Annotated in this window: 55 protein-coding genes, 1 tRNA gene and 1 riboswitch (2 of these 57 cut by a window edge); of the genes, 33 read left to right on the forward strand and 23 right to left on the reverse strand. The window is 61.7% G+C overall.

Annotated features, from left to right (window positions below; translation table 11 throughout):
- Positions 1–961, forward strand: the 3' portion of a protein-coding gene (locus I6E60_RS11005; RefSeq protein ID WP_197180339.1) for a UDP-N-acetylmuramoyl-L-alanyl-D-glutamate--2,6-diaminopimelate ligase. 557 nt of this gene lie to the left of the window's left edge; the window shows 961 of its 1,518 coding nt (coding positions 558–1,518); the start codon falls outside the window, past its left edge; the stop codon is at positions 959–961.
- A gap of 71 nt (positions 962–1,032) precedes the next feature.
- On the opposite strand, the gene acs is transcribed toward I6E60_RS11005, so the two are convergent.
- Positions 1,033–2,997 (reverse strand): acetate--CoA ligase, encoded by a 1,965-nt coding sequence (acs, locus tag I6E60_RS11010; RefSeq protein WP_197180341.1) that lies wholly within the window; start codon positions 2,995–2,997, stop codon positions 1,033–1,035.
- A gap of 415 nt (positions 2,998–3,412) precedes the next feature.
- On the opposite strand from acs, the gene I6E60_RS11015 reads away from it, so the two are divergent.
- Positions 3,413–3,904, forward strand: a complete 492-nt coding sequence (locus I6E60_RS11015; protein ID WP_197180343.1) for a MarR family winged helix-turn-helix transcriptional regulator — start codon at positions 3,413–3,415, stop codon at positions 3,902–3,904.
- Positions 3,904–4,326, forward strand: a complete 423-nt coding sequence (locus tag I6E60_RS11020; protein WP_197180345.1) for an Ohr family peroxiredoxin — start codon at positions 3,904–3,906, stop codon at positions 4,324–4,326. Before I6E60_RS11015 ends, I6E60_RS11020 begins: the two co-directional genes overlap by 1 nt.
- A 98-nt stretch (positions 4,327–4,424) precedes the next feature.
- On the opposite strand, the gene hxlA is transcribed toward I6E60_RS11020, so the two are convergent.
- Together hxlA and hxlB are read right to left on the reverse strand one after the other, a co-directional pair.
- Positions 4,425–5,048: a 3-hexulose-6-phosphate synthase gene (hxlA, locus tag I6E60_RS11025; protein ID WP_197180347.1), complete on the reverse strand. Its 624-nt coding sequence runs from the start codon at positions 5,046–5,048 to the stop codon at positions 4,425–4,427.
- A gap of 83 nt (positions 5,049–5,131) precedes the next feature.
- The gene (gene hxlB, locus I6E60_RS11030; protein WP_197180349.1) at positions 5,132–5,713 is read right to left on the reverse strand and encodes a 6-phospho-3-hexuloisomerase; all 582 of its coding nucleotides are present in this window, start codon (positions 5,711–5,713) and stop codon (positions 5,132–5,134) included.
- Between the two features lie 93 nt (positions 5,714–5,806).
- Between hxlB and I6E60_RS14665 the strand changes: the two genes are divergently transcribed.
- The 18 genes from I6E60_RS14665 (at position 5,807) to I6E60_RS11120 (ending at position 23,814) form a co-directional block, all read left to right on the forward strand.
- Positions 5,807–7,075 carry a response regulator transcription factor family protein gene (locus I6E60_RS14665; RefSeq protein ID WP_197180351.1) on the forward strand — a complete coding sequence of 423 codons (1,269 nt, stop codon included), beginning with the start codon at positions 5,807–5,809 and terminating at the stop codon, positions 7,073–7,075.
- A gap of 106 nt (positions 7,076–7,181) precedes the next feature.
- Positions 7,182–8,270: a TadA family conjugal transfer-associated ATPase gene (locus tag I6E60_RS11040; protein ID WP_197125968.1), complete on the forward strand. Its 1,089-nt coding sequence runs from the start codon at positions 7,182–7,184 to the stop codon at positions 8,268–8,270.
- Positions 8,267–9,184 (forward strand): type II secretion system F family protein, encoded by a 918-nt coding sequence (locus tag I6E60_RS11045; RefSeq protein ID WP_197180353.1) that lies wholly within the window; start codon positions 8,267–8,269, stop codon positions 9,182–9,184. Before I6E60_RS11040 ends, I6E60_RS11045 begins: the two co-directional genes overlap by 4 nt.
- 104 nt (positions 9,185–9,288) lie before the next feature.
- Positions 9,289–9,570, forward strand: coding sequence for a DUF4244 domain-containing protein (locus I6E60_RS11050; protein WP_197180355.1), 282 nt, complete (start codon positions 9,289–9,291; stop codon positions 9,568–9,570).
- Positions 9,548–9,922, forward strand: coding sequence for a TadE family type IV pilus minor pilin (locus I6E60_RS11055; RefSeq protein WP_307784467.1), 375 nt, complete (start codon positions 9,548–9,550; stop codon positions 9,920–9,922). The genes I6E60_RS11050 and I6E60_RS11055 overlap by 23 nt, the downstream gene beginning before the upstream one ends.
- Positions 9,922–10,320: an Rv3654c family TadE-like protein gene (locus I6E60_RS11060; protein WP_197180785.1), complete on the forward strand. Its 399-nt coding sequence runs from the start codon at positions 9,922–9,924 to the stop codon at positions 10,318–10,320. The genes I6E60_RS11055 and I6E60_RS11060 overlap by 1 nt, the downstream gene beginning before the upstream one ends.
- Positions 10,321–10,402: 82 nt before the next feature.
- Complete coding sequence (gene topA, locus I6E60_RS11065) at positions 10,403–13,285, forward strand: type I DNA topoisomerase (protein WP_197180357.1); 2,883 nt, start codon at positions 10,403–10,405, stop codon at positions 13,283–13,285.
- A 1-nt stretch (position 13,286) separates the two neighbouring features.
- Positions 13,287–13,916: a dTMP kinase gene (gene tmk / locus I6E60_RS11070; RefSeq protein ID WP_197125953.1), complete on the forward strand. Its 630-nt coding sequence runs from the start codon at positions 13,287–13,289 to the stop codon at positions 13,914–13,916.
- Between the two features lie 9 nt (positions 13,917–13,925).
- The gene (locus I6E60_RS11075; RefSeq protein ID WP_197125951.1) at positions 13,926–15,092 is read left to right on the forward strand and encodes a DNA polymerase III subunit delta'; all 1,167 of its coding nucleotides are present in this window, start codon (positions 13,926–13,928) and stop codon (positions 15,090–15,092) included.
- On the forward strand, positions 15,089–16,630 hold the full coding sequence (locus I6E60_RS11080) for an alpha/beta hydrolase (protein WP_197125949.1): 1,542 nt from the start codon (positions 15,089–15,091) through the stop codon (positions 16,628–16,630). Before I6E60_RS11075 ends, I6E60_RS11080 begins: the two co-directional genes overlap by 4 nt.
- Before the next feature lie 16 nt (positions 16,631–16,646).
- Positions 16,647–18,215: an alpha/beta hydrolase gene (locus I6E60_RS11085; RefSeq protein WP_197180359.1), complete on the forward strand. Its 1,569-nt coding sequence runs from the start codon at positions 16,647–16,649 to the stop codon at positions 18,213–18,215.
- 79 nt (positions 18,216–18,294) lie between these two features.
- Positions 18,295–18,367, forward strand: a tRNA-Thr gene (locus tag I6E60_RS11090).
- A 161-nt stretch (positions 18,368–18,528) separates the two neighbouring features.
- A complete protein-coding gene (locus I6E60_RS11095) occupies positions 18,529–19,227 on the forward strand; it encodes a lysophospholipid acyltransferase family protein (protein ID WP_374189224.1) in 699 nt (232 codons plus the stop codon).
- Between the two features lie 216 nt (positions 19,228–19,443).
- Positions 19,444–20,304 carry a hypothetical protein gene (locus I6E60_RS11100; RefSeq protein WP_197180363.1) on the forward strand — a complete coding sequence of 287 codons (861 nt, stop codon included), beginning with the start codon at positions 19,444–19,446 and terminating at the stop codon, positions 20,302–20,304.
- Between the two features lie 45 nt (positions 20,305–20,349).
- Positions 20,350–21,774, forward strand: a complete 1,425-nt coding sequence (locus I6E60_RS11105) for a D-alanyl-D-alanine carboxypeptidase (RefSeq protein ID WP_197180365.1) — start codon at positions 20,350–20,352, stop codon at positions 21,772–21,774.
- Between the two features lie 81 nt (positions 21,775–21,855).
- Entirely contained in the window at positions 21,856–22,440 is a 585-nt protein-coding gene (locus I6E60_RS11110; RefSeq protein ID WP_197125937.1) for an isochorismatase family protein, read from the forward strand.
- A 17-nt stretch (positions 22,441–22,457) separates the two neighbouring features.
- Positions 22,458–23,012, forward strand: a complete 555-nt coding sequence (locus I6E60_RS11115; protein WP_231601514.1) for a hypothetical protein — start codon at positions 22,458–22,460, stop codon at positions 23,010–23,012.
- Position 23,013: 1 nt separating this feature from the next.
- Entirely contained in the window at positions 23,014–23,814 is an 801-nt protein-coding gene (locus I6E60_RS11120) for an RNA methyltransferase (RefSeq protein WP_197180367.1), read from the forward strand.
- A 101-nt stretch (positions 23,815–23,915) separates the two neighbouring features.
- Here I6E60_RS11120 and I6E60_RS11125 read toward each other — a convergent pair whose 3' ends face one another.
- From I6E60_RS11125 to I6E60_RS11140, 4 genes are all read right to left on the reverse strand, one after another.
- Entirely contained in the window at positions 23,916–25,787 is a 1,872-nt protein-coding gene (locus I6E60_RS11125) for an ABC transporter ATP-binding protein (protein ID WP_197180369.1), read from the reverse strand.
- 199 nt (positions 25,788–25,986) lie between these two features.
- Positions 25,987–26,355: a DUF202 domain-containing protein gene (locus I6E60_RS11130; protein ID WP_197180371.1), complete on the reverse strand. Its 369-nt coding sequence runs from the start codon at positions 26,353–26,355 to the stop codon at positions 25,987–25,989.
- Positions 26,352–26,732, reverse strand: a complete 381-nt coding sequence (locus tag I6E60_RS11135; protein WP_197107834.1) for a YidH family protein — start codon at positions 26,730–26,732, stop codon at positions 26,352–26,354. The genes I6E60_RS11130 and I6E60_RS11135 overlap by 4 nt, the downstream gene beginning before the upstream one ends.
- A 57-nt stretch (positions 26,733–26,789) precedes the next feature.
- Positions 26,790–27,281: a hypothetical protein gene (locus I6E60_RS11140; RefSeq protein WP_197180373.1), complete on the reverse strand. Its 492-nt coding sequence runs from the start codon at positions 27,279–27,281 to the stop codon at positions 26,790–26,792.
- A 240-nt stretch (positions 27,282–27,521) separates the two neighbouring features.
- On the opposite strand from I6E60_RS11140, the gene I6E60_RS11145 reads away from it, so the two are divergent.
- The gene (locus I6E60_RS11145) at positions 27,522–28,568 is read left to right on the forward strand and encodes an RHS repeat-associated core domain-containing protein (protein WP_197180375.1); all 1,047 of its coding nucleotides are present in this window, start codon (positions 27,522–27,524) and stop codon (positions 28,566–28,568) included.
- 437 nt (positions 28,569–29,005) lie between these two features.
- The gene (locus tag I6E60_RS11150) at positions 29,006–29,446 is read left to right on the forward strand and encodes a hypothetical protein (protein WP_197180377.1); all 441 of its coding nucleotides are present in this window, start codon (positions 29,006–29,008) and stop codon (positions 29,444–29,446) included.
- Between the two features lie 15 nt (positions 29,447–29,461).
- On the opposite strand, the gene ribH is transcribed toward I6E60_RS11150, so the two are convergent.
- From ribH to I6E60_RS11195, 9 genes are all read right to left on the reverse strand, one after another.
- Positions 29,462–29,935 (reverse strand): 6,7-dimethyl-8-ribityllumazine synthase, encoded by a 474-nt coding sequence (ribH, locus tag I6E60_RS11155; RefSeq protein WP_197180379.1) that lies wholly within the window; start codon positions 29,933–29,935, stop codon positions 29,462–29,464.
- Entirely contained in the window at positions 29,935–31,227 is a 1,293-nt protein-coding gene (gene ribB, locus I6E60_RS11160) for a 3,4-dihydroxy-2-butanone-4-phosphate synthase (protein ID WP_197180381.1), read from the reverse strand. The genes ribH and ribB overlap by 1 nt, the downstream gene beginning before the upstream one ends.
- Complete coding sequence (locus I6E60_RS11165; protein WP_197125925.1) at positions 31,224–31,847, reverse strand: riboflavin synthase; 624 nt, start codon at positions 31,845–31,847, stop codon at positions 31,224–31,226. The genes ribB and I6E60_RS11165 overlap by 4 nt, the downstream gene beginning before the upstream one ends.
- Positions 31,848–31,849: 2 nt before the next feature.
- A complete protein-coding gene (ribD, locus tag I6E60_RS11170; RefSeq protein WP_197125924.1) occupies positions 31,850–32,899 on the reverse strand; it encodes a bifunctional diaminohydroxyphosphoribosylaminopyrimidine deaminase/5-amino-6-(5-phosphoribosylamino)uracil reductase RibD in 1,050 nt (349 codons plus the stop codon).
- A 101-nt stretch (positions 32,900–33,000) separates the two neighbouring features.
- Positions 33,001–33,155: riboswitch (FMN riboswitch) on the reverse strand.
- A 145-nt stretch (positions 33,156–33,300) separates the two neighbouring features.
- Positions 33,301–34,056 carry an HAD family hydrolase gene (locus tag I6E60_RS11175; protein WP_197180383.1) on the reverse strand — a complete coding sequence of 252 codons (756 nt, stop codon included), beginning with the start codon at positions 34,054–34,056 and terminating at the stop codon, positions 33,301–33,303.
- A gap of 21 nt (positions 34,057–34,077) precedes the next feature.
- Positions 34,078–34,644, reverse strand: coding sequence for a GNAT family N-acetyltransferase (locus I6E60_RS11180; RefSeq protein ID WP_197180385.1), 567 nt, complete (start codon positions 34,642–34,644; stop codon positions 34,078–34,080).
- A complete protein-coding gene (gene trpS / locus I6E60_RS11185; RefSeq protein WP_197180387.1) occupies positions 34,644–35,654 on the reverse strand; it encodes a tryptophan--tRNA ligase in 1,011 nt (336 codons plus the stop codon). Before trpS ends, I6E60_RS11180 begins: the two co-directional genes overlap by 1 nt.
- A gap of 12 nt (positions 35,655–35,666) precedes the next feature.
- Positions 35,667–36,527: an exodeoxyribonuclease III gene (locus I6E60_RS11190; RefSeq protein ID WP_197180389.1), complete on the reverse strand. Its 861-nt coding sequence runs from the start codon at positions 36,525–36,527 to the stop codon at positions 35,667–35,669.
- A 44-nt stretch (positions 36,528–36,571) separates the two neighbouring features.
- A complete protein-coding gene (locus tag I6E60_RS11195) occupies positions 36,572–37,684 on the reverse strand; it encodes a YihY/virulence factor BrkB family protein (protein ID WP_197180391.1) in 1,113 nt (370 codons plus the stop codon).
- Positions 37,685–37,738: 54 nt separating this feature from the next.
- Between I6E60_RS11195 and ptsP the strand changes: the two genes are divergently transcribed.
- Positions 37,739–39,385: a phosphoenolpyruvate--protein phosphotransferase gene (ptsP, locus tag I6E60_RS11200; protein WP_197125914.1), complete on the forward strand. Its 1,647-nt coding sequence runs from the start codon at positions 37,739–37,741 to the stop codon at positions 39,383–39,385.
- 596 nt (positions 39,386–39,981) lie between these two features.
- Complete coding sequence (locus tag I6E60_RS11205) at positions 39,982–41,604, forward strand: sigma-70 family RNA polymerase sigma factor (RefSeq protein WP_197180393.1); 1,623 nt, start codon at positions 39,982–39,984, stop codon at positions 41,602–41,604.
- A gap of 184 nt (positions 41,605–41,788) precedes the next feature.
- Here the strand turns inward: I6E60_RS11205 and I6E60_RS11210 are convergent, their stop codons facing one another.
- The 6 genes from I6E60_RS11210 to I6E60_RS11235 all read right to left on the reverse strand — a co-directional run bounded on the left by I6E60_RS11210 (position 41,789) and on the right by I6E60_RS11235 (position 47,070).
- On the reverse strand, positions 41,789–42,547 hold the full coding sequence (locus I6E60_RS11210; RefSeq protein ID WP_197125912.1) for a succinate dehydrogenase iron-sulfur subunit: 759 nt from the start codon (positions 42,545–42,547) through the stop codon (positions 41,789–41,791).
- The gene (gene sdhA, locus I6E60_RS11215) at positions 42,547–44,361 is read right to left on the reverse strand and encodes a succinate dehydrogenase flavoprotein subunit (RefSeq protein ID WP_197125910.1); all 1,815 of its coding nucleotides are present in this window, start codon (positions 44,359–44,361) and stop codon (positions 42,547–42,549) included. Before sdhA ends, I6E60_RS11210 begins: the two co-directional genes overlap by 1 nt.
- The gene (locus I6E60_RS11220; protein ID WP_197107795.1) at positions 44,362–44,808 is read right to left on the reverse strand and encodes a succinate dehydrogenase hydrophobic membrane anchor subunit; all 447 of its coding nucleotides are present in this window, start codon (positions 44,806–44,808) and stop codon (positions 44,362–44,364) included.
- Positions 44,809–44,810: 2 nt separating this feature from the next.
- The gene (sdhC, locus tag I6E60_RS11225) at positions 44,811–45,221 is read right to left on the reverse strand and encodes a succinate dehydrogenase, cytochrome b556 subunit (protein ID WP_374189225.1); all 411 of its coding nucleotides are present in this window, start codon (positions 45,219–45,221) and stop codon (positions 44,811–44,813) included.
- A gap of 215 nt (positions 45,222–45,436) precedes the next feature.
- Positions 45,437–45,871 (reverse strand): MerR family transcriptional regulator, encoded by a 435-nt coding sequence (locus I6E60_RS11230; protein WP_197180397.1) that lies wholly within the window; start codon positions 45,869–45,871, stop codon positions 45,437–45,439.
- 68 nt (positions 45,872–45,939) lie between these two features.
- A complete protein-coding gene (locus tag I6E60_RS11235) occupies positions 45,940–47,070 on the reverse strand; it encodes a glycosyltransferase family 1 protein (protein ID WP_197180399.1) in 1,131 nt (376 codons plus the stop codon).
- 90 nt (positions 47,071–47,160) lie between these two features.
- On the opposite strand from I6E60_RS11235, the gene I6E60_RS11240 reads away from it, so the two are divergent.
- The 8 genes from I6E60_RS11240 to I6E60_RS11275 all read left to right on the forward strand — a co-directional run bounded on the left by I6E60_RS11240 (position 47,161) and on the right by I6E60_RS11275 (position 57,028).
- Entirely contained in the window at positions 47,161–48,282 is a 1,122-nt protein-coding gene (locus tag I6E60_RS11240; RefSeq protein ID WP_197125904.1) for a mannose-1-phosphate guanylyltransferase, read from the forward strand.
- Between the two features lie 88 nt (positions 48,283–48,370).
- Complete coding sequence (locus tag I6E60_RS11245) at positions 48,371–49,510, forward strand: BMP family protein (protein WP_197125903.1); 1,140 nt, start codon at positions 48,371–48,373, stop codon at positions 49,508–49,510.
- A gap of 123 nt (positions 49,511–49,633) precedes the next feature.
- Complete coding sequence (locus I6E60_RS11250) at positions 49,634–51,148, forward strand: ABC transporter ATP-binding protein (protein WP_197125902.1); 1,515 nt, start codon at positions 49,634–49,636, stop codon at positions 51,146–51,148.
- Entirely contained in the window at positions 51,145–52,431 is a 1,287-nt protein-coding gene (locus tag I6E60_RS11255; RefSeq protein WP_197125901.1) for an ABC transporter permease, read from the forward strand. Before I6E60_RS11250 ends, I6E60_RS11255 begins: the two co-directional genes overlap by 4 nt.
- Entirely contained in the window at positions 52,431–53,711 is a 1,281-nt protein-coding gene (locus I6E60_RS11260; RefSeq protein ID WP_197125900.1) for an ABC transporter permease, read from the forward strand. Before I6E60_RS11255 ends, I6E60_RS11260 begins: the two co-directional genes overlap by 1 nt.
- Before the next feature lie 4 nt (positions 53,712–53,715).
- Complete coding sequence (locus tag I6E60_RS11265; RefSeq protein WP_197125899.1) at positions 53,716–54,132, forward strand: cytidine deaminase; 417 nt, start codon at positions 53,716–53,718, stop codon at positions 54,130–54,132.
- Positions 54,125–55,441 carry a thymidine phosphorylase gene (locus tag I6E60_RS11270; RefSeq protein ID WP_197180401.1) on the forward strand — a complete coding sequence of 439 codons (1,317 nt, stop codon included), beginning with the start codon at positions 54,125–54,127 and terminating at the stop codon, positions 55,439–55,441. Before I6E60_RS11265 ends, I6E60_RS11270 begins: the two co-directional genes overlap by 8 nt.
- Before the next feature lie 69 nt (positions 55,442–55,510).
- On the forward strand, positions 55,511–57,028 hold the full coding sequence (locus I6E60_RS11275; RefSeq protein ID WP_197180403.1) for an MFS transporter: 1,518 nt from the start codon (positions 55,511–55,513) through the stop codon (positions 57,026–57,028).
- On the opposite strand, the gene I6E60_RS11280 is transcribed toward I6E60_RS11275, so the two are convergent.
- Positions 57,025–57,671, reverse strand: the 3' portion of a protein-coding gene (locus I6E60_RS11280; protein ID WP_197125895.1) for a nucleoside hydrolase. It continues 301 nt past the right edge of the window; only the last 647 of its 948 coding nucleotides appear in the window; its start codon lies off the right edge, out of view — the gene reads right to left on this strand; the stop codon is at positions 57,025–57,027. The genes I6E60_RS11275 and I6E60_RS11280 overlap by 4 nt on opposite strands.

The raw sequence follows: 57,671 nt of genomic DNA on the forward strand, positions 1-57,671 counted from the left end.
CACGAACGTGGCTATGGAGGTCAGCTCTCACGCGCTCGAGCAACGCCGAGTAGATGGCGTTGCGTTCGACATTGTGGCGTTCACGAACTTCACGCGCGATCACCTCGACTACCACGGGTCGATGGAGGAATATGCGGCGCAGAAGGCAAAGATCTTCACGCTACCGGGCATCCAGACGGCTCTGCTGAATCTTGATGATGCGGCTGCCGAGAATCACTTCCACCACACGATCCCTGCGGGCGTGCGCGCGATTGGCATGACCTCCCACGGCCATGCTGAAGCGAGTGTTCGTGCCGATAACGTGAAGCTCACCACCGAGGGTCTCGAGTTCGATCTCGTGATCGAGAGCGAAAGCCATCACGTCTCCAGCGGTCTCATCGGACGCTTTAACGTGGACAACTTGCTCGCGTGCGCCACTGTGCTGTGGGCCCAAGGTACCGAGCCACGTGCGATCGCTGAGGTATTGGCGCCGCTCGAGCCGGTGCTGGGGCGGATGACCCGCATCCGCGAAAACGACCAGCTGCCGTTGGTTGTAGTGGATGCCGGCCACACTCCCGATGCGGTGCGTCAGGCAGTCACGGCTCTGCGGGATTCGGGCCACACCCGTATCGTGACGGTCTTTGGTGCAACGGGCGACCGTGATCCGGGCAAGCGCCCGGTGATGGCTCGCATCGTTGAAGAAGCCTCTGACGTCATAGTGGTTACTGACGACGATGTGCACAACGAAGATGGCGACCAGATTGTGGACCACATTCGCGCCGGATTCGAACACCCGGAGCGGGTAGTGGAAATTCGCGACCGCACGACCGCCATCGCTTATGCGATTGATGCAGCGAATCCGGATGACGTGGTGCTCTTGCAGGGCAAGGGTCACGAACCGTACCAAATCGTGGGCAACGAGCGCGTACCGTTCAGCGACATCGACACCGCTATTCGCTTGCTCAAGGAGCGCGCGAAGTAGCGAGAACGCAGTTGTAACGTAACGAAGGCCGGGTCCCGTTGGGGGCCCGGCCTTCGTCGTTGCTCGGAGAGCTAGTTGAGCTTGTCGGAGATGATCTGCATCACGGTGGTGTCGGCGAGGGTGGTGGTGTCACCGATCTCGCGGCCCTCCGCGACATCCTGAAGCAGTCGTCGCATGATCTTGCCCGAGCGGGTCTTGGGTAGCTCCGCGACGATGAAGATTTCACGGGGGCGAGCGATCGCCCCGATCTCCTTCGCAACGTGCTGACGCAACAGGGCGCTCGCTTCGGCGGCAGTTTGAGCGTGCTCTTGGTTCGACTTGAGAATTACAAACGCGACTACGGCCTGACCGGTCGCTTCGTCAGCGGCTCCGACCACAGCGGCTTCCGCCACGATCGGGTTGGAGACGAGAGCGGACTCGATTTCGGTGGTCGAGAGGCGGTGGCCGGAGACGTTCATGACGTCATCCACGCGGCCGAGCAGCCAGATGTCGCCATCTTCGTCGACGTGGGCACCATCGCCAGCGAAGTACTGTTCGCCATCGAGCTGCGGGAACTTCGACCAGTAGGTTTCCTTGAAGCGCTCGGGGTCACCCCAGATGCCGCGCAACATGGCAGGCCACGGTTCGGAGACCACGAGCAGCCCACCGTTGGGTGGATCAACGCGCGTGCCATCTTCACCGAGGATGTCAATCTTGATGCCCGGAATCGGCACCTGTGCCGAGCCCGGCTTCAGCGTCGTGAGCCCCGGCAGGGCGGAGATCATGATGGCGCCGGTTTCGGTCTGCCACCACGTGTCAACAATGGGGGCGGTGCCCGCACCGATTACATCGCGGTACCAAATCCACGCTTCAGGGTTGATGGGCTCGCCCACCGAACCGAGCACGCGAATCGAGCTCAGGTCGAACTGCTCGGGGATTTGACGACCGGCCTTCATGAACGAACGGATGGCGGTGGGCGCCGTGTAGAAAATGCTCACCCCAAACTTCTGGATGATCTCCCACCAGCGGCCCGGGTTGGGGCTATCGGGTGTGCCCTCGTAGAGCACCTGCGTTGCACCGTTCGCAAGCGGACCATAGGTGACATACGTGTGGCCGGTGATCCACCCCACGTCGGCGGTGCACCAGTACACATCGGTCTCTGGCTTCAGATCGAACACGTTCTTGTGAGTGAATGCAGCCTGAGTCAGGTAGCCGCCGCTGGTGTGCAGGATGCCCTTGGGCTTGCCCGTTGTGCCCGAAGTGTAGAGCACAAAGAGAGGGTTCTCGGCAGGGAAGCCCTGCGCCTCGTGCTCAGGCTCCGCTGCCTCAATCTGTTCGTGCCACCACAGGTCGCGACCCTCGGTCCACTCGACATCGTTGTCGCCGCGCTTGACGACCAACACATTCGTGACGCTGGATTCGCCGTTGGCGAGGGCGGCATCCACTGCTGCTTTGAGGGGAAAGACTTTGCCCTTGCGCCAGCCACCATCGGCGGTGACGACAAGCTTCGCGCTCGCGTCGTCGATGCGACTGCGCAGGCTTTCGGCGCTGAAGCCGCCGAAGACAACGGAGTGAGCGGCGCCGAGGCGAACTGTGGCGAGCATCGCGATGACGGCCTCGGGAACGAGCGGCATGTAGATGGCGACAACGTCACCCTGGCCGACGCCGAGGGCAGCCATGGCGTTAGCGGCGCGCTTCACCTCTGCGGTTAGTTCGGCGTAGGTGATGCTGCGGCTGTCGCCGGGCTCGCCTTCCCAATGGATGGCGACGCGGTCACCGTTGCCCGCGAGCACGTGGCGGTCGAGGCAGTTGTACGCCACGTTGAGTTCTCCGTCGGCAAACCACTTCGCAAAGGGAGGGGTAGACCAATCGAGTGTTTCTGTGAACGGCTTGTGCCAGTGCACGTATTCACGGGCCTTGTCGGCCCAAAACTCAACGCGATCTTCTTTGGCTGAGGTATAGAGGTCGTCGCTTGCCTCGGAAGCCGCAGAAAAGGCCTCTGACGGGGCAAAACGGCGTGATTCGTGCAGAAGACTGTCAATGGAATTACTAGGCATTTGATCCTCTTCGATCGTGTGATTGCATTTCTTGACCACGTGCTTTCTGAAAGTATTCCACCGATTCTAGAACCTCCGTTGCACGCCCACACCGTTGCGTTACACTGAAAGTCGCTGGGCGCAAGTTCAGCAAGTGGCCAATACGATTCCCCCCAATCGTCGGCCGCTGTGGCGGCGCCCTTTCCCCCCACTGGGCGCCGCCCCTCTCTCTTTAAAAGACAGATGCGCAGGCATATTTCGGCGGCCACCTACAGACCCGTAGCTCGGCCAAGGCTGGTCTCTACGCAAGTGCGATAGAGACCTACTTCCTCAGCGATCGTGGCCCTCAGGCGGCTTGGCTGTCGCTGGCATCCGGCTTGCTGACAGTTCGCCATATTGCTTTGTGCACAATTTATTTGTGTGCAAAGCTTTTTGAATGGATGACGAACAGACTGAGACAGAAGTGGCTCCATCCGCCCTCGACACCATGTTGTGCTTCGGTCTTTATGCGGCCGCCCGGGCGACGAATCGTCGCTACACCGCGCTTTTGGCGCCGTGGGGGCTGACCTACCCGCAATATTTGGTTCTGATTCTCTTGTGGGAACGTCGGTCGTCGACAGTGAGTGGCCTCGCGGAAAGCCTCATGCTCGACCTCGGCACCACCTCGCCGCTGATTCGGCGGTTGGAAGACCGCGGATTTGTCATACGCTCACGATCGGCTTCTGACGAACGGCGCGTGATGGTGTCGCTCACTGCCGCCGGGCTCGAGCTCCGCGCGGAACTGACTCACATTCCCGGCTGCATCGCCGAGGCCACCGGCATTACTCTCCCCGAATTCACCTCGACGCTGACAACGCTTCATAACGTCACCACCAACCTCTCCACAGCGACCGCTGCTGGAGCTCATGTCATTGAAAGGCAGAACTAATGGAAGCTCTCTACACCGCACAGGCTCTCTCAACTGGCGCTGGCCGCAACGGCCACGTAGCTACGACATCCGGCTCCGTCGACCTCGACTTGGCTGTGCCGCAGTCGATGGGCGGCTCGGGCAACGGTGGCAACCCCGAAGAGCTCTTCGCGGCCGGTTATGCCGCGTGCTTCCACTCCGCGTTGCAGCTTGTTGCCCGAAATGAGAAAGTCGCCATCGAGCACTCCTCCGTCGGCAGTGCTGTGCACCTTCTGCCGATCGACGGCGGTGGATTCAAACTCGCTGTTGATCTCGAGGTCGTAATCCCTGACCTCGAGCACGACCAGGCTCAGGCACTGGCGGATGCCGCCCACCAGATCTGCCCCTACTCCAACGCCACTCGCGGCAACATCGACGTCACCATCACTGTCGCACAGGACTAGTCGTCAGTGGGTGCGTCGTGGCGCGCTCGTGTGCTTAAAAAACGAGGGGGTGCCGGTAGGCACCCCCTCGTTTTCGCTCGTCTAGGCAGCGCTGTTCACTAGACGATTGCCGCCTTCAGGGCGGCTGCTGCTGCCGCTGGGTCGGCTGCGCTATAAATCGAGCTCCCGGCAACGGCAACGGTTGCGCCGGCACGCTGCACTGCTGCGATTGTGGAAGCGTTGATGCCGCCAGCGACCGAGAACGGAACCCTCGCGGTCTTACCGTCATTGAGCAGAGTCTCGAAGGTGAATCCGGGCTCCGCCTGCTCATCGAGCCCTGCATGCATCTCGACGAAAACGGCACCAAGAGCGGTGACCTCCTTCGCGCGAGTGACCTTGTCAGCTACGCCGATGAGGTCAACGACGATGCCCTTCTTGTGGGCTTTCGCCGCCTTCACGGCGCCGATGATGGTGCTGTCTCCGGCGGTGCCCAGGACGGTGACGTAGTCGGCGCCCGCAGAGAATGCGATGTCGGCTTCGAGCTCTCCGGCATCCATCGTCTTCAGATCGGCGAAGACCATCTTGTCGGGGTGCGCGTCCTTGATGGCGCGCACGGCGCTGAGACCTTCGTGCTTAATGAGCGGTGTGCCCAATTCGATGATGTCGACATACTCAGCAACCTGGCCAGCCAGCGTGAGGGCGGCTTCTGTGGTGAGTACATCCATTGCTACTTGAAGCTTCATTGAGTTCTCTTTCTTTAGGGGGAGTTGGCCGAGGGGAATCGGCCGACGGGGGAGTCGGGGAGAAGGGGCAGAAGGGGGTGCTGCTACTCGAGGTTGGCGTGTCGCGGCCACAGCTCTTCGGCGGTCGCGCCGGACTCTTGCCAGAGGACGTGGAAGAGTGCGTCGCCAAGCAGCAGCAACGATTGCTCGAACAGTCCGCCGGAGTATTGAGCCGAGCGAGATTGTCCGTGGTCTTGTTTCTGTGCGGCGGGGATGATCACGACGACCTGTGCGAGCTGCGCCAGAGGCGAATCCGCTGCCGTGGTGACGGCGATGACCTGAGCACCAACCTCCTCCGCAGTCGTTGCTGAGCGGATGATGCCGGCGGTCGTTCCCGAGCCGCTTGCTGCGAGCAGAACATCTCCAGCAGCAATTGCGGGGGTGGTTACCTCGCCAACGACGTGCACGGTGAGGCCCGCGTGCATGAGGCGCATCGCGAGCATCCGCAGGGCTAGTCCGGAGCGGCCGGAGCCGACCACGAACACTCGGGATGCGGTGCTGAGCAGGTCGAGTGCTGATCGCACTGCCCTGGATTCGTCGCGAGCGATTGCGGTGCTGATGCGGGTATTTTCTGCGAGAACAAGCTCGATTGCGGAGGAAACCGTAGTGGTGTCGTTGCTGGCCATTACTTCACTGTGCCACCCGTTTGGGCAGCAGACCGCCCACCTTTTGGCCGGTTCTCCCTATCCGAAAGGGTAGGTCGCGCGTAAAATGGGGGAGTGACTGCTCTCAGTAACGCCAGTTCCCTTGACCTCCTCGATGCCGCCCATTCGGTGGTTTCACGTTCTCTACTTCAGATTGCGAGCGCCTTTTCTGCGGTGCTTGCGCCCATGGTGGCGCACAGCTCTCTATTGATATTCACGGAAGACTGCACCGGGCGCCCTCAGAAGAAAGCGGGGGATCCTTCGATCACCAATCACGTGAGCATCGCCGAACTCGACGCCGTGCGTGAGACAGTGTCGGGCATCGGGCATCCGGTGTGGGCAATCACGGCGGTAGTTGCCCGCCACGAGCGTCCCGCAGCGGTGTGGATTGCGCCGACCGGTTCGCTGCTCGTCCTCACCGATCCGGTGATCATGACTGGTGGGCAATCGCAGGACCAGGCGTTGGCGACGATCGCGTCACTGTGGCGATTGGTGGCGGTGAGCATCCAGCAGCAAGTTGCCGTTGCAAGCCCCGACTATCTTCGGGATTCGCGGATGGCGTCGCAGGACCGTGCCCAGGTCATTGCCGATCTCACCGATGCGCACTCCACGACTCTGGAACAAATTCTTGCGACGTTGCGCTCCCGTAGTGCGTCGGATGAGACTGCGCGCCAAGAAGCCACCGAGCTGGCCGCTACGGCTATGGTCAATCTGCGGGCAGTGTCTGATCGGGATCGCAGTTTGGCTGAGGAGCCGGTTGCGCGCGCTTTCGAACGCCTCAAAGCAGACCTGCGGCCCTTGGCCCGGTTTGGAGGCCTTGACGTGCAATTTGTGGAACCACCCGCTAACGGTCGCGCATTGCCGGGCGAAGTCGCCCACGCTGGCCGAGCGATCGTTCGGGGCGCTGTGCTTGCACTCGTTGACCAACCGGGAGTCGCTCGGTTGCGGGTGGAGTGGGATTGCGACGGTGAGAATCTACTGATCGGGATTCGCGATGACGGGCCTGGCGAGTTGGCGGTCGAAGACCCCGCGGTGCGGCAGCTTGTTGAAAGGGCGGCTGCTCTTCGTGGTCGGTTGAGCGTGAATGGCACTGCAGGATGGGGCTCCGAAATTTCGGTGGTCTTGCCCCTGAGTGCTGAAGGACTTGATCGCTCGCCCAGCGTGCAGTGGCAGATCACTCAACGGGAAGCCGAGGTCTTGGAACTGGTTGCCTCGGGTGCTCGCAATAAAGCCATCGCGCTCTCGCTGTCCATCAGCGAGAACACGGTGAAGTTTCATGTGGCGAACCTGCTGCGCAAGGCGGGGGTCTCGAACCGGGCTGAGCTCGTTTCGGCCTATCGCTGACTCGTTTTCCTGCGCACTTCTCCCCAACAAAGTCGGGGAGTCGCGGTTCAGCACGAGTGCGGTTGAGCCGCCGAAACTGCAGTCGGAGTCTCCTTAATGTTGCCCTGTGACTACGACTCCTTCGCACCCCGACATTGTTCCTTTCGTTGCTCGGCGACGGTTTACGGCTGAGGCCACCCCTACCGCCAGTGCACAGGCGCGGGGCGTTCCTGGAGTGGGTGGCGGCGCTGGCCGCGGCTCTGGGGTGGCCCCCGGGGATGCAATGACGCGGGCACTCCACGAGTTCGGCCCATTAGCCCCCTACGTTGGGCGTCCGAACACCACCGACGTGTTCGTCAACGGCGCCCAGAATGTCTGGATCGACCGCGGCGGAGGGCTTGAATTTGTTGGCGACGTAGGCATGACCGAAGCTGACCTGCGCGCGCTCGCCATTCGCCTCATCAACCTCGGCGGACGTCACGTCGACGAAGCGACACCCTGCGTGGATGTTCGGCTCGCCGGTGGGGTGCGCGTACACGCTGTTCTCCCTCCCATCTCCGCCACCGGCACGCTGCTCTCCATTCGCGTGCCGAGCCGAGAACCATTCGGGTTGGCAGAACTCGACTTCGCAGGATTCTTCAACGAGGTGCCGCTGCAACGAGTGAAAGCCCTCATCGACGGGCGGGAGAATGTGCTCATCTCGGGCGCATCAGGAGCCGGAAAAACCACGTTTCTTGGCGCACTGTTGGCGGCGGCATCCGACACCGAACGCATTGTCGCCATTGAGGATGTCGCGGAGCTGCGGGTCGAACACCCGCACTTTGTATCGCTCGAGGCACGGCAAGCGAACCTCGAAGGTGCCGGCGGCTACGGGCTGCCCGCGCTCGTGCGGGAAGCGTTGCGGATGCGGCCCGACCGGCTTGTCGTTGGTGAATGTCGCGGCGCTGAAATCCGCGAACTCCTGAGCGCGCTCAACACCGGCCACGACGGAGGCGCAGGAACCCTGCACGCTAACTCCCTGAAAGACGTACCAAGCAGGCTCGAAGCGTTAGGGGCGCTCGCCGGATTAGACGCGACCGCCATCGCACGCCAAGCCGTCAGCGCCATTGGTGCCGTGCTGCACGTGGATCGCGTCGACGGCCGTCGCCGCCTCACCCACCTCGGCCGGCTCGTGCTCGACGATAACGACCGCCTCGCGATCGCCGAAATCGCATGAAACGCCCGCCATCGCAACTGCCCGACGTCGCCAGTGTCACCCAACGGCTCGCCGTGCTGCTGCACGCCGGGCTGACTCCCACTTCGGCCTGGCAGCACGTGGCGCGCGGCCGAGCCGAGGGAAGCGTGGCGGCGGCGGTAGCGGTGGCAGGCGGCGATGCGGGAGGGGCCCCGGAACGCATTTCACGGGCATCCGCCGGTCTGCCAGCATTGGATCGGCAAGCATGGAACTCGCTTGCCGCCGCCTGGTTCGTTGCCGGTCAAGTGGGGGCACCGCTGGCCGCTGCGTTACGCACTCATGCGCGAGCGCTGCGGATGCTCGTGCACATCCAGCGCGAAGTGGCCACCGCCCTCGCTGCCCCCGTCGCCACAGCGCGCATGGTCTTGGCATTGCCCGCCGTCGGACTCATCTTTGGAGCGCTGCTGGGTTTTGACACCCTCGGGGTGCTCTTCACAACGCCGATCGGGTGGGGTTGTCTCGTGGTCGGCGGCGGGCTGATCGTGATTGCTGTGCGTTGGAACAACCGGCTTGTGCGGTCGGCGACGCCCACGCACGCAGCACCCGGTCTTGAGTGCGAGCTGATGGCCGTTGCGGTCTCAGGCGGTGGTTCACTCGTGCAGGCTCGGGCAGTCGTGACGCAGGCCCTTGAACGCTTCGGCCTGCCCGACGACGGCTCTCATCTTGACGAGGTGCTGCGGCTCTCGCAGGAGGCCGGGGTGCCCGCCGCCGAACTCTTGCGAGCCGAAGCTGACGAGGTGCGGCTGACGGCCGACGCGGATGCTCGTGCTGGTGCCGCAGCGCTCTCGGTGCGGCTCATGCTCCCGCTCGGGCTGTGCGTGCTCCCGGCCTTCATGGTGCTCGGAGTGCTGCCGCTCATGGTTGCGGTCATCTCATCCACCGTTGCCGGGTTCTAGTGATGTTCCACATATCGGACCGCGCTGGGTTGTATGACTCTCGCGCTCGGCAGGCTGGAGTCACTCGGCCGCAGACTGCGCAACAGCGCACCAAGGAGTACCTCATGAATGATTCACACCTTGTTCCCTTGCCCGCTCTCGAACCCGGGTGTTCCCGCCGGCACCGGTTCGGTGGCGACCTGGGGCTGTCGCTACGTGCACGCCGGGTGGGCTCGATTGTCCGCACCCGGCTCAAATCCGAGAGAGGCGCAGCAACCGCCGAGTACGCCATCACCACTCTCGCCGCAGTCGGTTTCGCCGGACTGCTCGTCGTGATTCTTCGTTCCGGAGAGGTGCGCGGCATGCTCACCGACCTTGTGCGCAGTGCGCTCTCGATCCCGGCGTAACCGAGCAGGAGCAGCGATCAACGAGCGTGGCAGCGTCACCGCAGAGTTTGCGTTGGCGTTGCCCGCCGTCGCTCTCGTTCTCGTGTGCTGCCTCAGCGGGGTGCAACTCGCCGGGCTGCAAATCCAGTTACAGGATGCGGCAGCCGCGTCAGCACGCAGCCTCGCCCGCGACGAAAGCTCCGGCACGGTCGCGGCCACCGCATCCGCTCTGGTCGCGTCAGCACGACTCAGTTCCCATCACCGCGACGACCTCGTGTGCGCCACCGTGAGCGCCCCCGCGCGCAACGCACTGCTTGGGCTGCTTCCGATCACGCTCAGTGCAACCAGCTGCGCTCTCGCGGGAGGCCAATGATGGCCAAGTTGCAGGCGGGAGCTGGGGTTACGGCGGGTGCTGCGCGTCGCCCGCTGAACGACGAACGAGGCTCGGGCACCATCCTGATGGTCGGCCTCATCGCGACAGTTCTCGCCGTCACTGCGCTCGTCATCCCTCTCTATTGGGCGCTCAGCGTGAGGCATGCGCTCGCCGGGGCAACGGACGCTGCCGCGCTCGCCGCAGCAGACACCGCGAGTGGACTTGTTGCTGGCTACCCGTGTGCCAACGCCGAGCGGCTCGCGAGTGCTAATAACTCCCTTATAGAGGACTGTGTGGTTGATGGGCGTATCGTGACAGTTACCGCTAGTCGCCGCATCCTCGGCATACTGGTCACAACGAGCGCTACAGCAGGCCCACCCCCAACCAGGGCGGATTAGGCAACTGAGCGGTCGGTGTGTGTATTGTGTCGCTGATAGTGGCGCTGCCACCGGTCAAGTGCGTCATCATCCAAGGAGTCCCGTGTCTGGCACCAAAAAACTTGTCATTGTCGAGTCGCCCACCAAGGCCAAGACGATAGCCAAGTACCTCGGTGACGACTACGACGTGCTCTCCTCCGTCGGTCACATTCGTGACCTCGTCGAGCCTCGCAACCTGCCGCCCGAGCTCAAAAAGGGTTCGCTCGGCAAGTTCTCTGTCGACGTCGATAACGGCTTCGAGCCCTACTACGTCGTCTCCGACGCCAAAAAGAAAACCGTCGCCGAACTGAAGAAAGCGCTCAGCGGCGCTAACGAACTCTTCCTCGCAACTGATGAGGACCGCGAAGGTGAGGCCATCGCGTGGCACCTCCTGCAGGTGTTGAAGCCCAAGGTTCCCGTGAAGCGCATGGTGTTCCACGAAATCACCGAAGACGCCATCGAAGCGGCTATCAACAACACCCGTGAGGTCGACACCGCGCTCGTTGACGCTCAGGAAACCCGCCGCATCCTCGACCGCCTCTACGGCTACGAAATCTCTCCCGTGCTCTGGCGCAAAGTCGGCCCCGGTCTTTCCGCTGGCCGCGTGCAGTCCGCCGCGACCCGCCTCGTTGTCGAGCGCGAGCGCGAACGGCTCGCCTTCATCACTGCCAACTACTGGGACCTCATCGCCCAGCTCTCGCCAGACAGCGAAACCAACGGTTTCGAATCCAAGCTCGTGCGCCTCGACGGCAAGCGTGTTGCCGCCGGCCGTGACTTCGATGACCGCGGAAACCTCAAGGGTGACGCCGTGGCCCTCGACGAAAAGGCCGCTCAAACGCTCGCAGATGCCCTGCGGATGCCGAGCACCACCATCACCGTAAAAACGGTCGAGACCAAGCCATACACGCGCCGCCCCGCAGCACCGTTCACCACCTCAACGCTGCAGCAGGAGGCCGGGCGCAAGCTGCGTTACTCCGCTCGCCAGACGATGAGCGTTGCGCAGTCGCTGTACGAAAACGGTTACATCACCTATATGCGAACCGATTCCTCGTCGCTCTCGCAGCAGGCCATCACCGCCGCTCGCACCCAAGCCGTTGCCCTCTACGGTGCAGACGCTGTGCCCGACAAGCCCCGCGTCTACGCCAGCAAGAGCAAGAACGCTCAAGAGGCCCACGAAGCTATTCGCCCCTCGGGAGATACCTTCCGCACGCCAAGCGAACTGCAGTCGACGCTGCGCGGCAACGACTTCAAGCTCTACGAACTGATCTGGAAGCGCACCGTCGCCTCGCAGATGGCTGACGCTAAGGGGTCAACGGCATCCATCACGATCGCTGCCGGTGAAGCTCCCGTTGCCGAATTCTCGGCCAGCGGAACCATCATCACCTTCCGCGGTTTCATGCAGGCCTACGAAGAAGGCCAAGACGAAGAGCGCAACGCCACCGCTGAGCCCAAAGAAGCGAAACTGCCTCCGCTCAAGGAAGGCCAGACGCTCACACTTCTCGACGTCGAAGCGAAGGGCCACGAGACCAGCCCGCCGCCGCGTTACACCGAAGCCAGCCTCGTCAAGAAGCTAGAAGAACTCGGCATCGGTCGCCCGTCGACGTACGCGTCGATCATCTCCACGATCATCGACCGCGGCTACATCACTCCTCGCGGCCAGGCCCTCGTGCCCAACTGGATTGCGTTCTCCGTGATCCGTTTGCTCGAAGAGTACTTCGGCGACCTCGTGCAGTATGACTTCACCGCAGGCATGGAAGACGACCTCGACCGCATCGCGGGCGGCACCCAGAACCGCGTGGAGTGGCTGCAGTCGTTCTACTTCGGTGACGACAAGTACCGGGGCCTTCGCACCGTCATCGACAACCTCGGCGAGATCGATGCCAAGGAAATCAATTCGATGAAGCTGTCGGATGACGTGACCCTGCGCATCGGCAAGTACGGTCCGTACCTCGAGACTCCCAGTGACGACCCGGAGAAGCCGCGCCGCGTCAACATTCCCGAAGCTCTTGCGCCCGACGAGCTCACCCTCGCCAAGGCGATCGAACTCATCGAAGCGCCCGTGATCGGCGACCGCGTCATCGGCGTGAACCCGGAGAACGGCAAAGAGATCGTCGCGAAGGATGGCCGCTTCGGCCCCTACGTGACCGAGCTCGAACCAGAACCCGAGCCCGTTCCGGAGCCCGTCGAAGAGATCGATCCTAAGACCGGCGAAGTGAAGAAGGCCAAGAAGCCTAAGAAGGCTGCCGTCGTGAAGCCGCGCACGGCATCCATTTTCAAGACGATGGAACTTGACGCGATCGACCTCGACACCGCGCTCAAGCTGCTCAGCCTGCCCCGCGTCGTTGGTCTCGACCCTGAAACGGGCGTCGAAATCACCGCGCAAAACGGACGCTACGGCCCCTATCTCAAGAAGGGTGTCGAAACTCGTTCGCTCACGAGCGAAGACCTCATTTTCGACATCGACGTCGCCGGTGCCGTAGAGCTCTACGCCCAGCCCAAGTACGGCAACCGCGCAGCATCCAGTGCTCTCAAAGAGTTCGATGCTGACCCCGTGAGTGAAAAGCCGATCAAGATCAAGGATGGCCGCTTCGGTGCGTACGTAACCGACGGCACCACTAACGCCACCATCCCGCGCGGCGAGACCGTCGAAGATGTCGACTTCGAGCGTGCCGTTCAGCTGTTGGCTGACAAGCGAGCCAAGGGACCGGTCAAGCGCAAGACGGCTGCGAAGAAGCCTGCCGCGAAGAAACCAGCCGCCAAGAAGCCTGCCGCCAAGAAGCCGGCTGCGAAGAAGCCTGCGGCGAAGAAGCCTGCGGCGAAGAAGCCTGCGGCGAAGACGACTGCCGCAAAGACCACAGCAGCTAAGACGACTGCGGCCAAGAAGCCGGCGGCGAAAAAGCCTGCTGCGCCCAAGGCCACCACCGCCGCCACTACTGAAGCAGAGTAGCGTGCCCGGACTGTTCATCACGCTCGAGGGCGGGGACGGCGTTGGTAAGACCACGCAGTCACAGCTTCTCGTGAAGTGGCTCGAAGAAGCCGGCCACACGGTTGTTGTAACTCGCGAACCCGGTGGCACTGATTTGGGCTTAGAGTTGCGCGAAATCGTATTGCACCGCCGGGGCGAGATGGACCCGCGTGCCGAAGCGCTCATCTACGCCGCCGACCGTGCCCACCACATCGCAACGCTGGTGCGTCCAGCCCTTGAGCGCGGTGAGATCGTTGTTCAGGATCGCTACATCGACTCTTCCGAGGCCTACCAGGGTGCCGGTCGAGTGCTCGGGTCCGACGAAGTGCGTGACCTCTCGCTGTGGGCGACGCAGAACTTGCTTCCCGACGTGACCGTGCTGCTCGATCTCGATCCTGCCGACAGTCGCAAGCGCCTCGACAACGCTCGCACTCGCTACGACAGGCTCGAAGCTGAGAAGCAAGAATTCCACACCCGCGTTCGCGACGCCTTCTTGGAACGCGCGGCGAAGGAGCCCGAGCGCATCCTTGTGGTGGATGCCGCCCGCGGCGTCGATGAGATCGCTGGCACGATCCGTGAGCGCATTCAGAACCACCTCCCGCAACCCGCCTAGACTGAGCGCATGTCGTTGTGGGAGGGCCTGACGGGCCAAGCTGAAGCGATCGCCGTTCTTGAGGCTGCGGCCTCGTCATCGGCGTTGGGCAGCTCAGAACAGTCGTCGATGACGCACTCGTGGTTGATCACGGGCCCGCCCGGATCTGGCCGCTCTAATATTGCCTACGCTTTCGCTGCCGCCCTGCTCGGCACGCGCGGCGACGAAACCGAAGAGTCGGTCTACAAACAGGTTGTTGCTCGCACCCATCCCGACCTTGGCGTGCTGAGCACCGAACGCGTCATCATCTCCATCGACGAGGTGCGCAAGCTGGTGGCCTCGTCGCAGTTCTCGCCGTCGGTCGGCCACTACCGGGTCATGATTATTGAGGATGCCGACCGCATGGTCGAGCGCACCTCCAACGTTCTGCTCAAAGCCCTAGAAGAGCCGCCGCCACGCACGGTCTGGATTCTGTGCGCGCCCAGCGAAGCCGACCTCATTCCCACCATCCGTTCCCGCGTGCGCAGCGTTCGTCTCCGCACGCCCGCGATCGAGGATGTTGCCCAACTGCTGCAAGATCGCGATGGCGTTGCACCCGACATCGCCTTGCGCGCGGCACGAGAAGCACAAAGCCACATCGGCATGGCACACCGTCTTGCGACCAATGCGGAGGCCCGCGAACGACGCGAACAGGCACTGACCACCGTGCTCAACATCCGCACGGTGTCGGACGCTGTGATCGCCGCCACTCTCTTGCTCGAGTTGTCGAAGGCGGATGCCACCGCCCTCACCGAGGAGAAGGACGCCCACGAACGCGAGTCCGCGCTTCGCTCGCTCGGTGTTGCTCCCGGCGGCACTATTCCGCCGGCGCTGCGGGTGCAGCTCAAGAATCTCGAAGAAGACCAGAAGCGTCGTGCGACTCGAAGTTTGCGCGACGGTATTGACCGCATCATGGTCGACTTACTGTCGCTCTACCGCGACATTTTGTTGACCCAAATTGGTGCCCCGGGAGAACTCATTAACCTCAGCATTGTCAATAACCTCACGGCGGTGGCGAACCGCACAACAGCGCCAGCGACGCTCGCCATCATGGACGGTATCGCTGAAGCGCGCCGTCGCATCGAAAGCAATGTTGCTCCGGCACTCGCCCTTGAGGCGATGCTCGTGAAGGTCGCTGTATCGGGACGCGGGGCATGAGGCACCGCTCTGCACGCCTCGTTGGCCTCACATCGGTCGCGCTGGCGGTCTCGCTGACACTGAGTGGCTGTGTTTCGTGGTTTGTGCCGTCGGAATCCAGCACAACATCGACGCCGACGGAAGAAGCCGTTGCGCCGAATCTGACAAAGTTTTATCAGCAGGTGCTGGAGTGGGCGAGCTGTGGAGACGATCTGCAGTGCGCTATGGCGATTGCGCCGGTGGATTGGGAGAATCCCGAGGGTGACACGATCGAGTTGGCCCTTGTGCGTCAAGTTGCTCAAGGCAATGACCGCATCGGTTCTTTGCTCGTCAACCCGGGTGGCCCTGGCGGTTCTGGTTTCGATTTCATCGCCGACAGTGTGGATTACGCCACCAGTGAGGCCCTCCAATCGCAGTTTGACGTTGTTGGTTTTGATCCTCGTGGGGTGAACCGTTCGACGGCGGTGTCGTGTTACTCCGACCCTGCCGAGCTTGATGACTATATTTACGGGATCACGCCGGGGGAGAAGGGCAGCGACGAATGGATTGCTGCCGCCACTGATGCCTCCGCCCAGTTTGCCCAGCGCTGTAGCGAGGAGACGGGCGAGCTATTGGGCTTCGTTGACACCCCGAGTGCTGCCCGCGATCTCGACATGCTGCGTGCCGCTCTCGGCGATGAGACGCTGAACTATTTGGGCTACTCCTACGGAACGTTGCTCGGCCAGGTCTATGCGGAGTTGTTCCCAGAAAAGACAGGGCGGCTCGTTCTCGACGGCGCGGTCGACCCCGCGGCATCCGAATTCGAAACTACCAAGGCTCAAGCAGAGGGTTTCGAGGGCGCGCTTGATGCGTTCTTGGCTGACTGTGCCGGCGCGAGCGATTGCCCGTTCACGGGATCTGTCGAGCAGTCGCGCACGACCATCCGCACGTTGCTCGACCGCCTCGATAAGAGCCCGCTCACGAACGCTGACGGGCGCAAATTGGGCAGTGCAACCATGTTCACAGCCATCATCCTGCCGCTCTACAGCCAAGACAACTGGGCCTACCTGCGCCAGCTTTTCGACTCGGTAATGAGGGGCGACGCCACCATCGCTTTCGATTTGGCCGACAACTACAACGGCCGCAGCGCTGACGGCACCTACGCCGAAAACCAGACAGAAGCTTTCATCGCGATCAATTGCTTGGATGCCCGCGAGCCAGCCGATAACGAGAGCATGCGTGCGCAGGCTGCCGAGCTTGCCGCCGCGGCTCCGGTGTTTGGCCCGCAGATGTCGTATGGCGACCCCGGTTGCGCTAACTGGCCGGTGGAAGCGAAGCGAGAGCGCGTGGCGATCGCTGCTCCCGGTGCGGCCGACATGCTGGTGATTGGCACGACGAATGACCCGGCGACGCCGTACATGTGGGCACAAACCGTTGCTGAAAACCTCGACTCGGGTCACCTGATTACTTACAACGGTGAAGGTCACACGGCGTATAACAAGTCGAATGAGTGCGTCAATACAGCGGTAGAAGACTTTCTCCTCAGGGGCGAAGTTCCCAGCGCCGATCCGAACTGCTAACCGCTAGGCTCATGCGGTGAACTTTATCGCCGCCGCCCCCGCCTCTCGCACTCGCAGGTTTGCCCTCGTGGTGCCCGCTCTCGTTCTCACCCTCGTGCTGAGCGGCTGTGCGAACCTCTTTTCGGGACTTTTCGGGGAGACTTCGCAGCCGACCGGTGAGACGGTGGCGGCAGAACTCGCTCCCTATTACGAGCAAATTCTCACGTGGGTGGATTGCGATAACGGCGCTCAGTGCGCGACGGCGATCGCTCCGATGGATTGGGCAAACCCATCTTCGGAAACTGATATTGAAATCGCGATGGCTCGCCGGGAGGCAACAGGGGAGAGCCTGGGGTCGCTGTTTGTGAACCCGGGTGGGCCAGGCGCCTCAGGTTTTGATCTCATCCACGATGACGTGGACTTTGCGGTGAGTGCGAACCTGCGCGAGAACTACGACGTGATCGGCTGGGACCCTCGCGGAGTTGGCCGTTCGACTCCCGTGACGTGCCTCGATGACGGCGGCCTCGATGATTTCATTTTTGGTATTCCGGATACGGCGGTCGGCAGCGATGAATGGCTTGCGGAGAGCGAGCAGGCGGCCATCGATTTCGGCCAGGCGTGCCTCGACAACACGGGCCCGATCCTGCAGTTCATTGATACCCAAAGCACGGTGCACGACCTCGACATGTTGCGCGCGATTGTGGGCGACGAGAAGCTGCAGTATTTGGGTTACTCCTACGGCAGCGATATCGGCTCGTATTACATCGAAAACTTCCCGCAGAACGTGGGTCGCATTGTGCTCGACGGCGCCACCGACTCGTCTATTTCTGTTTTTGAGGTCGGCCGCGTTCAGACGATTGGTTTCCAGAGGGCACTCGAAAACTATTTGGCGGCGTGCCCGACATCGTTCGATGAGTGCCCGTTCACCGGCGGGGTGGATGCCGCGCTGGCGACGATCCGCGAACTCTACGACCGCTATGACGCGAATCCGATTGCTGCCCCCGATGGCCGCATGATGGATGCCGGTGTGCTCGATATCGCGATGAGCACTGCCCTCTACTCTCAAGACTCGTGGCCGTTCCTCAACGACCTTTTCTCGGAGGCTGCGCGCGGCGAAACGGATACCGCATTCTTCCTTGCTGATTTCTATTACAGCCGCGATCTCGATGGCAGCTACACCGACAACTCGCTCGAGGCTTTCATCGCGATTTACTGCGTCGACTACCCCGTTGAGACTGACCCTGCCGTGCTGGTTGAACAGCAGGAACTCATGCGTGAGGCTTCGCCGACGACCTACCGCGATTTTCCGCCGACTGGTGACCTGACCTGCCTCAATTGGCCGTACCAGTACATCGGGCCCGACATTACGGAGCTGACCGGTGAGGGCGCACCGCCCGTGCTGATCATCTCCACAACGGGCGACCCGGCGACACCCTACGAATGGGGCGTAGCACTCAGCGAGCAGCTAGAGAGCGCCCAGCTCATCACCTACAACGGCGAAGGTCACACCGCCTACAACGGTGGTGTCGGGTGCATCGATGGTGCGGTCGACGCCTATTTCATCAACGGTGTAGTCCCGAATGACGACCCAGATTGTGCTGCCTAACGACAACTGGGCGGAGTGGGCTTTCGGGCCCCAAAACTTCGGCTAAGCTATCTTGCTGTGCCTCATGAAAATGTGGCCGGCCGCCTTAGCTCAGTTGGTAGAGCATCTCACTCGTAATGAGAAGGTCGTCAGTTCGATTCTGACAGGCGGCTCCGTTGAGCATCGAGGATCAGAGAAATCTGGTCCTCGTTGTGCGTTGTGGTGGCGGCAAACTCCCATATCGGAGTCTTAAGCTGAGGGTATGAAGTACCGCAACGAACCCATCTATACAGCAGCCATCGGCGCGGGTCGCGCCATGTTCGGTGCTCTTCGTGTGCGACGCACCGTCATCGGGTCGCAGAATCTGCCCGATGAGGGAGGGGCCGTGATCGCGATGACCCACTTCGGTTACCTCGAGTTCGCTCTTGTCGAGTGGGCGCTGTGGCTGCACAATCACCGCCGCATCCGTTTCATGGCTAAAAAGAGCGTGTTCGAGAAGCGCGTTGTCGGCTCGTTTATGCGCAACATGAAGCACATCCCTGTCGACATGAATGCTGGGGCTAAGGCCTACGAGTCTGCCGTCACGGCTCTGCGCACGGGGGAGCTGATTGGGGTATTTCCCGAAGCCGGAGTGAGTGCATCCTTCACCATCCGTGATTTCAAAACCGGCGCCGTGCGTCTAGCAGCAGAAGCGGGCGTGCCCGTGATCCCCATAGCGCTGTGGGGTGGGCAGCGCCTGATGACGAAGAACCGCAAGATCACTTTGCGTGAACGTGTGGGCATCCCGATCGTGATGGTCGTTGGGGACCCGATGACGGTTGCGACGACGGATGACGCGACAACAGCAACTGCGCGACTCAAGAAGACGATGGAAGGCCTGCTCCACACGGCGCAGGAGGCATACCCACTCGATGGCACCGGTCAGTGGTGGCAACCGCGTCACTTGGGCGGAACCGCACCGACGCCAGACGAGGCGGCCGCGGCAGATGCTGAGCGCGATGCGCGACGCGCACAAGCCGCCCGCAAGCACTAACCCGGCACTGTTTTCCCTCATGCCCCGAACGACGATTTCGGGCTACGAGGGTGTCCCCCAAACAGAGGATAGACCCGTCACCCAGACCCCCCATTAACGGGTATTTGCCTATGTTTCCGGGGTTTTTCCCTTGTGGAACGCTGCTTTCGCGCCTAGTTTTGGCAACAGGAAGCAGAGGGGTCTGCCTCCTATTTATTCGTCTGGGGGACGATTTTCATGGGGAGAGTTCCGTTTTTAACGGCCTTAGTCACCGTCGTAATAGTTGGAGTAGTACCGTTCGTCGGGGGAGGCGGCCCAGGGCTCACCGAGAGCGCAACCGCTAACTCAGCTGCACGTTCGCCGCTGTTTGCGTCGACGGCGACTGCGCCGATCGAAGAGTCGGTCGATGTCGTCGCGATTGCCAGCATCGAACGCGTCAGCGAAGAGTCATTGGCTGCAGCAATCAAGGCTGAAGCCAAGTCGCTGACCACTGACTCTGAGCACCTCGCGCAGAAAGCAGTGCCGAAGCCGGAGCCGATCGTCGTTGCCTCGGTAACGGGCGGTTCAGCATCCGTCACTCAGCTTCGCGCAGCCTATGCTTCGGCGGGTCAAGCTTGCCCGAGCAATGTTGGTGGTGGCGTACCTGGTGCGCCGAGCCGCAGCTCATCACAGGGCGTCGCCGGAACGACCTCGGGCGACCTCGCATCCTTCGCTTACGCCTACAACTCGATTCGGGTTGCTAACTGCCTGGAGCCCATCGCGCTGTCGAACTTCCGCTATGACTCCTGCATGGAAGAACGCCTCTTCTGGATGGCAGAATCGCCCAGCTCGGATCCTCTCGACGGTTGGGGCCACAACGGCACCACTCGCTCCGACGGCGTTGCCGCTCGCGGTTGCGACGGAAACCTCGCCGGTGGTTCAGGAAACAGCGGAGCCACCGTTGCTTCCAAGTGGTGGGAATCGTATTCTCACCGCGCATCGCTCTACCAGCCCGGTGCCAGCACCGGCGGCGTGTGCATCGCCTTTGCCATGACCCACGGCGGAATCGATGAGCCTTATAGCTTTACCCGCGCAGCAGCACGATGGACGTACTGCTAGGCCCACTCGAAGCGCTGGGTTCGAACATCCGGGTACTATAACCGGGTGACTGATTCAGCCAGTAGTGAGCCGAAAGCGCCAGGAGGAATACGCGCGTTTATAACTCAGCACCCCACCGCATCCACGGTGACGGTCGCAGCGGTTGTATTCGTACTACTCGCAGTAGTAGCAGTATTCGCCGGAATTTCGGTTGGCTCCGCTAACTCGGCAGTTGATGTCACCCCAGACGAAGTCACTGCAGAGCAGCGGAGCCAACCGGATGTTATACCCGGAGCGGTAGCGGTGCGCACGTGCTCTGTGGATTCTTTGGCCACGGTCGCAACCTTCCCCTCGCTTGTCGGAGTCGTGACGGATGTCGCTACGGGCACCGTGTTGTGGGACCGTTCTGCCGACGAAGCCGCCAGCCCCGCCCACATTGTGACGGCGATGACGGCTGCTGCGGCACTTCAGGCTCTCGGTGCAGACACTCGCATCAGCACCAAAGTTATTGACGGATCATCGGCGGGCGTGATCGTGCTGGTGGGTGGCGGTGACCCGACCCTCGCGACGACCAATGCGTCGTACTATCGCGATGCCCCCCAAATTTCGGATCTCGCTTCGCAGGCGATAACCCGCTATGAAGAACTCCATCCTGGAGTTCCGATTACGGAGATCGTGCTCGACTCCACTCTGTGGAACACGAGCGATGCCTGGGATTCCAATTGGCCCGAGCGTGAACGCACTGGTGGATACCACTCCTACGTTACGGCGCTCATGGTGAACGGCGACCGGGCTGATCCCACCATCGCGATCAGCCCCCGCGGCACCGATCCCGTGCAATCGGCTGGGCAAGCATTCGCCCAAGCCGCTGGATTGCCCGCGGTCACATTCTCGACCGGCGCAGCGGTCGGCAACACGGTGCTGGCTGAAGTTAAGTCGCAACCTGTCAGCGTGCTCGTGGAGCAGATGTTGATCAGTGGCGATGACTCCTTGGCTGAGTCGCTTGCCCGTCTGGTTTCCAAACAGCAAGGTCTCAGCGGCGCTGCAAGCACCCTGAACCAGGCGATCCAGAGTGTGCTGTCGGATGCCGGACTCGATGATGCCGGAACCATCACCATCACCGATGGTTCAGGTCTCAGTGCCAAAAACCAAGTCTCGCCGTTGTTCGTCGCACAGTTCATGGCGGCAGGGGCATCAGGCAGCGGCGCAATCGCGACAGCGTTCTCGATGCTTCCGGTTGGGGGCGAAAGCGGCGACCTTTATAACCGTTTTGAGGGGGATGCCGCTGCGGCATCCGGTCACGTCGCGGCTAAATCAGGGTGGACGAACCAGGAGCATTCGCTTGGTGGCGTGGTGAATGCCAAGGATGGTACTCAGCTCGCTTTCGCGTTCTACGCGATCGGCGAGGGCATCTCCACCGACGCACGCACCGCGCTCGACAACCTCGTCGCTGGCGTTTATGCCTGTGGAAGCAATCTCTCCAACTACTAAGCTCTCCAACTACTCAGCTCGCCAACTACTCAAGCCTGCGGCGATCGGTTGTGGGGCGTCGGCGCGACTTAGACTGGCATCGTGGTTGCTGCACTTTTCATTATTGATGTTCAGAACGATTTCACCGAGGGCGGCGCGTTAGGCGTCGACGGCGGTGCTGCTGTGGCGGCCGGAATCACCGACTATCTGCGGGCCAATCCCGATCGCTATGACGTGGTGATCGCATCCCGTGACTGGCACGATGCTGACAATGACAACGGTGGCCACTTCGCCACGGATGCCGAACCCAACTTTGTTGACACTTGGCCCGTTCACTGTGTCGCGGGCACAGCTGGGGCCGAGTACCACCCCGCGCTCGACACCTCGCTCGTGCAGGTGCACGTGCGTAAGGGGCAGGGCGTTCCCGCGTACTCAATCTTCGAGGGCACTACCGAAGATGGCGAGACGGTGCCCGCCCTGCTTGATCGTCTCGGTGTCGACACGATCGATGTCGCTGGCATCGCTACCGACTACTGCGTTCTTGCTTCTGCTCTGGATGCCGCGGGCAGCGGCCGCGACGTGTCGGTGCTCACCGGCCTAGTCGCCGGTGTCGCTCCGGAATCGAGCGCCGCCGCTCTCAGCACGATGGCAGACACGGGCATCACCCTTGTCTCTACCGAAGACTGACGAGTGGTGGCCGAGAAATGACAAACGATATGAGCGAGCCAGAGCTGAGCCTCCCGGGTTTCATCGCTGAGTCAGACGTTCTGCCACCGAGTAAGGGCTTGGGCTGGCGTCTGCTGGCGTTGCTGGTGGGTTTGGGACTCGTGATCGGCCTCGCCATTGCGGGTGGCGCAGCAGTCTTCACAGCGATCTGGCCGACCAGCGAGACACTGTGCGATTCCTCTGCCGGCACCTGTAGCGATGTTTCGGCTGAGCAGATCGCCGAGTTCTCGCTCATTGATCTTCCCGAGGGCGTCGAGGTCGAGAGCGTGCAGTTCGCGACGGTCGAGGATTCGTTCGGGCTGCTGTATGCCACCGTCGTGCTGCCTGAAGGAGCGGCTGATCCATTGCGTGGAGGTAACTACCGTGTTGCGGCAACGCTGTCGTGGGCATCCGAAGTGGATTCACTCGGGCTAGACAATGCGCTGCTGTACGAGGGCATTGAGTCGATCACCGGGCCCGACTTTGAGGCCGCGAGTGGGCAGCGTGCCGATGGACGCACCGTGATTCTCATCCGCGTGAGTCGGGCACTCTAGCGTGCCGGTCATCCCGATCACCGAGCTCAGCGATCCGCGGCTCGCGGACTATTCGCACCAGACCGATGTTGCACTGCGCAAAGCGCAGGGCACCGAGCACGGCCTTTATCTGGCCGAGTCGACACTCGTGCTGCAGCGCGCGCTGCGCTCCGGTCATCGCGTGCGCTCGGTGCTCGCGCTCGGCACTTCGGTGGACGAGATTGTTGACCTCGTCGGCGACGAGGTTCCCATTTTCACGGGCGACGGGTCGCTGCTCGCGGAGCTCACCGGCTACGTGCTGCACCGCGGTGTCATCGCGTCAATGCACCGGCCGCCACTGCCGGCTCCCGAGACGCTGCTGGCGGATGCTCGCCGCATCGTCATTCTCGAAAACGTCGTTGATCCCACCAACGTTGGTGCCATCTTCCGCTCGGTCGCCGGCATCGGGGCAGATGCCGTGCTCGTCACCGAGCAGTGCTCCGACCCGTTCTACCGGCGCGCGATCCGCGTCTCGATGGGAACCGTGCTCCAGGTGCCGTGGACCCGCATCGGCAACTGGACAGAGACTCGTGAACTGCTCACGGCATCCGGTTTTCAGATCGCAGCGCTAGCGCTCGAGGATGGTGCGGTGTCGTTGCGCGATTATGCGGCGGATGCTCCCGAGAAGGTCGCGCTCGTGCTCGGCACCGAGGGCCACGGTCTTACCCGCGATGCCATCGACGCCGCTGATTCGATCGTGCAGATCCCGATGCGGCACGGCATCGATTCGCTCAACGTTGCTGCGACCGCCGCGGTCGCGATGTTCGCTCTCGCGGTCGAATAGCGGCAGCGCACCCGCTCCGTAGCGGAGAGCCGAGCGGCCCGGCAGCAGCGGCAGGGCCCTAGCGCGCGGGCGCACCGCCGAAGCGGCGCACCCGCGAACCGCTAAACGAGCAGCTGGTGCTTGGCGAGGTCCTTGTAGAGCGGGGTCGACTTCACGAGCTCGGAGTGGGTTCCGACGCCCACAACCTTGCCCTTGTCGAGCACCACGATCTGGTCGGAGTCGACGACGGTCGAGAGACGGTGCGCGATCACGATGAGGGTGCGGTTCTCGGCCACAGCGTCGATGGCTTCGCGGAGCATTTGCTCGTTGAGGCCGTCCAAACTGGAGGTCGATTCGTCGAGCAGCAGAATCGGGGGAGCGGCGAGAAGCGTGCGGGCGATCGCGAGACGCTGACGCTCACCACCGGAGAGCATCACTCCGTCTTCGCCGACAGCGGCATCCAAACCGGCAGGATTGCGGTCGAGCACACCGGTGAGGTTCACGGCCGCGATCACCTTGGTGCATTCCTCGTCGGTGGCGTTGGGGGCCCCGATGAGGAGGTTCTGACGCAGGGTTCCGGCAAGCACGGGCGCATCTTGCTCGACGTAGCCGATCTGGGCGCGCAACTCTTCACGGTTGAGGGCACGGAGGTCGTCGCCGCCGAGGCGTACAACACCGCCCGTGGGGTCGTAGAAGCGCTCGACGAGGGCGAGGATGGTGCTCTTGCCGGCACCCGACGGGCCGACGATGGCGGTGCGTTCGCCGCGCTTCACGGTGAAGCTGACTCCGCGCAGCACGGTGAGGTCGATCTCCTCGGCGGCCGCTTCTGCGCCGCCGTGCTTGAGCGAGGCCAGTTCCGTTTCGGCTTGCACGAGCACCGAGTCGCGGGGGTACGAGAACTCGACGTTCTCGAACGTGATCGCGGCATCCGATTCGATGCTCGGAACGGCAACGACGTTGACGTCGGATTCGAGCTCGCTGGGCAGCTTGATGATTTCTTGAATGCGCCCGAGCGCACCGAGCGCCTGGTTGACGGCGGTGACGGCGCCGAAGGCTTGGCCGAGCGGCATGATCATGAGGAAGAGGAAGAGGATGAACGCGACGAGGTCAGCGATCTCGATGGCGCCGCTGGCCACGCGGTAGCCACCGACACCGAGGACGACGAGGAACGACACTTGCAGCGCGATTCCGGCAATCGGAACCACGAGTGCCGAGATCTTGGCGACGCTGATGCCCATCTTCCAGGCGCCGAGCGCGTCTTCGTTCACGGCCTCGATTTCACGCTCGGTGGCGTTGGATGCTCGCAGCGTGCGCACGGCGGAGATCGCACGTTCCACAGCGGCGGCTAGGTCGCCGACCTTGCGCTGGGCGCGCTGGCTGGCCACACGGATGCGCTTCGAGAGGGTGGTAACCGTGACGACGGCGATTGCGATCACGAGCACGGTGAGGCCGAGCAGCACGGGGTCGATGATGAGCATCGCGATGAGCGCACCGATGAAGGTGATGGAGCCACCGATGGCTTCGACGAGTCCCTGCGTGAGTACGGCGCGCAGCAGGGTCGTGTCGCTGCCGACACGCGAGACGAGGTCACCGGTGCGGCGACGGTCGAACTCCGAGATGGGAAGGTTGAGCATCCGGCTCACGAGACGACGACGGCTGGAGAGCACGACGCCCTCACCGGTGCGCTGCAGGAGGTAGTGCTGGTAACCGCTGATGAGGCCCGAGATGACGACGAGGCCGATGAGTAGCCACACGAGGGTGCCGAGCGATTCGTCGGCCTCGACGATCGTGATGACCTGGCTGACGAGCAGCGGCTGCGCGAGCGAAGCGCCCGCGCCGAGGATGCTGAGGATGATCACGAAGATCATGACCTTGCGGTGCTCGAAGAGGTAGGGGAGCAGCTCGCTGAACTTGGCGCGGGGGCCGTCGTCGGGGTTGTCGCGTGATCCAGAACGTCCGCGACGCGGTGCAGCGGTGTGTGAAGTCGAGCTCATGAAGTTTCTCGTTGTCCCAAAACTGGAGGGCGAAGGTGCCGCGAGTGTTCAGCGGCATCGGCATCAGCAATCAGCCTCTAAAACACTAAGCCTTTCCGCTGGATGCTGCGTACAACATCCGGTGTATCTGTGTTGCGGGAGCTGCTTCGCGGGGAGGCCGCCGGGTACTGCGGAACGAGCACAAAGCTTGTAGCCGCAGCTACAGGGATTGAATTGTCGGGACCATGCCGAGTGCGGCAAACACCGCACCGACGACGGCGAGCACGAAAACGGCCAGCGCCCACAAGAACAGCGGGGCAGCACTCGTGAGGCGAATGCGATCGGTGGATGCCTGAACAAGCTTCGTATGCACGGTGCGGTATCTACGATGCCCCACCCAGAACAGCACGGCGGTCAAGATGAGGCCAATCGCCGCGACGGCGTAGCTGGCAATGCTGACGGTGTTGAGGAGCAGTCGCGCGGAGACGAGCGCGGCAATCGCAAACGACAGCACGGTGCGTTGCCAGGCGAGGGCGGTGCGTTCCGCTTGCAGTCCGGCATCGAATGGACGGTCGAAGGCGCGCGTCACTGGAGGAGGATACCGATCGCGAGCAGCAGCCCGGCCACAACAACGCCGCCACCGATGGGGCCAGCAAGGTTAGGGGAGGGCAACGGGCGCCCGAGTCGCAGCGACTGCTCGGCCTTCATCCAACCGAACCACGCCTGCATCGGGGCGAGCACGCCCAACAGAATCAGCAGCACGGATGCCCCGAGTCGGAACCCGGGAGCGATCGGCAACACGAATGCCTCTAGTGCCACACCCGCGGCGATCAGCGCGAGGGCGGTGCGGATCCACGCCAGAAACGTGCGCTCGTTCGCCAAGCTGAAACGGGCATCCGGCTCAGTGCCAACGCCGTAGACGCGGCGCGGAAAGCGGCGAGGAGGTGGCTGTACTGGTTCGGTCACGAGCGATCCTTCATGCCCCGATCCTAGCGGGGACGAGGAGCACTGGTCGTCGCACGTTTACTCCGTCGGCCTCACGAAGTCTTCAATGAAGTCAAAGTCGTCGAGGGTTCCATTTACGAGAAACTCGCCATACTCGCCGGCGGGGAGCGAGTCGACAACCACGCTCGGCGCACCCTGTCGGATCTCAAGGATTACGATGCCTGTGTCGGGTCCGCCGCCCGCAAGCTCTAGGCCGTCACCGGGGCGAAAAACGCCGGTCAAGGCTTGGCCGACGATAATGACCAAGCCGTCGCCATCTTCGTACTTGGTGTACTTATCGTGCATCTGGAACGCGACTTCGCTGCCGGGCGCCGTACTTTCGATCGGCTCGCTCGTGGGATCCGCCGAAGCTGACGCGCTAGCTTCATCCGCGATGAACGTCGGTGTTGCGGTGGAATCCGCATCTGAGGGGCTTCCGGGCGTGCATCCGGAGACCGCTATCGCGAGGCCGAGAATCACCAGGGCGGCCAGGGATCGAGCGGAGTGCGTCATTCGTGGTGAGTTTCGCATACCGCCAGCCTAGGCCGGGTTTCGAGGCAGCGGCTAGGGTTTCTGAAAAACTTTCACGCTAGCCGTGCCGTCACAGGTTATTCGCCTCGAAGCTGACGCAACAGCACCGCGGTCGCGGTTGTCGCCCCGGATGCCTCAGAGACGATCGGCTACACCAGCAACGGCGACGGCCTCCGTCAGACTCGAACCGATAGTGACGGCACGCGCAACTTCACCTGGCAGACCGGTAGCAGCTTGCCGTTGCTGCTCGATGACGGAATTAGCTCGTACCTTTACGGGCCATCATTGGCGCCAATCGCTCAGATCGACAATGCCACTGGTGCTGTGCAGTATTTGCATTCAGATCTGATCGGGTCCACCCGAGTGATCACCGACTCCGCGGGCGCCGCGGTGGGCATAACTCAGTACGACGAGTACGGCAACCGCACCGCGCACGCGGGTGCCGCCGATAGCGAGTTTGGGTTTAGCGGTAACTGGACTGACCCGGATACTGGGTTCGTTTATCTCCGAGCACGTGACTATGACACGACGACCGGTCAGTTCACGACGGTGGATCCTGCGGTGGACTCCACTCGTCAGCCGTACGCGTATGCCGCGAACAACCCACTACAGAACATAGACCCGACCGGCTTGGACTTCTGGGGGGACGTCGGAAACAACGGCCTAGCTTTCGGCGCCGGCTTGCTCGATAGCGCCACCTTCGGGCTTTCCGGCGCTGTACTCGGTGCTGTTGTCCCAGGCTATAACTGCCTCACGGAGGGCAATCCGTGGTTCACCGCGGGCGTCATCGTTGGCACGATCGCGGTAGGACTAGCGACTGCCGGGGTCGGGGCCGGCGTTGCTATTGCCGCAATTGCCGCGAGAACTGCCATCAAGGTCGCGGTGAAAACGGCTGTCTCAGCGAGTCAAAGAGTTGTCACGGGCGGGGTAGTAAGGGCGCCCGCGAGGCTCGGCGCTGCAGCGACTCAGAGCGCTACAAAAAGCGGGACTAATGTTGTCAACGAGGGCATCTATGTAGTGCGCACGGAGATCGGGGGAACGTACACTGGGCAATCGGGCAACATCGCTCAACGGCTTCCTGCGCACGTTAGGCAGGGCAAATTTACTCAGGCGGAGGTTGACGGCGCTGTGCGCACTGAAGTTCTAGGTGGGAAGACTGCGCGCGAGATCGCGGAGCAGCTCAAGTTGGACTCGCTAGGTGGGCGTGACGCTCCTGGGGTGCTAAATAAGGTAAACCCAATTGGAGAGTCCCGCATGGAACTGATGCCGCCAGGATACTCTCGATGAGTTTCGAAGTCGTCGAGACGCCATTGGGAACCGATTTGGTTGTGACAGGTGACTGGTCCGCTGCCGCGAGTCGACAGATTGATGCGGGCGCAGCTGATGGCTTAGTGCTCAACTACGCACTCGGCTTTCGCGAAAGAGATTTGGAGTTCGTCCGTGGACTGCCGATTCGCCGCCTGAAGCTTCTGGCGAGAACCCACAGAGACATATCTCCTGTGTACTCACTAGCGGATACTTTGACCTGGCTATCGGTACAGTCGCATCCGAGGGTACAAATCGAATGCGAGCGTCTTCCTCTTCTCTCGCACCTCTCTGCTGACTGGAGTCAGGTCCAAGGATCGATCCGGTTTCTCCCTCACCTTCAACAACTTTTTCTTGGTCACTACTCTGAACGAGACCTCTCCGCTCTCGGGACGCTCGAGTCGCTGACAAGCATCGTGATGAAGGACTATCCCCAGCTGCGCTCCCTTGACGGACTAGAACTATTCCCGGCGCTCGCAGAGTTGGGAATTCATCTCGCGAAGAACCTCGGAGATATCGAGGCATTGCGACGTTCATCCTCCCCACTCCTGAAGACAGTGCAACTGCCGGCCTGTCGAAAGATCACAGACATCAGTGCAGTTTCTGGATGCACGTCACTTCGCGTCTTCGAACTAAGCGATGGGACAGAGCTACCGACGGTCGAGCCGCTATCGGCGCTAGTCCGTTTGGAGCACCTCGCGCTATTCGGCTCGACAACAGTGGCGGATGGCGACCTCACACCGATCGCCGGGCTACCCCAACTAACTGACTTCCGGATGATGAACCGGCGCCATTATTCGCCATCAGTGCCAGAAATTCAGAGTGTCATTGATGGTCGAGTCAGGGATGCCGGACTCTAGCGAGTTGAGAGCTGGCTAGGCGCCGCGAAGCTGCCGCAACAGCACCGCAGTCGCAATTGCGGCGTTGGCGGCTTCTTCACCCTTGTCCTCTTTTGAGCCCTCAAGCCCGGCACGATCGAGGCCCTGCTGTTCGTCGTCGAGCGTGAGGACGCCGAAGCCCACCGGTTTGCCGGTCAGGATCGAGACCTGCGTGAGGCCGCTGGTGGCGGCATCCGACACGTATTCAAAGTGGGGTGTTCCGCCACGGATGATGACGCCGAGAGCAACAACGGCATCCGCCCCAGCATCGAGGGCTGCTTTGCTCGCGACGGGCAGCTCGAAGCTGCCGGGAACCCGCACCTCGGTCACCTCGGCATTGGCCGCCTTGAGGGCGCGGTGCGCGCCGGCGAGCAGGCCGTTGGTGATGACCTCATGCCACTGGCCGGCAATGATCGTGACCTTGAGGCCGGTTGCATCGGTAACGATTTCGGGGGATCCTGCGCCACTCATCAGAGGCCTTTCGCGGTAAGTCGTGCTTCGTCAAGCACGGCGGTAGAGGGAAGTTGGTGACCCATACGGTCACGCTTGGTTTCGAGGTAACCCTCATTGCCGGCGCCGACGCCAACGACGAGGGGCACAAGTTCGCCGACAATAACGCCACGCTCTTCAAGCTGACGCTTCTTCTCGGGGTTGTTGCTGAGCAGGCTGACCGACGAGATTCCAAGATCCTTGAGGATCCCAACAGCAGCCCCATAATCGCGGGAGTCAGCGGGCAGGCCCAGGGCTAGGTTCGCATCCAGAGTGTCGAGCCCATCCTCTTGCAGACGGTAGGCGCGCAGCTTGTTGATGAGGCCGATGCCACGGCCTTCGTGGCCGCGAAGGTAAATCACGGCGCCACCATCACGTTGGATGGTCTCGAGCGCACTATCGAGCTGGGGGCCGCACTCGCACTTGAGCGAACCGAACGCTTCCCCCGTGAGGCACTCCGAGTGCACGCGCACCAGGGTGGGGCCCTCGCCGATGCGCTCGAGGGTTCCGGGCGCGATGAACGCGACGTGATCGGCGCCCGTCGAGTTATCGCGGTAGGCGCGTACGGTGAAGGAACCATGCACGGTCGGGATGGTGGTTTCGACCTCGAACTGCACGCGACTCATCTCGGGGATCGGTTCGATCGGTGCCGGGATGGTGTCGCAGCGGTTCTCTTCGAGCCAGTGCATGAGGTCCAGAATCGTGATGACGAGCACATCTTCGCGCGCACCGAACTCGATCAGTTCGGGCAGCCGCATCATTTCGCCCGAGTCGAGCACGATCTCCGAAATCGCCGCGACGGGGCGCAACCCCGCGAGCTTCATGAGATCGACGGATGCTTCGGTGTGGCCGTCACGCTCGCGCACTCCACCATCGACTGCGCGCAGCGGCATGATGTGCCCGGGGCGGTGCAGGCTCGACGGTATCGAGAGCGGATCGGCGAGCACCCGCAGAGTGTGGGCCCGATCGGAGGCGCTGATGCCGGTGCTGAGACGGTTGGCGGCATCCACCGACACGGTGTACGCCGTGCCGCGAGGGTCTTCGTTCACAGCGACCATCGGCGGAAGCGCCAGTGCGTCAGCGATCTCGTTGGTCATCGGAGCGCAGATGAAGCCGGAGGAGTGGCGCACCATCCACGCGATCCACTCTTGACTGGCGAGCTCGGCGGAAATGATGACATCGCCCTCGTTCTCGCGGCCTTCATCGTCGGCGACGATCACGGGGCGACCCGCGCGGATCGCCTCAATGGCATCGGGGATAGTGGCGAGACTCATGACTCGGTCCTTTCGTGACGCTGATCAGCGTCGGTGAACTCCGCCATCCGGGCCACATGGCGGGCGAGGATGTCGGTTTCGATGTTGACGGAGTCGCCCACAGCGAGCGCTCCCAACGTTGTAGCGGTGAGGGTTTCGGGAATCAGCGAAACCTCGAACCAGTCGCGACCCACGGCACTCACCGTGAGAGAGACGCCGTGCACCGCGATGGAGCCCTTGCGGGCGACGAGCGGGGCGAGTTCTTCGGTGAGGTTGAAACGCAGGATGCTCCAGCTGCCCTCATCGGTAATGCTCAGCACCGAGCTCGTGCCGTCGATGTGCCCCTGCACGATGTGGCCGCCGAGGCGATCGCCGACCTGCATGGCGCGCTCGATGTTCACGCGGGCGCCAGCAGCGAGCGAGCCGAGCGTGCTCATGTCGAGAGTGACGCCCATGACGTCGGCCGTGAACCAGTCGGCGCCCTGATCGACAACGGTGAGACACACGCCGCTGACGCTGATCGAGTCACCGTGGCCGGCATCCGACACCGCATTCGGAGCGCGCACCGTGAGGCGGGCACCATCATCGGTCGCGGCCAGCTCGACGACATCGCCGAGCTCTTCAATGATTCCGGTAAACATGGTTACGCTCTCGTTTCTGTCGCCGGGCGGGCGACAATCAGTACGTCGTTGCCCAGCGGGCGAAGTTCAGTGATGCTGAGGTCTTTGGCCTCAGCCATGGTCGTAATCCCGAGCTCGCCGAGCGCGACCTTGGGTCCACCCAACAGCTTCGGGGCCAGGTAGATGAGCAGTTCATCCGCAAGCCCAGCAGCGATGAAGGCGCTCGCGATAGTCGGGCCGCCTTCAACGAAGACGCGCCGGATGCCCGCCTCGAACAATTCGCTCAGTGCGGCGTCGAGGTCGTTGCCGTCAATCTGACGCAGTTTCTCGGGGTGTTGGCGCAGTTGCGCATCCGCCGGAATCTCGCGCCGACCGAGCACCACCGGCTGCGGTTGCGACTCGAGAAGTTCGCCGGCGTCGCCCCGCGCGGTCAGGCTCGGGTCATCGGCGAGCACCGTGCCTGTGCCCACGACGATCGCATCGGCGCGCGCTCGTTGCTCGTGCACGTGCTGGCGGGCGGCGGTGCCGGTGATCCACTGGCTCGTGCCATCGGCGGCCGCAGCGCGACCGTCGAGGGTGGATGCCCACTTCACGGTCACGTGCGGACGCTGCAGTCGAGCGGCGGTCAGCCACGAGTGCAAAAACTCTTCAGCGTCGGCCTGAGCGATGCCGGCGATCACTTCGACGCCACCAGCGCGGAGCCGTTCGGCACCGCCAGCGGAATGTGGCCCAGGATCAGACACCGCGTAGACGACGCGGCTCACGCCAGCATCGAGCAGGGCTTGAGCGCACGGGCCGGTGCGCCCGTGATGGTTACAGGGCTCGAGGGTAACGACGGCGGTGAGGCCTGCGGCGATGCCGTCGAGGTTGGCGAGAGCATCCACTTCGGCGTGCGGAGTGCCCGCACCGTGGTGCCAGCCTTCGGCCACGATCTCGCCGGTGGCATCCACGAGCACGCAGCCCACTTGAGGGTTGCCACCGGTGATCGGCCCGTGGCTCGCCAACGACAGCGCATGGTGCATCAGCTTCTCCAGCTGTTGCACCTGCTGTGCGGTCTGCTCTGGGGCGGTCATCCGGGCTCTCGTCTCGTGGGACGCGCTCCGGGAAAGTGGGTTCGAAAAACCACACTGCACCACTAATCGCGCCCAGAATGCGGGCACGTTCGTTGGTTCAGCTCGTGCTTCCTCTTATCCGGACTGAGAAATCTTGCGATCTCATTACCGTCGGTCCCGGAGTTTCACCAGGTCAACCGTTTCGAAGTTTTCACTTCGGCGCGGGTCGCGGACTATAACCGCCGGTTCGGAATCTCACCGAGCCCCGGAGCACGTTTTGCTTTGCTTAGTCTACTCAACGCGTTTCGCCGCGAACTATTCCCGCCCCAACCTCTCAGTTTGTTACGCGAGGCAGGAGGGACTGGCGCGACTGTTTCGGGCGAGTCCTCGCGCTACGGCCGCAGCCGAAGCGTGCGGCCAGCTCAGTCGAGCAGCCCGTCCAATTCATCAAGCGAGTGGATGACACTAACGCCAGCCGCCCGAGCTTCCTCACGCTGGTCGGTGGTTGCGCTGCGCTCGCGGTCGAGCCACACTCCGGTGAGTCCGGCATTCGCGGCTCCCAGCGCATCCGTCGCTAGCCGGTCGCCGATGTAGACCGCGTTGGCGGGTTCGACGCCGAAGAGTTCGCAGGTGTGGTGAAAGATGCGCGGGTCGGGCTTGGTGTGTCCGAATTCGCCGCTCGCGACGAGGTGCTCAACCCGGTGAGTGAGACCGACTGTCTCAACTTTGCGCGTCTGAAAGTCGAGTTCGCCGTTGGTGATGATGCCGAGGCGGGTGGCGGGGGAGCGGGTCTCCAGCGAATCGAGGCAGGCGAGGGCGTCGTCGTGCAGGTGCCAGGCGTCGCGGTACGCCTCGAAGTAGGTGTCGAACCACTGGCTGGATTCGGCATCGTTGAGCATCACGCCGTAGGGCTCGACGAAACCGCGGGCGCGCGCTTGGCGTTGGCCTTCGAAGGTCAGTTCGCCGCCGAGGTAGCGGTGGTAGTGATGTTCCTCCAGCGCGGTCCAGCGCACACTCTCCGATGCATCGTCGGGCCACACCGCACTCCCGTCGACGCTGGGCCCGGCAGCAAATGCGGCCCCCAACGAACGTCGGTGATTGCGAATACCGAGATCCACGGATGCCCGGTGAGCAAACAGGGTGTCGTCAAGGTCAAAGAGGGCGACTGTGATTGTCAATGCGTCAGCGCTTTCTCAGTTCTAAACCGGCCACGGCTGGCCGGATTCGACCTCATAGGTGGGGTTCTCATCCGGAGCGGTGAGCGTTGCCCACCACGATGGCGGATGCGTGCCGCCGCGATACTCGCTCGAGGCGGGTTCGATGCCGGTGTAGATGAAGCCGAGGCTCTTGGCGATGGCGGCGGAGGCTTTGTTGCCCACGAGGGCTTCCCAGCGCACTTCGGGGCGACCGGTGGAGAACACCCAGCGGCTGACCTCGGCGACGGCTTCTTTCATGAAGCCTTTGCCGCGGTGGGGTTCGCCCATCCAGTAGCCGATGGTGTCGTTGTAGAGGCGAAAGCTGATGACGCCGAGCAGTTCAGGCTTGCCGGTTTCGCGGATTGCCCAGGTGTATTCGTCGTCGTCGTCCCACCACTGCGCCACCAGATTGTTGATGAAGAATTCGGCATCTGATGCAGCGTAGGGCCAGGGGATCGTGAGCGTGTGCTCGAAGATTGGGTCTTGGCAGTAGGCGGTCATGAGCTCGACATCGTCGCCGGTGAGGGCATCCAACGTCAGGCGTTCGCTCGAAAGATTAAAGACCTGCATTAGCGCACCCGCGGCAAGAAGCCGATGCGGTCATAGACGCGGTCGAGCGTCTTCTGAGCCATCTCGTTGGCGCGCTCGGCGTTCTTGCTGAGCATGCGGTCGAGCTCGGCGGGGTCAGCGAGCAGCTCGAGGGTGCGCTCACGCACGGGCGCGAACTCTGCCACCACAACCTCAGCAACTTCCTTCTTGAGATCGCCGTAACCCTTGCCCGCAAAGTGCTCTTCGAGGTCGGCGACGGATGTTCCGCTAAACGTGGAGTGCAGCGTCAACAGGTTCGAGACGCCCGGCTTTGCTTCGCGGTCGAAACGAATCTCGCGCTCATCATCGGTCACTGCCGACTTGATCTTCTTCGCCGTCTTGTTCGGCTCATCGAGCAACCAGAGCACGCCCGCATCCGTCGTCGCTGACTTGCTCATCTTCGACTCGGGGTTCTGCAGGTCGTAAATCTTGGCCGTGGCCTTCTGAATCTGCGGCTCTGGCATCACGAAGGTGTCGCCGAAACGGGAGTTGAAGCGTGCCGCGAGGTCGCGCGTGAGCTCGATGTGCTGACGCTGATCTTCGCCCACCGGAACGATGGCGGTGTCGTAGAGCAGGATGTCGGCGGCCATCAGCACGGGGTAGGTGAAGAGGCCAACCGAGGCGGCATCCGATCCCTGCTTGGCGGACTTGTCTTTGTACTGCGTCATGCGCGAAGCCTCACCGAAGCCGGTGATGGTGTTCAGCACCCACGCAAGCTCAGCGTGCGCCGGAACCTGGGACTGCACGAACAGCACAGAGCTTTCGGGGTCGATGCCGCCGGCGATGTATTGCGCGGCGGTGCGACGGGTCTGAGCGCGCAGCAGTGCCGGATCTTGCGGAACCGTGATGGCGTGCATGTCGACAACGCAGAAGACAGCGTCGTAGTTCTGCTGCATCTCGCGCCACTGCATGAGCGCGCCAATGTAGTTGCCCACGTGGAGCGAATCGGCAGACGGCTGCATTCCTGAAAACAGGCGAGGTGTGGTGCTCATTAGCTAAGTCTTTCAGATCGAATAGTCAACAACGACGGGAGCATGGTCGCTCCAGCGCTCATCCCAGGCGCCGGCCTTGTCGATGCGGTAATCCGCAACGGTGGCCGCAAGCGCGGGGGTGGCGACGTGGTAGTCGATACGCCAACCGGTGTCGGTGTCGAAAGCTTGGCCGCGCTGCGACCACCAGGAGTACGGGCCGTCGACTTCACCAGCGAACTGGCGGCCGACATCCACCCAACCGAGGCCGGGGCCAGTGGTGCCGTCGACGCATTCGATGGTCTCGCCAGCAGCGCCGAAGAAGCGGTCAAAGTAGGCGCGCTCTTCAAGGAGGAAGCCCGCCTTCTTGCGGTTGCCGCGCCAGTTCTTGATGTCGAGTTCGCGGTGACCAACGTTGAGGTCGCCGACGATGAGGGCATGGTCGCTGTGCGCGGCAAGTTCGGGCAGGCGCACGAGCATGGCTTCTAAGAACTTGTACTTCTCGACCTGCTTCGGGGTATCGACAACGCCCGAGTGAACGTAGGTGCTGACGACGGTGACGGTCGTGCCGTTGACATCGAAGTCGGCTTCGAGCCAGCGACCGGCGCTGTCGAAGTCGTCGGCGCCGAGCGCAACGCGGTGAGCGAGAGGGGCGGATGCCGCAGATCCCTTGCGTGAGGCAACAGCGACGCCCGCGCGGCCCTTCGCTGTCGCGGCGTCGTGCAGGATGTTCCAGCCATCGCCGAGCAACCCTTCGATGTCGGCGTCGGCGGCGCGAACCTCTTGCAACGCGAGAATGTCGACGTCACGGGCATCCAGCCAGTCGCCCATTCCCTTGCGGTAAGCGGCGCGAACACCATTGACGTTGACGGATGCGATGCGAAGACGTGTTGCCATGCCTCAAGACTACCGAGCGCCACTGACCCTGTGGTGACCGTCAGCTACCTCTTGCTGTTGCGCTTCATCATCCGTTTAAAGGTGCGCTTGAACTTCACTTCGTTGGCCTTGTCGAGTTCGCTCTGCTCGTCGGGAGTTGCCTGCGGTTTGCGGTTGGCCTGACGCTGAGCCTTGCGGTCGGCTTTGACGGCCTTGTTCGCTTTCGCGTCATTGGCGGCCTTCGTCGCTGCCACGGCCCGCGGCGCCTCAGCATCACGCTTCTCGCCGCTGATGTCGAGGTCAGCGTCATCGGCGGAGACGGCAATCCACGCCGAACCGATGAGAATGATTTGGCAGATCAAGTTGAACCAGATCAGCAAACCGATAATCACGGCGAAGGATGCCAACAGCGGGTTGCGGGTGGCACCTTCCAGCAGGAAGCCACCACCAAACTTCAGCGCACCAAGCGCTACGGCCGCAATGATCGTTCCCTGAGCGAGCACACGGAAGGGGATCTTGATGCCGGAAACTACCCGATAGAACACGGCGAGAGTGGCGGTGTCGAGAAGCAGCACAATCACGAGGGCGACACCGCGAGTGGCGATGATCGCGACATCGGAGTCTTCATCGATCGATACGAGGCCGAGTATCCAGTTCAGGGCGGCGGAACTCACGACAGAGATCGCAGCCGACAGCAGAACGGCAAGGCCGAAGCCAATCGCCAGCCCGACATCTTTCAGTTTCAAAATAAGGAAGTTCGTCTCGGAACTCTCGAGGCCAAACATGGAACGAACGGCACTGCGGCCGGAGGCGATCCAGCCCAGAGCAGTAAACGCCAAACCGAAGGCAGCAATGACACCAGTGATACCCAGAATGCTGGTGTCGGCGAGGGTGTCGCGGCTGATCGCGCCGTTGCCGCTGCCATCGCCAATGAGGCCAGGGATGTTCGTGGAAATGAAGTTGTAGACCGCATCGAGCAACACTGGATCGCCCTGCACGATGAAGCCAGCGACAGCGAAACCAACCCAGATTGCGGCAAAGACGGCGAAGATCGCTTGGTAGGAAAGTCCCGATGAGAGGAGTGGTCCTAACTTTTCCGCGTAGTGCATGAAGACACGCACCGGGCGTAGCTGGAGTACCCACTCAATGGCTGGTTTCAGTCGTTGCGCAAGCTGCATCCAATAAGAATAGCTAGGCTGTCTGTGCGTAACTCAGAGGAGAGGTCAGATCACATGGAACTTCAGGGTGTTGGAGTCGGACGATCGGTTGCTGTCGGAAAAGTCGTGCGGATGCCCGACCCCCTTCCGGAACCGAAAGATGCTCGCCATTCCGGCGATGCTGCAGCAGAAAAAGAAGCGGCAGCATCCGCACTGACTTTTGTGGCTGCTGACCTGCGCGCCCGCGCAGAAAAAGCGGATGCCGAAGCCAACGAGGTTCTCACCGCTACAGCCCTCATGGCTGAAGACCCCTCGATTCTCGACAGTGTGAACGAACTGATCGACGGCGGCAAAGCTGCCGAGCGCGCAGTGTTCGAGGCCTTCGCTTCGTTCCGCGAGATGCTGATTTCGCTCGGCGGAATGATGGCCGAGCGTGCCACTGACCTCAGTGACGTGAGCCAGCGCGTAGTCGCTCGCCTGCGTGGCGTCGAAGCCCCTGGCGTTCCGCAGCGCGACGAGCCGTTCGTGCTCGTTGCCGACGACCTCGCTCCGGCAGACACTGCACTGCTCGAACTCGACAAGGTTCTCGCTCTCGTCACTCGCCAGGGTGGCCCCACGAGCCACACCGCGATCCTCGCTCGCTCGAAGGCGATCCCCGCCATCATGGGCGTCGCAGAAGCACTCGACCTTGCCGATGACACCCTGGTAATTGTGGATGCCGGTGCTGGCATCATCACGACAGAGCCCACCGCTGAGCAAGTCTCCGCAGCAGAGGCCCGCATCGCCGAGCTCGCTGCCGCAGCAAACGCTCCCATCACTGATGGAGCTCTCGCTGACGGAACCCTCGTTCCGCTCCTCGCCAACTTGGGCACTCCCTCTGAGGCCGCGCAGGCGGTTGAGCTGGGCGCTGAAGGTGTTGGTCTGTTCCGCACCGAGCTCATGTTCCTTGACGCCAAGACTGCGCCGACGGTTGAAGAGCAGACCAAGGAATACACCGAGATGCTGCAGCATTTCCCGGGCAAGAAGGTTGTCGTTCGCGCGCTCGATGCTGGTGCCGACAAGCCCCTGAGCTTTATGGACATGGGCGAAGAAGTGAACCCCGCCCTCGGCCAGCGCGGCCTCCGCTCGCTTCGTGTCAACGAGAACATCCTCCGCGACCAGCTCACTGCCCTTGTCAATGCGCAGAACGCCACGGATGCCGACCTCTGGGTCATGGCCCCGATGGTGTCGGATGCCGAAGAGACCGAATACTTCGTCGCCCTAGGCCGCGAACTCGGCCTCAACACTGTGGGTGTCATGGCCGAGGTTCCCTCGCTCGCCGTGCTCGCCGACCAGGTTGCCGAGCGCAGTGACTTTGTCTCGATCGGCTCCAACGACCTCACCCAGTACACGCTCGCTGCAGACCGGATGCTCGGCACCCTCGCCAAGTTCCAAGACCCATGGCACCCTGCCGTGCTTCGCATGGTGAAGATGCTCGGAGACGCTGGTGCTGCTGCGGGCAAGCCCGTCGGAGTCTGTGGCGAAGCTGCTGCCGATCCGCAACTCGCGATCGTCCTTGTCGGTCTGGGAGTCACAAGCCTCTCGATGACGCCCGCGGCGCTCGCCGACGTGCGCGCCGAGCTTCTGACGGTCACGCTTGAGCAGGCTAAGGCTCGCGCTGCTGCTGCTATCAACGCAACGACCGGGCCGACGGCTCGCGAAGCTGCTGCACAGGCTGCCTAAGACCTAGAACACACGAAGTGCCGCCACCCCAATACGGGTGGCGGCACTTCGTCGTTAAAGGGGGCTCACGCTGGTGCTGCGCTCGCTCCACTCGTGCGCTGTGAGCGCGAAGTGGTCCACTCTGAAGGCTGATTACAGGGATGGTCGCGGGGTCTGCAGCGGGGTGGTGTGGGCTTCCCAAGCACGCCGAGGAAGGTGATCGGGGTACATGGAACACAGGTGAGTGGTTCTGGTGTATTCCGCGGAAGGTGGTCCTGATCGGCAAAAGTGGTTTTCGCTGGCGGCCGTGAAGTGGTCAGCGTGGTTGCTAATGGGCAGCCGAGATTCCGGCAGAGAGAGCCCTCTCCAGCGGCGCAGGTGGTCTAGTTCGGGAGGCAATGCGTCGGCGTGCGCCGCTAGTCTAAAAACCGCTAGAACGCGGCACTATTCGGGTCAGAACGATCTGTTCCCCCCTAGTGGGGGCACAATTTTTCGAGAAAAGTCGATAGTCTGCGTCATAGAGAACGGGTTCATCGGTCTCTTTGGGTAAGAAGGTTTTGTTTTTAGAATCTTCGCCCCAAAGGGACAAAGAGAGGCCCGGGAAATGGATCAGGGGGATGAGCGGAATCGTGGCACCGAAGCTAACCACTTCGGACGAGCAGCTGCTGGCACAGGCGCGTACGGGGGTACAAAACGCCTTTGCCGAGCTCTGGAGTCGCCACTACCGCTCGGGAATATGTGTTGCCCGTCAGTACACGTCGATAGACGCGGACGATCTCGTGTCTGAGTCGTTCGCGCGTATTTACCAGCGTGTGCTGGCGGGTGGCGGCCCACAGGGTGCCTTTCGCCCCTACCTCTATACGACCATCCGCAACCTCGCGTCGACGTGGGGCGCTGCCTCCCGCGAAGTGCAAGTGGATGAGATCGCCGACTTCGAAGACCCCAAGACTCTCGACGACCCCATTGCCGTTGCGCTCGATCACTCGCTCACCGCCAAAGCCTTCCGTGAACTTCCGGAACGCTGGCAGTCAGTGCTCTGGTACACCGAGGTTGAAGGCATGGACCCTCACGAGGTGGCGCCACTACTGGGCATGAGCGCTAACAGCGTCGCTGCGCTGTCGTACCGCGCGCGTGAAGGTCTTCGCAAAGCCTGGTTGCAAGCCCATATCAACGACGCAACGGCATCCGGCGAATGCCAGTGGGCGATGTCAAAGTTTGGCGAGCATGCTCGCAAGAGCCTCAGCGGCAGAGATACCACACGCATCGAAGCCCATCTTGCTTCGTGCGCTCGCTGTGCGATCGTGTGTGAAGAGGTCGACGAGGTTGGTTCACGCCTAGCACTCGTGATGATCCCGATGCTGCTGGGCGGCGTTGCTGGTGGCGGTTTCCTGAGTGCCTTCGGGCAGGGCGGCGCAGCGTCGCTTACCGCAGCAGCAGCGCCGGCCATGCCAGCAGCGGTGGTCGCCAGTACGCATCTGGTGGGCGCTGGCGGCGTGGCTGCCGCAGGCGGAGCCAGCGCGGGGGTACTTCCCGTCGCGGTCGCCGGCACGCTTGCTGCCGCGCTAGCCCTTACCGGCTCACTTGTTGTTCTTGCTCCGACAACTCCCGGATCCACGAGTGCCGAGGGCACAACGACGAGCCAAACCTCTGACGGTCAGGGCAACCCCGACGTGACGAACTCGGGAGTCAGTGACAACCTCGGCGGTTCTCGCACCGATCCCAGCGACATCACGATTCCTACGGTCCCCACGGTTCCCTCCATTGAGGCGAGCACCGATACCGGTGGCATTACAACCGGCTCGGGTGGGCTCGTCGATTCTGTTGGAGATGTCGTCGGGGGGCTTGTCGACTCCGTCATCGGCACTGTCACCGGAGGAGCTGCTCCCGAAGGTCACACGGCCCCAGGCGGCGTTGTGGGTACCGACATCGACCTGAACCTCATCGGAACCGCCACTCCGGGCGCGCACCTCTCGCTGCAGGCGGCGGGGCTCGTCTACGCGACGACGACTGTGTCAAGCGACGGTACCTTTGCGCTCAACGTCACCGGTATCCCGGGTGGGTTGTCATCGCTCGACTTGGTGCAGACCGTCGATCGTGACTATTTGGGCGGCCTGGTGGGCGGCGGCGGCTTGCTCGGGGGACTCCTCGGCACCGTCGATGGCCTCATCAATGACCTCATCGAACCCCTCCAGCTATCGTCGGGTAATAACCAAGGCGTCAACGTTCGTTTACTGAGCTAAACCCCAGTTCGGGGGTGTTTGCAGATTCTTCTCGTCATAATGTGTCGAGAGACCAGTCTCTTTTAGTAGGCAACCCGAATGCCTACTGTGGGCGTTCGCCGTGGGTGACGGACGCACACAAACAAATCGCCCCTGGAGCTACCTCGGTAGCGCCAGGGGCGATCTTGTTTAAGCGAGCGTACGGTTACGGCTTGCCCTTGATGATGGCCTGCTTCACTTCAGCGATTGCCTGAGTTACTTGGATGCCACGGGGGCACGCGTCGGTGCAGTTGAAGGTAGTGCGGCAACGCCACACGCCCTCTTTGTCGTTGAGGATGTCGAGGCGAACGCCGGCGCCCTCATCGCGCGAGTCAAAGATGAAGCGGTGCGCGTTCACGATGGCAGCAGGACCGAAGTACTGTCCGTCGGTCCAGAACACGGGGCAGCTCGACGTGCACGCAGCGCACAGGATGCACTTTGTGGTGTCGTCGAAGCGGGCGCGCTCCACAGGACTCTGCTTGCGTTCCTTGCCGCCCTTGACGGGGCCAGCCATGAGGAACGGGTTGACCTCTTTGAAGGAGTCGAAGAACGGCTCCATATCGACGATCAAGTCTTTCTCTAGGGGGAGACCCTTGATGGCCTCCACGTAGATCGGCTTCGAAATGTCGAGGTCCTTGATCAGCGTCTTGCAGGCGAGGCGGTTGCGGCCGTTGATGCGCATTGCATCCGAACCACAAATACCGTGTGCGCAGGAGCGACGGAAGGTCAGCGACCCGTCCATCTCCCACTTGATCTTGTGAAGAGCGTCGAGAACACGGTCGGTCTCGTACAGCTCGACGTCGAAGTCTTCCCAGCGCGGTTCTTCATCCACCTCGGGGTCGAATCGACGAATCATGAGCGTCGCAGTGAAGGTCGGAACGACCTCTGCTGCGGCAGGCTTGTTATCAGCGACGGCAGTGCTCATTAGTACTTTCTTTCCATCGGCGGGTAGTTGGTGATCACTACCGGCTTCCAGTCGAGACGGATGTGGTCACCCGCCTCTTCTGATTCTGGGTCGCCCGTGAGGTACGCCATGGTGTGCACGAGGAAGTTCTCGTCGTCACGATCGGGGTAGTCCTCACGCATGTGGCCGCCACGGCTTTCCTTACGAGACCGAGCCGAGAACACGAGCACTTCAGCGAGGTCGAGCAGGAAGCCAAGCTCTACGGCTTCGAGCAGGTCGGTGTTGAACCGCTTGCCCTTGTCGTCGAGGCGGATGTTCTTGTAGCGAGCGCGCAAAGTCTGGATGAGCTTGGTTACCTCTTCGAGGCTTTCATCGGTGCGGAAGATCTGCGCGTTGCGGTCCATCGAGACCTGCAGTTCCTTGCGGATAACGGCAATGCGCTCGGTGCCATCGCCAGCACGAACCATGTCGAGGATGTTCTTGACGCCCCCGGCAGGATTCTCGGGCAGCGGCACGAATTCAGCAGTCTTGACGTACTCGACGGCTGCCTTTCCGGCACGCTTTCCGAAGACGTTGATGTCGAGCAGCGAGTTGGTTCCCAAACGGTTGGATCCGTGAACGGAAACACACGCACACTCGCCAGCGGCGTAGAGGCCCTTGACGACATCAGTGTTGTTGCGCAGCACTTCGGCCTGAACGTTGGTGGGAATGCCGCCCATCGCGTAGTGCGCGGTTGGCAGCACGGGAACGGGCTCGGTGTACGGCTCGACGCCCAGGTAGGTGCGAGCGAACTCGGTGATGTCGGGGAGCTTCTCGTCGATGACAGCAGGCTCGAGGTGAGTGATGTCGAGGAAAAGGTAGTCCTTGTCGGGACCAGCTCCACGGCCTTCACGAATCTCAGTGGCCATCGAACGCGCAACGATGTCACGCGGCGCGAGGTCCTTGAGCGTCGGCGTGTAGCGCTCCATGAAGCGTTCGCCCTCGGAGTTGCGCAGAATCGCGCCCTCTCCACGAGCAGCTTCGGAGAGCAGGATGCCGAGGCCAGCCAACCCGGTGGGGTGGAACTGGAAGAACTCCATGTCCTCCAGCGGCAGGCCCTTGCGCCAGATGATTCCGACGCCATCACCGGTGAGGGTGTGCGCGTTGGACGTCGTCTTGAAGATCTTGCCGAATCCACCGGTAGCGAAGATGATCGCCTTCGACTGGAACACGTGCAGCTCGCCGGTAGCGAGCTCGTAGGCAACAACGCCCGACGGTTCGTCAACGCCATCAACCTCGGTCATGACCAGGTCGAGCACGTAGAACTCGTTGAAGAAGTTGATGCCGAGCTTGACGCAGTTTTGGTACAACGTCTGAAGGATCATGTGGCCGGTGCGGTCAGCGGCGTAGCAGGCGCGGCGAACCGGAGCCTTGCCGTGTTCGCGAGTGTGGCCACCGAAGCGACGCTGGTCGATCTTGCCGTCTTCGGTGCGGTTGAACGGAAGACCCATGTTCTCAAGGTCTACAACGGCGTCGATCGCTTCTTTGGCGAGAATCTCTGCCGCGTCTTGGTCGACAAGGTAGTCGCCACCCTTGACGGTGTCGTAGGTGTGCCATTCCCAGTTGTCTTCTTCAACGTTGGCGAGAGCCGCAGCCATACCGCCCTGCGCTGCACCGGTGTGCGAACGCGTGGGGTAGAGCTTGGAAATCACAGCGGTCTTGGCGTGCGGGCCAGCTTCAATAGCGGCGCGCATGCCAGCACCACCGGCACCCACAATGACGATGTCGAACTGGTGGTAGTGGATTCCGTCAATAACGGTTCCGTCGGCGATGTCGCCGGTGTTAATCGTTGCCAATTAAGATGCCTCACAGAAGCTGGGGAGCAGAGCTGGGTCAGCTCCGGCTGGGCAGGGGTCAAAGGTGGTGATCACGAGCGTTCCCAAAATAATCAGGATGACCGTGGATGCGGCAATTCCGATCAGGAGAACCTTGCGCACCTTGGGGTTGGTTGCATAGTCGTTCACGAGCGTGCGCATTCCGTTGCCGCCGTGGATGAGTGCGAGCCACAGCATGAGGCCGTCCCACACAATCCAGAACGGGTCAGCGAGCTTGCCGCCGACGAATGCGAAGTCGATGGCTTTGACGCCCTCGCCGGCAACAAGGTTGACGAAGAGGTGGCCGAAGATGAGAACGATCAGCACGACGCCAGAGGCGCGCATGTAGATCCATCCCCATTTTTCCCAGTTAATTCCACCGGTGCGGTGGCCACGGGTTGGGGTGCGGGGGGCTTCGATGAGACTCATGCTCAACCTCCGAAGACGTGCATTAGCTGGCGGGGGATGAACGCGGCAAGCAGAACCACCCAGAGACCAATGACGACCCAGAACATGGTGCGCTGGTGCTTGGCGCCGAATGCCCAGAAGTCGATCAGGATGATGCGGAGGCCGTTGAATGCGTGGAACGCGATCGCCGCAACCAGCGCGATTTCACCCAGACCCATGAGAGGCGTTTTGTAGGTGTCGATCACCGCGTTGTACGCCTCAGGACTCACGCGAACGAGCGCGGTGTCGAGAATGTGCACGAGGAGGAAGAAGTAGATAGCAACACCGGTAATTCGGTGTAGCACCCACGACCACATGCCCTCTTTACCCCGGTACAGGGTGCCAGCAGGTCTCTTGGGTGAGCGAATCTTGGGCGGCGACTGCGGCTCCGCCACTAGGTTACTCGCCGACTTCTCTGGCACGAGGACCCTCCTTGCGGTGTGGGGTCGCGTCCACCGCGACCGATGAGTGTCCGCACAGGCGGACTCTCTCATTCTATTCCCGTGCGGAGGCCCTCGCTTCCCAGTCGACCCTAAATAGGGAGATATCCGGAATGTTTTCGAGAATATTGTGAAACTTAACGAGGCCTTCTGGCGATGCAGCGCCGAATCTACTGCGCAAGCGCAGCTGACGACAAAGATTCTACGAACTGTGCACCAGAATCTTGTCGCTGATCCATCGCTGCTCGATACCACTCGATTTTCAGAGTGATTCCGTCGAGGTGCTTCTGTTGTTCGGCTAAGTCGCGCACAACGTTTTCGCGGTGTTGCTCGAGCAAGCGCATCCGTTCCGCTGAGGTGTCTTTGCCGCTCCGCACCAGATCGGCATACTCCCGGATGGTGCGGATGGGCATTCCTGTACGGCGAAGATGGCCGATGAACTCGACGGCCTTGACATCCATCTCGCGGTAGCGTCGCTGGCCATTAGCTAACCGGGGCACCACCAGCAGGCCCGCCTTTTCGTAGTAGCGCAGCGTGTGATCGGTGACTCCGGTCGCTTCCGCAACTTCGCCAATAGTGAGTACTCGTTCGTTAGCCGTTGTCATCGTGCCACCTATGTTCCTTGCTAGAGCGCACTCTAAGTCAAGTCACTGTGGCCACAGTGCGCAACTAGTTAGCGAGGAAGCGGTGCGGGTACTGCCGCGATTGTTGCTTCGTAGTGCTGGACGAGCTCGGCGCAGATGCCGCTCCACGATTTGCCGAGCACCGTGCGCCGGCCGGCTTCACCCATTCGAGCTCGCAGTGCTGGGTCGATGGCGAGTGCCTCTATATAGGCGCGCAACTGATCCTCGTTGTCGGCTTCGAACAGGAAGCCGTTAGTGCCATGGTCGATCAGGTCAATCGGGCCGCCAGAGCGGGGCGCTACTACGGGCAAGCCCGCCGAGTGTGCTTCTTGCAAGGTTTGGCCAAAGGTCTCTTCTGTTCCCGTGTGCGCAAAAATGTCGAACGCCGCGTAAGCGGTAGCGAGCTCCTCGCCCCCCAACTTGCCCAACCATGTCACCGGGATGCCGGCAAGCTCCCTCTTAACAAGAGGCACAGATGAACCGTCTCCCACGATTGCTACCCGCACCCCGCTGAGTCCCTGAAGTGATCGCAGCCGCTCCACCTGCTTCTCGGGAGCGATGCGTCCCACGTACCCCACGACGACTTCACCGTGGGGGGAGAGGCGCTTGCGCAGCTTCACCGTCGCGGGCGAGAGTTTCTTCGCGGGGTGATACATCGTGAGGTCCACGCCGCGACCCCAGCGTTCAAGTTTGGTGAGGCCGATAGCGCGCAGATCCGTCATAGCGGTGCTCGACGGGGCAAGCGTGAGCTCGGCACCATCGTGGATCCAACGCACGATGCGCCACGCCAGCTTGGTCGCCTGACCGAGGCGGTGGCGGCGCGCGTAGCCAGCGACATCCGTTTGGAAGATTGCGACAGCAGGGATGCCGAGGCGATTCGCTGACGATATCGCTTGAGCACCGAGAAGAAAGGGAGCAGCCGCGTGCACCACATCGGGGCGAAAATCGGCGATCAGTTTGTGGACTTGCGGATTAGGCAAGCCAACAGGAAATTGCCGATAAGCCAGTGCGGGCACCGCATGCACCGTGAATCCCGCGTAGGTCTTGGGGGCGCCGGCCGATGGACAAATCACAATGGCCTCATGGCCTTCGGCGCTCAAATAGTCGAGCACCTTCAGCACGCTGTTGGTGACGCCGTTGACAGTGGGGAGGAAGCTTTCGCTCACAATGGCGACTCGCACAATCAGCACCTCAATCGGTTGTCGTGACCCTGACTGTAGAAGGTGCGGATAACCGGCGAGTTAACGGGTGCTGAAGTCTAAGGTGGAGGAATGAGCCACAACCAGGCACCATTCGACAATTTTTACAGCGTGATCCCTGCGGGTGGTATCGGGTCACGCTTGTGGCCGCTATCGCGTGCCGACGCCCCCAAGTTCCTGCACGACCTCACCGGATCAGGCCAGACCTTGCTGCGGGACACCTGGGACCGCCTCGCACCGATCTCCGGTGCCGACCGCATCATGGTCGTCACAGGGCGCGCGCACCGTGCCGCTGTCGAAAAGCAGTTGCCCGAGCTCAGCGACCCCAACGTTGTTCTTGAAAGCGAGCCAAAAGACTCCTCCGCAGCGATCGGGCTTGCGGCCGCGATCCTGCTCAAACGCGACCCCAACGTCATTATCGGATCGTTTGCTGCTGACCATGTGATTCGCGACATCCGCGGCTTTAGGCGCAGTGTTCGCGAATCAATCGCCGTGGCCAACGCCGGCTACATCGCCGCGATCGGCATCACCCCCACTGAGCCCGCCATCGGATTTGGCTACATCCACTGCGGTGAGGCTCTTGAAATTGAAGGTGCTCCGAGTGCGGTCATGGCGAAGTCATTCGTCGAGAAGCCCAACTTCGAGACTGCCCAGGCGTACGTCGCCAGTGGCGACTACCTCTGGAATGGAGGGATGTTCATCTCGCGTGCCGACGTGCTGCTCGAACAGCTCGGCAAAGCGCAGCCTGAACTGCTCGCGGGGCTCACTCAGCTTGCCGAGGTCTGGGACACTCCTGAGCGCGGCGCCGTTGTGGATGCCGTGTGGCCGCATCTGGCCAAGATCGCCATCGACTACACCGTGGCCGAACCGGCCGCTGAAGAGGGCCGCCTCGTTGTTATCCCCGGAGACTTCGATTGGGACGACGTTGGAGACTTCGCCTCGATCGCCAAGTTGCACTCGGGTGGGCGCAAATCAGACCTCGCGATTCTCGGAGAGAACGCTCGCGTTTTGGCCGATAAGTCGACCGGAGTGGTCATTAGCCAGACTGATCGGCTTATTTCCCTAATTGGGGTAAACGACATTGTCGTGGTCGATACGCCCGATGCTTTGCTGGTTACTACAACTGCAAACGCTCAGAGAGTGAAATCTGTAGTGGATGCTCTAAAAGTCTCCGGACGCAATGATGTGTTGTGACAACCGTATTTCGCGTTTGTAACCATTCGGCTTCGGCGCTCATATTCGCACAATGGAACGCTTGATTCTTCGGTAGCGTAGGTTCACTATGTTTCGACAATTTCTGTCGAACAGCATCTTGGAGGACACCTTGAGAATCAGCACTCACGGCCGCGCACTCAGCGGCATGGCGCTTGTTGCAACGAGCGCACTCGTACTCGCCGGTTGCGCTGCAGCACCCGAAGAGACCGAAGCCGGATCAGGCGAAATGCTTGACTACCTTCCCTGCATGGTTTCTGACTCGGGCGGATTCGACGACAAGTCGTTCAACCAGCTCGGTTACGAAGGTATCGAAAAGGCAGCCAACGAACTCGGTGTTGAATTCAACGCTGTCGAGTCGACCAGCGATGCAGACTACGCACCCAACATCGAAAGCCTCGTAGCTGAGGGTTGCGACCTGATCGTCACCGTCGGATTCAACCTCTCCGCAGCCACCGTTGAGTTCGCTCTCGCGAACCCCGACATCGACTTCGCAATTGTCGATGACGCGGCAGACAACGACTTCGATGGCACCATCGACGCTCCGAACATCAAGCCGATCCTCTTCGACACCGCTGGTGCTGCATTCCTCGCGGGCTACGCTGCGGCTAGCTACTCCAAGACCGGTGTTATCGGAATGTACGGCGGAATGAACTTCCCCACCGTTTCGATCTTCCTCGACGGAACCGCTCAGGGTGTTGAGTACTACAACTCCGAAAAGGGCACCGACGTCACCGTTCGTGGTTGGGACATTGCAGCGCAGGACGGAACCTTCATCGGTACCTTCGCTCCGGGAACCGACTCGCGTGCAGCAGCTCAGAACCTGATCGACCAGGGTGCAGACGTTCTGCTTCCTGCTGGTGGACCCATCTTCCAGAGCGCGGTTGAGGCAATCCGCGACTCCGGCAAGGACATCGCCATGATCGGTGTAGACGCTGACCTGACCGAGACCGAGACCGCAGCAGCGGACTTGTTCCTCACCTCGATCCTTAAGCAGATCGGTGTTGCTGTCGAAGACGTTGTCAACGAAGCTTCCACCGGAACGCTTGACTACACGCCGTACATCGGAACCCTCGAAAACGGTGGAGTTGGCATCGCGCCGTTCCACGACTTCGAGTCGATGGTTGACGGTGGTCTCGAAGCTGAGCTCGTCACCGTCAAGGACGGCATCATTTCCGGCGACATCGCCGTAACGTCGTACCTTAACTAATTAGATAGCACTGAGGGGGCTGGCCTGTGGGTCAGCCCCCTTCGTTTTGGACTAGTCTTCTGAGGCTATTCTTGAGAAACCCGACGACGGCGATGATGCCCGTCACAGTACTGAGGAGAGATTGTGAAGCTTGAGCTGCGAGGTATAACCAAGCGCTTCGGTGACCTGATCGCGAATGATCATATTGATCTCACTGTCGAAGAGGGCGAAATCCACTGCCTCCTCGGCGAGAATGGCGCGGGCAAGTCAACGTTGATGAATGTGCTCTACGGCCTGTATCAGGCTGAAGAGGGCGAAATTCTCATCGATGACGAGGTGCGTCACTTTGCGGGCCCAGGAGACGCGATGCGCTCCGGTATCGGCATGGTCCACCAACACTTCATGCTGATCCCCGTGTTCACGGTCGCAGAGAACGTGGCGCTCGGCCACGAAGAGGTCTATGGCCCCGGGCTCCTCAACCTCGAAGCCGCCCGCACCCTCGTGCGCGACATATCCGCTCGCTTCGGGTTCGACATCGACCCGGACGCTCTCGTTGAAGATCTACCGGTTGGCGTGCAGCAGCGTGTAGAGATCGTCAAGGCGCTCTCTCGTGAAGCTAAAATTCTGGTCTTCGATGAGCCGACCGCCGTGCTCACGCCTCAAGAGACAGACGAGTTCATGGCCATTATGCGCCAGCTCAAATCCGAAGGCACCTCCATTGTTTTCATCACGCACAAGTTGCGTGAAGTCCGCGAAGTAGCGGACCGCATCACCGTCATCCGCCTCGGAAAAGTTGTCGGCGAAGCAGACCCGAGTGCGAACAAGGAAGAACTGGCATCGCTTATGGTCGGCCGCGCTGTCGACCTCACCATCGACAAGGCTCCGGCGCAGCTCACCGACAACTCCCTCGTGATCGACAAACTATCGATCGCTGATGAACTTGGGCACCGTGCAGTCAAAGACCTCAGCGTCACGATTCAGGGTGGAGAGATCCTGTGCATCGCGGGCGTACAGGGCAACGGTCAAACTGAACTGGCCGAAGCGCTGCTCGGCATGCAAGAGCGAGCATCCGGGTCAATTGCGTTGAACGGCATCGAATTGCTCGGGCTCAACGCCCGCCAAATCCTTGATGCCGGCGTTGGATATGTGCCGGAAGACCGCACTCTCGATGGTCTCGTCGGTGCGTTCTCGGTTGCCGAAAACTTGATGCTCGACCGTAGTGACGGGGAACCGTTCGTCAAGTACGGCACGTTGCAAACGGACGTGCTCACCGAGTTCGCGACCGAGAAGCTTGAAGAATACGACATCCGCGCTCAGAGCATTGGCGAGCTCGTCTCGAAGCTCTCGGGTGGTAACCAGCAGAAGGTAGTGCTGGCTCGAGAACTCAGCCGCGAGCTGTCGTTGTTGGTCGTTTCGCAGCCCACGCGTGGACTCGACGTTGGTTCGATCGAGTTTGTTCACGAGCAGATCGTTCGAGTGCGTGATCGCGGTGTGCCCGTGATCGTCGTCTCGACTGAACTCGACGAAGTCGTTTCCCTCGCTGACCGCATCGCGGTCATGTACAAGGGACAAATTGTTGGAATCGTGCCTGCGGATACCCCGCGCGAAAAACTCGGCCTCATGATGGCCGGCGAACGCATTACGGAGGAGGCAGCATGAGCGAGCCAACACCACAGAAACCTGAAGACCAGAAGCCTGAAGACCTGAAAGCTGAAGAAGCGGCCGTGACAGAGACTGCCACGACCTCGGAAACAAATCAGGACACCGTCCGCTGGACGAATGCGTTCCGCGAAATCGCCTCGGGCAACGCACTGCTGTCGCTGCTCGCCGTCGTCTTGGCCATCCTGATTGGTGGCGTGCTCATTGCCTTCACCGATTCCGACGTGCAAGAGGCGGCCGGATACTTCTTCGCGCGCCCCGGCGATTTCTTCGCTGCTATTGGCTCTGCCGTCGGTGGTGCCTACCTGGCTCTCTTCCAAGGATCGATCTACGACTTCCGTCGTGACGACTTTCTCTCGGCCATCAAGCCGCTGACACAAACCTTGGTCTTCGCAACTCCATTGATCGCCGCCGGCCTCGGTGTCGCGATCGCGTTCCGTGTTGGTTTGTTCAACATTGGTGGCCGCGGTCAGATCATCGTCGGTGCCGCATTCGCTGGTTACGCGAGCTTCGCGTGGGATCTGCCCATCGTCATCCACGTCACCGTTGCAGTGATCATGGGAATCATCGGTGGTGCCCTTTGGGGTGCGATTGCTGGCCTCTTGAAAGCTCGCACCGGCGCTCATGAGGTGATCGTCACGATCATGCTCAACTACGTTGCCTACTACCTGATCAGCTTCTTGCTGCGTACCGACCTGCTCAAGAACCCTGGTTCCAACAACCCGAAGACACCGCCGGCAGCAGAAAACGCGATTCTGCAGCCCATTTTCGGCGACGGGTTCAAACTGCACTGGGGCTTCGTGCTCGTGGTTGCCGCGACCGTTGTGGCCTGGTGGCTCATCGACCGCTCTAGCCTCGGTTTCAAGTTCCGCGCTGTGGGCCTCAACCCTCACGCGGCTCGCGTTGCCGGGGTCAAGGTTGAGCGCATCTACATCTACGTCATGCTGATTGCAGGTGGCTACGCCGGTCTCGCTGCGAGCACCGAGGTGCTCGGAACGACCACGAGTGGATTTACCTCTGGGGTCGATGCGGGAATCGGCTTCGATGCCATTACCGTTGCGCTCCTCGGCCGTTCTACTCCCTGGGGAACCTTCGCTGCAGGAATCCTGTTCGGCGCTTTCAAAGCCGGTGGATTCACGATGCAGGCGTCTCAGGGCATCCCGATCGACATCGTGCTGGTTGTCCAGTCCCTCATCGTTCTGTTTATCGCAGCTCCGCCGCTCGTGAGGGCTGTGTTCCGACTGCCGCAACCCGGCGCTCGCGCAAAGAAGGTGGTCAGCTAATGACTCTCACCACAACCTCCGAAGTCAAGACTCACGGCGGATCGAAGATCGACCGTCGTAGTTGGAAGCTCCCGATCGCTTTTGCGATTGTTTCGCTTATCTCTGGCGTGCTCTTCATCGGGTTCGCTGAGGACGCCCCCACCGGGTTCAACCTCTCCACGGGCACTGACCTGATTCAGTTGCCCATCGTTCACCTGCCTGCTCTGGCCACCGGTGTTATCGTGACGATCCTGACCGCGCTCATCGCGGTCGGCTCGGCATTCATGATTTCGAAGGATCGCGCAGTTCCTAAGTGGATTCCGATCGTGGGTGCGATTCTCGCTCTCACCGGCTTCCTCACGTGGGCTGCTGCCGATGAGACGCTTCGCGTTCCTGAACTGCTGGCTGGCTCGCTTGTGCTTGCCGTTCCACTCGTGTTCGGTGCTCTCGGTGGCGTCATCTCCGAGCGCGTCGGTGTCGTCAACATCGCTATCGAAGCCCAATTGCTGGCCGGTGCGTTTGTCTCCGCCGTCGTCGGAACCCTCACTGGCTCCGCATTCGCGGGACTCTTTGCGGCAGCTGTCGCCGGAATGCTCGTCTCGTTCTTGCTCTCGGTCTTCGCGATCAAGTACCTCGTCAATCAGATCATCGTTGGTGTTGTCATCAACGTTCTGGTATCCGGGCTCACCGGATTCCTCTACTCGACGTGGCTTACGGACAACCCCGAGCAGCTGAACAATCCTGAAGGGTTCTCGACGCTATCGATTCCGATCTTGAGCGGCATCCCGATCATCGGACCGGTGCTGTTCAAGCAAACTCTGATCGTGTACCTGCTGTACATCATCGTTGCCGCTGTAGCCTTCGCGCTGTACCGCACTCGCTGGGGACTGCGCCTGCGCGCGGTCGGTGAGCACCCCAAGGCTGCTGACACTGTCGGTATCAATGTGACGCTCACCCGCTTCTGGAACGTCGCCCTTGCCGGTGCGATTGCCGGACTGGGTGGAGCATTCATCACGCTGAGCCAGACAGGTCAGTTCGGCAAGGACGTCACGGCGGGCGCCGGCTTCATCGCTCTCGCCGCGGTGATCTTCGGTCGCTGGGATCCCATCAAGGCAACGCTCGCTGCGCTGCTCTTCGGTTTTGCCAGCAACCTGCAGAATGCTCTCAGCGTTGTTGGTTCGCCGGTGCCGAGCGAGTTCATGCTCATGCTGCCGTACGTGGTGACAATCATCGCCGTTGCCGGTCTGGTCGGAAAGTCCCGGCCGCCAGCAGCATCCGGAACACCATACATAAAGGGGTAACGCTATGACGATTGAGCCGCAATCTATTGACTGGGATGCGCTGAGGCTCGTCGCCACAGAAGCCCTTACCCACGCCTACGTTCCTTATTCGAAGTTCCCGGTCGGCGTCGCCGCAATTGTCGACGACGGCCGGGTAATTTCGGGCGCGAACGTGGAGAACGCCTCCTATGGCCTCACGCTGTGCGCCGAATGTTCCATGGTGTCAGCGCTACACATGTCGGGTGGCGGCAAGCTCGTCGCCTTCACGTGTGTTGATGGCAAGGGCAACGCCCTCATGCCGTGCGGCCGCTGTCGTCAGTTGCTCTTTGAGCACTCCGCTGATGGCATGCTGCTGGAGACGGTTTCTGGCATCAAAACGATTGACGAAGTGATCCCCGACGCGTTCGGGCCACGCACCCTTGAGGAGTACCGCGGTGAATAACACAGCAGCAGAGCCAGCAATCGAGCGTTTCGACGCCGTAGACCTCATCCACACCAAGCGTGACAAGGGTGTGCTGAGCACCGACCAGATCAACTGGCTCGTGGATGCCTACACTCGCGGTTACGTCGGCGACGAGCAGATGGCTGCCATGACAATGGCCATCTTCATCAACGGCATGGAGCGCGAAGAGATCCGCGACCTCACCCTCGCCATGATCGCCAGCGGCGAGACGCTGAGCTTCGAAGGACTGGGCAAGCCCACGACCGACAAGCACTCCACCGGTGGAGTGGGCGACAAGATCACCTTGCCGCTCGCGCCGCTTGTCGCTTCCTTCGGCGTTGCTGTTCCGCAGCTTTCGGGTCGCGGTCTTGGCCACACCGGTGGAACCCTCGACAAGCTCGAGAGCATCCCGGGCTGGCGTGCAGACCTCACCAATGAAGAGTTCTACGCGCAGCTTCGCGGCGTCGGTGGCGTTATCTGTGCCGCAGGCTCGGGGCTCGCTCCGGCCGACAAGAAGTTGTATGCCCTGCGCGACATCACCGGAACCGTCGAGGCGATTCCGCTGATTGCATCCTCGATCATGAGTAAGAAAATCGCCGAAGGAACGTCGGCCCTCGTGCTCGATGTTAAGTTCGGCTCTGGCGCTTTCATGAAGGATGCCGATCGCAGTCGCGAGCTCGCCGAAACCATGGTTCGCCTGGGCAAGGATGCGGGAGTCAAGACTGTTGCGCTGCTCACCAACATGAACGTTCCCCTCGGTCTCACCATCGGAAACGCTAATGAAGTGCGCGAGTCGGTGGAGGTTCTTGCCGGCGGCGGTCCCTCCGATGTGCGCGCGTTGACGGTAGCGCTTGCCCGCGAAATGTTGGCTCAGGTTGGCCACGAAGATGCGGATGTGGAAGCTGCTCTCGACAACGGCCAAGCGATGGATGCCTGGCGCGGCATGATCTCCGCTCAAGGCGGAGACCCGGATGCTGCCTTGCCGCAGCCCAAGGAAAGCCATGTTGTTGTCGCCGAGCGCGATGGCGTACTCGTCGAACAAGAAGCTCTCCCGTTTGGTGTTGCTGCGTGGCGTCTGGGCGCCGGTCGTGCTCGCAAACAAGACCCAGTGCAGCACGCCGCTGGCATCGATCTGCATGCCAAGCCGGGCGACGCTGTGCGCAAGGGCGAGCCGTTGTTCACAATGCACGCCGACGAGCCTGCTCGTTTTGAGCGCGCACTTGAGTCGCTCGAGGGCGCTTACCGCATCGGCGATGCCGGGGACACCATCCACGATGGTGGCCCGCTTATTGCTGGGCGCATCGATTAGAGCACGCCCCTGCATTCTGGCTTCGTAAGCTGAACGGTGGGTCTCATCCGCTGACGTAATGTTGTCTCAATGACGACCGCGGATGAGACCGCCGCCAGCGCTGATCCGGCCCTGAGTGGCGCACACACTACCGAAACCGAAGCCGAACACTCGGCTAAGTGGCGTGCCTTCTGGGTGTGCGTGGTGGTTGCCGCCATCACGATTCTTGACCTCTCGAAGGTCAACGTGGCCCTTCCGTCGATCGAGGATGCTCTCGGCGCAACATCCACTCAACTGCAGCTCATCGTCTCGGGCTATGTGCTGACATTTGGGCTTGTTCTCGTGCCGGCGGGCCGCCTCGGCGATCAGCGTTCGCGCAAGAAGCTGTTTCTCGTGGGGCTGACGCTCTTCACTCTCGCCAGTGTCGCGTGTGCGCTCGCCCCGAATGCGACCCTGTTGTTGGTGTTCCGATTGTTGCAGGGTGTCGCGGCTGGCATCCAGATGCCTCAGGTCATTGGCCTTATTCAGCAGTTGTTCCGTGGGCCGGAGCGCGGCCGCGCTTTTGGCCTGTTTGGCGCGATGATCGGTGTTGCCACCGCCTTCGGCCCCACCCTTGGCGGGCTCATGATCGCGATTGGCGGCGCTGACGACGGCTGGCGTTACATCTTCTGGATGAATGTGCCTCTCGGCATTATCGCCCTCATTCTGGCGTGGCGCATTCTCCCCGCTACCTCCAAAGCCAGCTACGAGCGTCTCAGCCTCGACCCGGTCGGTATCGCGATCTTCGGTGTCACGGTGCTTGCGCTGATGTGGCCGTTCCTCTTTACGACGGGTGCTCCGACGGATGACCCGAACCGCTGGTGGTTGCTGGTGCTTTTTGTGCTTTCTGCCGCCGCTTTCGTCTCGTGGGAGCGTCGTTACGCAGCAGGGGGACGGGCGCCTCTCGTTCCGCTTCAGCTATTCCGCATCAGCTCGTTCCGCAACGGAACGTTGCTCGCGACCGTGTACTTTGCGGCGATGCCAGCGATGTTCCTCATGACGACGCTCTACCTGCAGTTGGGGCTTGGTCTCGAACCCGTCTTCGCGGGGATGGTAACGATTGGTTTTGCGCTCACGAGCGCGGTGTCGTCGTGGCGCGGGGGCATCCTCGTCGAACGTTATGGCCGGTCGCTCGTGGTGGTGGGGCTTGCGATCTTGCTCGTCGGGCTCGGGCTTCTCATGGCTGCCGCGATACTGACTCCGCCCCAGCTGACGCCCTACGTCATGGCGGCAGCCTTGATTGTCGGAGGCGCCGGCGGTGGGCTCGTCGTTTCGCCAAACCAGACCCTCACGCTGCACGATATTTCGCCCGTCGAGGGCGGCCTGGCGGGATCCGTGGGGCAACTTGGCCAACGTATTGGCACGGCAATCGGCACCGCCGTAGCACTGTCGTTGTTTTATTCCACGCTCTATAACGAACGCAACAACGGCGACAGCACGGTCGAGCTGTACCACCATGCTTACGGCACGGGGATGCTCGCCACGACGCTGTTCTTCTCGATCGCGATGCTTATCGGTGTTGTCGATCTTGGCGCACGCAAGCGTCGCGCGCGTGCGCTGAAGGTTTAGAGCTTAGGGTCGCCGATGCGTTCGAGGGCGTCGACGATCATGCCCCAGAACTTGGGAACGTCGATATTGCGTGCGACCTGAGTCGTGCAGTCGTCGGGAGCCGGTGCGCGGAAGTCGGTGACGGTCATGCCGAGGGTGAGCGTTCCCGTGAGCTCGACGTTGAGGGGCACCTTTGCGGTTTCCATGATGGTCGGGTCGATCACAAAGGCGACGGCACACGGGTCGTGCACGGGAGGGTGCTCGAAGCCTTGAGCTTCGCGGTAGGTGGTGCCGAAGAATTCAAGAAGCTCGCCGACGAATGCTGCGGGAGCGGTGCCCACGGCGGCGATCGCAGCGGCGACGTCGTCGGTTGCAAGGGCGTCGTGAGTGACGTCAATGCCCACCATGGTGAGCGGCCAGGATTCGTTGACGACGATGTGCGCTGCTTCGGGGTCGATCACAATGTTGAACTCGGCGGTCGCGCTCCAATTGCCGACGTTGACGCCGCCACCCATCATGACGACCTGCTTCACGCGCTGCGCAATGCGCGGTTCTTTGCGCACGGCGAGGGCGAGGTTGGTGAGGGCTCCGGTGGGTACGAGAGTGACAGTGCCTGGCTCGTTCTGCATCACGGTGTCGATGATGAAATCGACGGCGTGACGAG

The sequence above is a fragment of the Salinibacterium sp. SWN167 genome, from assembly GCF_015864665.1.
In the GTDB taxonomy this organism is placed as follows: Bacteria; Actinomycetota; Actinomycetes; order Actinomycetales; family Microbacteriaceae; genus Rhodoglobus.

Bases quoted from the DNA above. Each gene is read 5' to 3' on its own strand.
- acs (WP_197180341.1), bottom strand. From the start codon at position 2,997: ATGCCTAGTAATTCCATTGACAGTCTTCTGCACGAATCACGCCGTTTT.
- I6E60_RS11015 (WP_197180343.1), top strand. From the start codon at position 3,413: ATGGATGACGAACAGACTGAGACAGAAGTGGCTCCATCCGCCCTCGAC.
- I6E60_RS11020 (WP_197180345.1), top strand. From the start codon at position 3,904: ATGGAAGCTCTCTACACCGCACAGGCTCTCTCAACTGGCGCTGGCCGC.
- hxlA (WP_197180347.1), bottom strand. From the start codon at position 5,048: ATGAAGCTTCAAGTAGCAATGGATGTACTCACCACAGAAGCCGCCCTC.
- hxlB (WP_197180349.1), bottom strand. From the start codon at position 5,713: ATGGCCAGCAACGACACCACTACGGTTTCCTCCGCAATCGAGCTTGTT.
- I6E60_RS11045 (WP_197180353.1), top strand. From the start codon at position 8,267: ATGAAACGCCCGCCATCGCAACTGCCCGACGTCGCCAGTGTCACCCAA.
- I6E60_RS11050 (WP_197180355.1), top strand. From the start codon at position 9,289: ATGAATGATTCACACCTTGTTCCCTTGCCCGCTCTCGAACCCGGGTGT.
- I6E60_RS11060 (WP_197180785.1), top strand. From the start codon at position 9,922: ATGGCCAAGTTGCAGGCGGGAGCTGGGGTTACGGCGGGTGCTGCGCGT.
- I6E60_RS11075 (WP_197125951.1), top strand. From the start codon at position 13,926: ATGTCGTTGTGGGAGGGCCTGACGGGCCAAGCTGAAGCGATCGCCGTT.
- I6E60_RS11080 (WP_197125949.1), top strand. From the start codon at position 15,089: ATGAGGCACCGCTCTGCACGCCTCGTTGGCCTCACATCGGTCGCGCTG.
- I6E60_RS11100 (WP_197180363.1), top strand. From the start codon at position 19,444: ATGGGGAGAGTTCCGTTTTTAACGGCCTTAGTCACCGTCGTAATAGTT.
- I6E60_RS11115 (WP_231601514.1), top strand. From the start codon at position 22,458: ATGACAAACGATATGAGCGAGCCAGAGCTGAGCCTCCCGGGTTTCATC.
- I6E60_RS11125 (WP_197180369.1), bottom strand. From the start codon at position 25,787: ATGAGCTCGACTTCACACACCGCTGCACCGCGTCGCGGACGTTCTGGA.
- I6E60_RS11140 (WP_197180373.1), bottom strand. From the start codon at position 27,281: ATGCGAAACTCACCACGAATGACGCACTCCGCTCGATCCCTGGCCGCC.
- I6E60_RS11150 (WP_197180377.1), top strand. From the start codon at position 29,006: ATGAAGGACTATCCCCAGCTGCGCTCCCTTGACGGACTAGAACTATTC.
- ribH (WP_197180379.1), bottom strand. From the start codon at position 29,935: ATGAGTGGCGCAGGATCCCCCGAAATCGTTACCGATGCAACCGGCCTC.
- ribB (WP_197180381.1), bottom strand. From the start codon at position 31,227: ATGAGTCTCGCCACTATCCCCGATGCCATTGAGGCGATCCGCGCGGGT.
- I6E60_RS11165 (WP_197125925.1), bottom strand. From the start codon at position 31,847: ATGTTTACCGGAATCATTGAAGAGCTCGGCGATGTCGTCGAGCTGGCC.
- ribD (WP_197125924.1), bottom strand. From the start codon at position 32,899: ATGACCGCCCCAGAGCAGACCGCACAGCAGGTGCAACAGCTGGAGAAG.
- I6E60_RS11180 (WP_197180385.1), bottom strand. From the start codon at position 34,644: ATGCAGGTCTTTAATCTTTCGAGCGAACGCCTGACGTTGGATGCCCTC.
- trpS (WP_197180387.1), bottom strand. From the start codon at position 35,654: ATGAGCACCACACCTCGCCTGTTTTCAGGAATGCAGCCGTCTGCCGAT.
- I6E60_RS11190 (WP_197180389.1), bottom strand. From the start codon at position 36,527: ATGGCAACACGTCTTCGCATCGCATCCGTCAACGTCAATGGTGTTCGC.
- I6E60_RS11195 (WP_197180391.1), bottom strand. From the start codon at position 37,684: ATGCAGCTTGCGCAACGACTGAAACCAGCCATTGAGTGGGTACTCCAG.
- ptsP (WP_197125914.1), top strand. From the start codon at position 37,739: ATGGAACTTCAGGGTGTTGGAGTCGGACGATCGGTTGCTGTCGGAAAA.
- I6E60_RS11205 (WP_197180393.1), top strand. From the start codon at position 39,982: ATGAGCGGAATCGTGGCACCGAAGCTAACCACTTCGGACGAGCAGCTG.
- I6E60_RS11210 (WP_197125912.1), bottom strand. From the start codon at position 42,547: ATGAGCACTGCCGTCGCTGATAACAAGCCTGCCGCAGCAGAGGTCGTT.
- I6E60_RS11220 (WP_197107795.1), bottom strand. From the start codon at position 44,808: ATGAGTCTCATCGAAGCCCCCCGCACCCCAACCCGTGGCCACCGCACC.
- I6E60_RS11230 (WP_197180397.1), bottom strand. From the start codon at position 45,871: ATGACAACGGCTAACGAACGAGTACTCACTATTGGCGAAGTTGCGGAA.
- I6E60_RS11240 (WP_197125904.1), top strand. From the start codon at position 47,161: ATGAGCCACAACCAGGCACCATTCGACAATTTTTACAGCGTGATCCCT.
- I6E60_RS11245 (WP_197125903.1), top strand. From the start codon at position 48,371: ATGTTTCGACAATTTCTGTCGAACAGCATCTTGGAGGACACCTTGAGA.
- I6E60_RS11255 (WP_197125901.1), top strand. From the start codon at position 51,145: ATGAGCGAGCCAACACCACAGAAACCTGAAGACCAGAAGCCTGAAGAC.
- I6E60_RS11260 (WP_197125900.1), top strand. From the start codon at position 52,431: ATGACTCTCACCACAACCTCCGAAGTCAAGACTCACGGCGGATCGAAG.
- I6E60_RS11265 (WP_197125899.1), top strand. From the start codon at position 53,716: ATGACGATTGAGCCGCAATCTATTGACTGGGATGCGCTGAGGCTCGTC.
- I6E60_RS11275 (WP_197180403.1), top strand. From the start codon at position 55,511: ATGACGACCGCGGATGAGACCGCCGCCAGCGCTGATCCGGCCCTGAGT.